Below are 48169 nucleotides of genomic sequence, written 5' to 3' on the forward strand. Positions count from 1 at the left end.
GTTCCACGGCCTCGCTCACCTTCAGCGCGGGCGGCAGGGCACTCTCCTGCGGCATGGAACCGATGCGGCGGCGCACGTCGTCCTGCCGTGGGTTGCCGCCCAGCACACGCACCTGCCCGGCCGTGGGTGCGCCCAGGCCCAGCATCAGCGAGATCGCCGTGGTCTTCCCGGCGCCGTTCGGCCCGAGCAGCGCCGTCAGTTCCCCGGCGCGGATGTCCAGGTTCAGGCCGCGCAGGGCCGTGACCTTCCCGAAGGTCTTGTCCACGTTCCGCAGCTCGATCGCGTTCGTCATGCCCACAGGGTGCGCTCCGGCCCGCCGCGTTCCCAGTGCCGCGTGTCAGGCGCCCGGGGTGACAGTTGTCACGCCCACCATGGGAAGCCGGTTCCGCCCGGCGTCAGGAACGCGGAGGAACCGGTGAGGTGTGGGCTTGCGGTGACGGAGTCGATGACGTAACCGCGCGGGCGCGGGCCTACTTGCTGATGTCCACCTGAAAGTCCTGCGTGTACTCCGTGACGTTGCGGGCGCTGTCGAACACCTGCACGGTCACCGTGTGCTTGCCATTGTCCTGGGCCCCGAAGAATTTCGCGTAGGAGTTGTACGCCGTGTTGTCGTTCACGAAGGGCTTCCCGTCGATGTTCAGCACGACCCGCGCCACGTTCACGTCGTCACGGGTGGACAGCTGGAAGAACACGTTCCCCGCTTCCCGCAGCGTCTGCGGGAACATCATCATGCTGACCTTCGGGGCCTGCGTGTCCGTCGTGGTCGTGGCCGCGCCCTGCACCGTCTGGCCCGAGACGGTCTGGGCGGGGGCCTGCATGCTGCCACAGCTGGTGGCGAACAGGGCGATCAGGGCGGAGATGACGAGTGCTTTCATGGTGGACTCCAGGGAACAGGTCACGGCCCGGCTCACGCCCTGGACTCAAGGCGGAACGGTCGGTGAAGTGGGAACGACGGAGCACGCCGCGCCGGTCGTCAGGAACGCCGGGGGTGCTGGGAACGGCCGTGAAGCCGCTCTCCGGATCGGTGCTGGGTGGCCGCAGGGGACGCTGACCGCAGGGGTCAGGTCAGGGGCGCGGGCTCACTGCACGCGGGTTCGGCGCGCGGCACTCAGGTGAGCGGCGCAGCCTGGTTGTGGATCTGGGGGCAGGGCGACAGCATGGGCGTGTCGAAGCATCTGGGAACTCCTCTTGCAGCGTGAGCCGCAGAGTATAGGGCCGAACCTTCACCGGAAGGCAAAAGTAAGGCTGTCGAAAAGCCGGTCGCACCACTAGCTCCACGTGTCCCAGGTGCCCGCATACAGGATCACGCTTCATCGCTTCTTCCCGCCTGGTGGTTCTCCAGCGAGGCTTTGATCTTGCCGCAAGCCCTCTTACAAGCCTCGCACTGCCCAGACTGGCCCGACTTCATGATCGGACATGGTGGTTTGTTAAAGTCGGCTGCCGACCACACGGGCCGGTCATGACCATCGGTATTTCCCGCACCCAGCGCGGGCGGATGACCGGACAGGCATGCCGTTCCAGAGGGGCCAGACCCAGGACGATCCGGGGTCGGAGCCGGGCATCATGAAGACGGTGCCGGCGGGTGGGGCCCAGCGTCTGACAGAATGTGCTGTCCATGACAACGTTTACACCATGCCCCCGTGCGCCGTGAGGTCGTGTGGCCTGGGGTACGGTCGGCCATCGTCTCGTGCGGCGCCCTAGCTTCCGCGTGGGCCGCCGGGCGCAGGACTCGGTACAGTGGGCAGCATTGGCCGCGCCCCGACCGGGCCGCGCGGCGCACGGGAGGAAAGAGCCATGAAGTACGTTTCCACGCGCGGCGCGCAGTCCCTGGGCCGCTTCTCGGATGTCCTGCTTTCGGGCCTCGCCCCGGACGGCGGCCTCGCCATGCCCGAGTTCATCCCCACCTTCGGGCCGCAGGAACTCGAGGCCCTGCGCGGCCTGCCGTACCCGGAACTGGCCTTCGCGGTCATGCGGCCCTTCATCGACGACGTACCCGAGCACGACCTGCGCAGGATCCTGCATGTCACGTACGCGCCGGACGTCTTTCACAGCAAGGACATCACGCCGCTGACCCCGCTCGGAACCTCGGGCCTGTACCTGCTGGAACTCAGCAACGGACCGTCCCTGGCATTCAAGGACATCGCCATGCAGTTCCTGGGCCACATGTTCGAGTACGTGCTCGAAGCCCGTGACGAGCGCCTGAACATCCTCGGCGCGACCAGCGGCGACACCGGCAGCGCCGCCGAGTACGCCATGCTCGGCAAGGGCCGCGTGAACGTGTTCATGCTCTCCCCGCACGGCCGCATGAGCGCCTTCCAGCAGGCACAGATGTTCAGCCTGACCGAACCCAACATCTTCAACATCGCCCTGGAAGGCGTGTTCGACGACTGCCAGGATCTCGTGAAGGCCGTGAACGCCGACGCGGACTTCAAGGCCCGCTTCGAGATCGGAGCCGTGAACTCCATCAACTGGGCGCGGGTGCTGGCGCAGGCCGTGTATTACTTCAAGGCCTACTTCGCCCTGAACCTGCCCGCCGGTACAGAAGTGGACTTCAGCGTGCCCTCGGGGAACTTCGGGAACGTGTTCGCCGGCTTCCTCGCCCGGAGCATGGGCCTTCCCATCGGGCAGCTGCTGGTCGCCAGCAACGAGAACGACGTCCTGTACGAATTCTTCTCCACGGGCGTGTACCACGTCCGGCCCGCCGCGCAGGTCGCCGCCACATCCAGCCCCAGCATGGACATCGGCAAGGCCAGCAACTTCGAACGCTACCTGTACGCCATCACCGGCAACGACGCCCCGCAGACGCACGGCTGGTGGCAGGAGGTTGGCCAGGGCCGCCCGGTCGACCTGCGCGGCACGCCCCATTGGGACGCCGTGAAAGCCAGCGGCCTGCGCGGCGGACGCAGCACCCACACCGACCGCCTGGGCACCATCCGCAGCATCGACGAGCGCTTCGCCCGCCTGATCGACCCGCACACAGCCGATGGCGTCCTGGTGGGTGAACGCCACCAGCGCCCCGGCGTTCCGATGGTCTGCCTGGAAACCGCGCTGCCCGCCAAGTTCGAGGAGACCGTGCAGGAGGCCGTTGGGCGCACGCCGGAACGGCCCGAGCGTTTCGCTGGCATCGAGCACGCCAGGAAGGTCTTCGAGGTGCTGCCGAACGACGTGAACCGGCTCAAGGCGTACATCGCGCAGCACCTACAGGCCGCCCAGCGGAGCTGACCGCTGCTGCTTGGCAGGCTGCTGGCCGTGGAGGCCATGTGAGGCCTGAACCGGCGCTTCCCGGCGCTGTTCCGGGTCACTTTACGGCGTAGTGCAGGGTGGCGCTGTCGTCCAGCCCGATCGTATGCGTGCCGCTGGTGGTGGTGTTGGTGATGACCAGGACGTTCCAGACGCGCGTGTAGGGAAGGTTCACGGTGTGGGCGGCGGCGCCGCAGGTCAGCTGGCCGGACACCGTGTCGTCCTGGGTGACATACACCGGGTACCGCAGCATGGATCCGCTCACGGTGGCGGTGTATTCGCGCAGCGGCGTGCCGCCCTGCGCCGACGTGAACCCGGCCGAGTCGAGGTACGCGGCCTGGGCGGTCGGGGCCGTTTCTGTCAGGGTCGAGGCGCACCCGGCGCTCAGGCCGGCGAGGCCCGCTTTGGGCGAGGAGGTGGTCTTCGACTCGATGCCGGTGGCGCTCGTGGGCAGCGCGAGGGTGGCGGTGCCGGCGCTGCTCACGCTGGCTGTGGCGATGGCCGTGATGGGCGTGGTGGAGGTGGAGGCGAAGATGGCGAAGGTGCCGGCTCCGGAAGTCCACGGCTGATCCCCCCGGCTGCCGGCGTTCAGGGTGACGCTCAGCGACTTGGCGGGCGTGGCGGTGGCCTGCGGCGTGCCTCCCCGCCCACAGGCACAGAGGACGGCGCAGAGGGTGAGCGTGGCGAACGGCAGCAGTCTGGTCACGGCTGCAGCGTAGTGCGTGTGGCCGGGGAGCGGGAGCCGCCCTGTATGACACGCCCCGTGCCGGGCGAAGCCGCCTGGGCCGCTGCCTGAAGATCACGAACAGTGTGTGCCCTGGCCCTGCTCTGGGCGCGGCGCGGGCCTAGACTCCGCGCATGTCTGAAACGACCGACGTCTTCATCGATTTCCTGTGCCCCTACGCCTGGCGCGGCGTGGAACTCGCCGCCGTGCTGCGCGAACAGGGCGAATCCTTCCGCCTGCGGCACTATTCGCTGGTCGAGGGCAACCACGCCGCCAACCAGAAGGAACACACTTGGAACCTTACGGATCAGCCGCTGGACGCCCCGGACGGGGACGGGTACATGAAGCACCAGACGCCCAGCCTGCGCGCGTTCCTGGCGGCGACCGCCGCCGCCCGGCAGGGCGAGGAGGCCCTGTGGGCCTTCAGTCTGGCCCTGTTCCGCCTGCGCCACGAGCAGCAGCGAGAGCTGGACGACGCTGCGATGTCAGACGCCGCCGCCCAGGCAGGACTCGATGCCGCCCGTTTCGAGCAGGATCGGCAGGACGAGGCCGGGCTGCGCGCCGACCTGCGGGCCGAGCAGGAGGCGTCGCGCGAGATCGGCGTGTTCGGTACGCCCACGTACGTCCTGCCGGGCGGTGAGGCCGCGTACTACCGCTTCGAGAACCTGACCCGCGACCCCGCCACCGCCCGCGAGTGGTGGAACCTGTACACCACGGTGCTGCGCAGCGATCCGGGCGTGGCGACCATCAAGCGCGCGAGGAACCGCCCGGCCCAGCGCATGTGACCGCCCCGCCCGCCGCCGTGCAGCGGGCCTTCGGTCTCCGGGGCACCCCGGAACCCCTGTCTGGGGGCAGGGGCACATCCTGGCGGATCGGTCCGGCCGTGCTGAAACCGGCGGATCAGTCTCCAGCGGAACGGGCATGGCACGCGGCCGTCCTGGGGCCAGTCGTGGAGGGTCACGTCCGGGTCGCGCGGCCGCTGAGCACGGCCGACGGCCAGCTGATCGTGGACGGCTGGATGGCCACGGCGTTCGTGTCCGGTCAGCACCAGCCCGGCCGCTGGCTGGACATCGTGCAGGCGGGCGAGCATCTTCATCGTCAGCTCGCTGCGGTGCCCCGGCCTGCCTTCCTCGCCGCGCGCCGGGATCCCTGGGCCGTGGCCGACCGGGTGGCGTGGGGAGACCAGCCCGCCACGCCCTTCCTGGCGGCGCGCCATGTGCGGCGCCTGCTCTCGTGCTGCCGGCCCGTGGACGCGGCATTACAGGTCATTCACGCGGATCTGACGGGCAACGTCCTGTTCGCCGCCCTGGAGCGGCCGGCCATCATCGACTTCTCGCCGTACTGGCGTCCTGCTCCCTACGCCTCCGCCATCGTCGTGGTGGACGCCGTCGTATGGGAGGGAGCCGATCCCGCCGTGTTCCGTACGCTCACCGCTCAGCCGGGCTTCGCGCAGCTGCTGCTGCGGGCGCTGCGGTTCCGCATGGTCACGGACGCCATGCAGCGGGGCGTTGAGGTCGTGCCCCCGGAACGCGATCCCTACCAGCGGCTGGTGGATCTCACGTGTGACTGGGCGTCCTCGTAGGGTAGACCGTGACCGTCCGGTCTGCCCGGGGCGGCGGATTCGTCCTGGCGGCGCGGCGTCACTCGTGGTCGGGGTTCAGGCCTAGGCGCCGCGCGACCTCGCCCGTGGGCCGCTCGAGTCCGCTGCGAACGTCCATGTACCCGCGGTACGCGTCGTCGAAGCTGTAGACCAGTTCGGTCATCACGCCGTGTTCCCCCACGTCCAGGCCCTGAATCCGGAAGCCGGCGCGCAACTTGGGCACGATCACGGCGCTGTTGGTGAGGTGATGCTGACTCCGGATCAGGTCGTACCGCTGTTCTCTCAGGAACGACAGGATGACCGGCAGCAGGCGCGTGTACAGGCCCTGCCCCCGGTGCGCGGGCAGGAAACCGGTGTTCGACATGTACGCCGTGCGGCGGTCACGCTGCCGCGAGGCGTGCCAGCCGACGACCTGACCTCCGTGTGCGACCAGCCACGTGTACGCGGGAGCCTCCGGGAGGGGGTACGGGGCCGGACGCTTCCAGTCGAACGACACCGTGTCGTAGACGGCACTTTCCAGTTGCGCGTAGACTATGCGGTAGGTGGCCTCTGGAACGCGGTGCAGGGTGTATCCACCGCCCAGGTCCACGCCCGATTCGGCGTCCATCGGCAGGGGCATGGATGGAGGGGCTGCGGTAGTCGTGGCGGGTCTGGCCCGCACGCCCAGTCGCCGCGCCGTCTCGCCGTGCGCCTGTCGAAAGCCGCTGCGGACGTGCATGGCGTCACGGTAGGTGGCGTCTAGCGATAGGGTCAGGGCCACGTTCAGGCCGCCCTCGTAGGCGTTCAGGCCCTGGAGCAGAAAGCCCGCGCGCAGCTTGGGAATGATCACGCGGTTGTTCGTGGCACGGTGGTGGCTGGTGACCAGCGTGTATCCGGCCGCCTGGAACGCGTCCAGCACCTGCGGCAGCAGTCGGGTGTACAGGCCTCGGCCTTGGTGCTGCGGCAGGATGCCCGTGTCGGCCATGGAGACCGTGCGCTCGTCGGTCTGGTGCGAGAACTGCCAGCCGACCAGCTCGGCGCCGTGGTACACCCCCCAGCGGAAGGTCTCACCCGGTGGCGGCGGGGCCTTGGCAGGCGGCCCGAAGTCGTACCGCCACGTGCCGCCGAAGATCTGCCGGTTCAGCCGGGCGCAGGCGTCCCGGTAGGTCTCCGGGCGGATCGGGCGGAGCGTGTAGCCGCCGCCCAGGTCGGTTACTCCCCGTTCCAGATCGGTCCCGCCGGCTGCTGCTGCGTGATGCAGTGGAAACTCCCGCCCCCCCCGATGATCTCGCGGCTGCTCAGGCCGATCACTGTCCGGCCCGGAAACAGCGGTGTCAGGATCTCCAGTGCGGAGGCGTCGTTCGGGTCGCCGTACTGCGGCACCACCACGAAGCCGTTGCCGATGTAGAAGTTCGCGTAGGTGGGCGGAAGTCGTCCTTCCGCACCCTCCAGGTACTCGGCCGGCAGCGGCAGTTCGACGATTCGGAAGGGCTGGCCGTGGGCGTCCGTCATGCGGCGCAGGGTCAGCAGATTCCGGGCCATGACCTCGTGGTTCGGGTCGTCCTCGTCGGGTTCCACGCTGGTCACGAGGGTCGTCTCGTCGGTGAAGCGCGTGATGGTGTCGATGTGGCCGTCGGTGTGGTCGTTTTCCAGGCCGCCGTCCAGCCACAGCAGGTTCTCCACTCCCAGCGTGTCCATGAGCAGGGCCGCGTACCCGTCCTCGGTCAGGCCCGGGTTGCGCGTGGCGGCCAGGAAGCACGACCGAGTGGTGAGGCCCACACCCGCGCCGTTCACCTCCAGCCCGCCGCCCTCGAGCACGAAGGGCAGCGCCCAGCGGTGCGCGCCCAGCTGCCCGGCCACGTACTCGGGCACGCGGTCGTCGTTCAGATAATTGAACTTGCCGCCCCAGGCGTTGAACCGCCAGTCGGTCAGCGCCACCGCGCCGTCCGGGCGGCGCACGAAGATCGGGCCGTTGTCGCGCACCCACACGTCGTCCAGCGGCACCCGGTGAAAGGTGACGTCCACGCCCGCGAGCCGCGTGCGGGCGTCCGCGTCGCTCTCATCGTCCCGCACCAGCAGGTGCACGGGTTCATAGCCCGCGATGGTGCGGATCAGCACCGCGAACTCGGCCCGGACGCCCTCCAGGTGCCCGAACCACAACTCGTCCCCCTGCGGCCAGCTCATCCAGGTGGCGGCGTGCTCGGCCCACTCGGGCGGCATGGCGAAGCCCAGCTCACGCGGGGTGGGATCGTGGGAAGCGGCGTCGGTCATGCCGGGTATTAGACCAGACGCCGGTCAGGTCGGGCGGTCGGTGAGCGTGACCCGCAGGGGCGCACGTTTGCCTATCTCGACCTCGGTGGCCCGGGTGATGCCCACGCCCGCCCACGCGGCGCTCCCAGCAGGAAGCTGGACGTGCAGCAGCCGGACGCGGTGACCGGCCGAGACCAGCAGCGTCGCCTTCAGTTCCCCGGCGCGGATGCAGCGGGCGTTGATCGGGCAGCGGCTGTCCTGCACGCGGATCAGCGTGACGGTCTGCTGGCCCAGCTGGCCTGTCTGGCCGGGCGTCAGGGTCAGCGTGGCGGCCGGAGCCCAGGAGGCGAGGCCCAGAACTAGCACGGACAGGAAGCGCTTCATGCAGGCAGTGTGCGGGTCGCGGCTGAACGCAGCCTGACGGGGGCGGTCTAGCCGATCAGTGGAGCGTCCTCGCTGCCGGCCAGCGCGTGGAAGTGCGCGGCCTTCTCGCGCAGGTTCATGGCGGCGTAGCACTCGGCCAGTTTGGCGGCGAAGAACTGTGTGGCGCGGATGTCCTCGCGCTGCTCCGCACTTTCCAGGCACTCGCGGTAGTGCAGCACCGCCAGGTGGTATTGAGCGGCCTGAGCGGCATGCTCGGCCCGGCAGTGGCTCATGCGGAGGGACACGATGTCCCGCTGGGCGCTGCTGACGGCCTTCATAGACGGCAGTGTAAGCGGTCGGCGGCGCAGGTGAATGAAAGATGAAGCAGCATTGCCAACGTCATACACGCACTTTTTCGGCCAGCAGCGGAATGCGCGGGCGCAATTACTGCACCGCCGTTCCCCCGGGCAGGGCGTGGCGCCGGCTCACATCACGCGGGCACGCACGCTCAGGCCGGGCAGGCTCACGCCCTCCAGTCTGACCTTCAGTTCGGCGCCCAGCGGCGCGGACGTGCTCAGCGGCAGGTCGAGGGCGAGTTCCGGGATCAGCAGCGTCGCCTGCGGCCCCCGCCGGTCCACGACGATGGCCGTCCATTCGCGTTCCGGCTGCGCAGCCACGTAGCGCAGCGTGTGGTGGCGGCGGCTCTGGCGCTCGGCCTGCCGCGTCCCGTCGGCGTTCAGCGCCGCCTGCGCGATATGCGACGCCATCACCCGGCCCGGCATCGGGTCTGCGCCCGCCAGGAAGGCCCGCAGTTGCTGGTGCACGACCAGATCCAGGTAGCGGCGCATGGGACTGGTCACCTGCGCGTACAGGTCGAGGCCCATGCCGTGGTGTGGCCCCGGCGCGGGCTGAAAGCGCGTCCGGGCCAGGGTGCGGCGCCGGGCCCACTGCGCACTGAGGCTGTCGCCACGCACCTCACGGGTCGGATGATCCTGTGTGGCGAAGGGCACGGGAATGCCGTTGTCGTCCGCGAAGATCGCCGCGCCCCAGCCAGCCAGCGTCATGCACTCCTGCACCACGAACCGCATCTCAGGCTTGGGCATGGGCAGAATCGTCACACCGTGCTCGTCGGCCTTCAGGCGCACTTCCGGCAGGTCGATGGTCAGCGCGCCTTCGGCCTCGCGCAGCGCCCGGCTGGCCCGCGCGAGGCGCTGCAGGGCCACGAAGGGCGGGGCGCCCGCGTCCAGTTGCGCCTGCGCCTGCGTGTAGCTCAGGCGCGTGACCCGCACGGTCGTGAGCTGCACGTCCACGGCGTCCGCGTTGCCGTCCGCGTCCAGATCCAGCGACACCGACAGCGCCGGCGAGGTGGGGTGCAGGCCCAGCCCGGCCTGCTCGACCAGCGCGTCTGGAAGCATGCCGGTAGTGGAATCCGGCAGGTACAGGGTCGCGCCGCGTGAGCGGGCTGCCTCGTCCAGGACGCTGTCCGGGGGTACCAGGGCGGCCACATCGGCCACGTGCACCCACAGGCGGGTCAGGCCGCCGGGAAGCGTCTCGATGGCCACGGCGTCATCGGGGTCGCGGTTGCCCTCGTCGTCGATTGCCCAGGCGTCCAGGTGGGTCAGGTCGAGGCGCGTCTCGTCGGGGAAGGGCGGAATCGGCAGGTCGAGGGGCACGGTGGTGGCGTGCAGGCGGTCCGCGTAGGGCGTGCGGGCCTCAGTCCACAGGCCGGTGCGGAGCAGCAGGGCGTGCGCGGCTTCGGGCGTCTCGCTCTGTCCCAGGTCGCGCATGGTGCGGCTCTTGTCCTGTTTGCCGCGCGCCAGCAGCTCGATTTCGGTGCGCTGGGCGGGCGTGAGGTTGGGCAGTGGGGCAGTCATCTCGGCCCAGGATAGTGGTTGGCTCCTAGACTCATGGAATGTGAAGTCTGCCTTGCTACTCCTCCTGAAGGATATGCCCATGCTCTGGGGAGAACCGGCGTCTGGGTGCGGAACTCAGGGCTTCCTGAGGCCCGTGATGATAAACTCAACTTGACAATCTGGTAGATTCATGTTTCTATTTACCCAGGAGGCGAGCATGAGTGACAGCAACCAACCCGAGGAATTCCGTGCCCAGGTCGAACGTCTGGTGGCCGAAGGCAAACTCACCCCCGAGGAAGCCCAGGGCCTCCTTGAAGGATTAGATGGTGGCCGCAGCGACCAGGGCGGCGAACGCAGCGCCCTGCAATACCGCGAGATCCCCGATGGCACGGACGTCAGCGACGTGCCCCCGGACCTGATCTTGGACGTGAGCGGCTACACCCTGCAGGTCGTGACCGACAGCCACCTGAGCCAGCCGCAGCTGCATGCCAACGAGGACGGCCGCCTGGTGCTGGAGGCCACGCCGCAGGGCTGGCGCGTGGCCCGGCAGCGCGGACAGCAGCACGTCGGCTGGAATGGCGTCAAGGCCATCCTGAGCGTGCCCTTCGCGCCCCGCCACGTGAAGGCCGAGGTGAACGGCGGCAACCTGACCCTCCCGGATCTGGGCGGCGAGATGATCGCCGACGTGAACGGCGGCAACGTCCGCATGGGCCGCGCCGCCAGCCTGAAAGCCGACGTGAACGGCGGGAACCTGAATGCCGCCGAGATGGGCGGCCCCACCAACCTGAACGTGAACGGCGGCAACCTCTCCCTGAGCGGCGCGCACGCCCTGAACGCCAGCGTGAACGGCGGGAACCTCAAATGGGCTGGGGTGCTCAATGGCGGCGACCACCGCGTGGAAGTCAATGCCGGGAACGCCACCCTGCATCTCATGGACGGCTCCTCCCTGCGCGTGGAGGCCGACGTGACCGTCGGGGCCTTCAAGGCCGACTTCCCCACCCAGAAGACCGGCTCGTTCATCACCACCCGCCACACCGGCCAGCTCGGGGGCGGCGAGGCCAGCCTCAGCTGCAAGGTCGCGGCCGGCCAGATCAAGCTCGTCAGCGCGTAATCCACGCTGTCCGGTACTCCGTCCTCACACCGCCCTGGAGGCTCCATGATGAACGCCACTCCCTACAAGAAGGCCGGCCCATCCATCACCGGCGGGCGCGTGCTGCGCCGGATGCCGGACGCCCGATTGCGCCCCGTTCCCGCTCCATCCCCCGCGCCTGCCCGCTCCCTGTGGCAACGCCTGTGGGCCGCCCTCTGGCCCATGCCCACGCTGGAACAGCTGTACGCCCGGCAGCAGCGTCACGCCGAACCGCAGCACCACCGGCCGGTCATGACCCTGGGTGGCCACCTGGCCCTGCCCTCTTCGGCCACCCGCTCCACTCCCCGCGTGCAGGCGGATCTGTCGTGACCGGCCCCCGCGTGCAAAGGACACCCGCATGAAAGAGAAAGTCAAACGCATCCTCGACCTGGTGCGCGCCGGGAAGCTCAGCCTGGAAGACGCCGCGCCCCTGCTCGCCGCCCTGAATGCCCGGCTCGCGCTGACCGACAGCGACCGCGAACTCGTCGCCTCCCTGCTCGCCCGCGAGGAACTGGATACCGGGCAGGTCGCCGAGCACCTGCTGCTGCTGCGCGGCCTGAAAGACAGTGCTCCCGGCCCCACGCCACCCCGCCCGCCCCAGCCGCCCCGGCGGCCCCAGGTGATCGTCGGCGGGCGGCGCGTGGGCGGCCTGGAAGACCTGGGTGAACGGATCGCCTCGCGGCTCGATCACGTGGCCGCGCAGTTCGCCTCTCAGGCGGAACGCTGGGGAGAGGAGTTCGGCGAGAAGGCCGGACGCTGGGGGGAAGACGTGGATGTCAGAGTGAGCCGGCTGGCCGATGAATTCGAACGCGCCGTAGAACGCACCGTGCACGGCGTCCCGGTGGACTCCCCACGCTCCGGCGGTTCCGGCCGCATCCTGCGGATTCAGGTGGAATCCCAGCATGGCGACGAGTTCAACGCGAACATTCCCCTGAGCCTCGCCACGCACCTGGACAAGCTGATCCCCCCGCACGGTGTGGCCGCCCTGGAAAGCGCCGGCTTCAGCCTGGACACCCTGCGCCTGCTGATCGAGGCCGAGCCGCCCCCCGGCTCCCTGATCGACGCCGAGGATCAGCACGGCAACGAAGTGCACATCTCGATCAAATGAGGCCGAGATTCGAGCGCACAGGGCACGGGGCCACACGGTTGAAGTCTGTGTGCCCCGTGCCCTGTGCCCTGTGGGTACAGTGACCCGTATGCGCCCCCTGCCCCTGCCCTTCCCGGACGAGACCGACTCACCGCTGGTGACGGAACTGCGGTTCCCGACCAGCGGCGTGACCGTGCGCGGCGTGTTCGAACTGAACGAGTTCGCGGTGCTCACCCCGGACAACCTGGAATTCCTGCGCCTGTACATCCGCGTGCGTGGCAACCTCAAGGAGGTCGAGCGGGTGCTGGGTGTCAGTTACCCCACGGTGCGCGCCCGTTTCGACACGCTGCTGCGCGCCATCGGCTACGAACCCGAACTGGCCGACCCACACGCCGAGGTGCTGAGCAGCCTGGAACGCGGCGAGATCACGCCGGAGGAAGCGGCCCGCAAACTGCGGCGCTAGCTCCAGTTCAGAAGACCTTGCTTCCAAGCTTCGCCTCGGTCGCCGGAGTCAGGAAGGTGGCCTCGCCGCTCGGCGCGCCGGGATACTGCACCCCCAGCACCAATACCTCTGAGGTTTCAGCACCGATCTGGCGCGGCGCGAAGTTCAGGACGCCCACCACCTGCCGGCCGATCAGGTCGCCGGCCGCGTGCCCGGTAAAGCGGCCCACGCTGACCCGGGTTCCGAACTTCCCGAAGTCGATGGTCAGCCGGTACGACGCTTTCGGGGCGTCCGGTGCGGGCTGTGCGTCCACGATCCGGCCCAGGCGCACGTCGAGGCGGCCCAGGGTGTCCTCGAAACTCACGGTGTCCTTCAGTTCGGTCGCCACGGTTCAGGGTGGCACACCTCAGATCAAGGTGCCCAGGTCGTCCCAGACCATCCGGATCTCGGTGAGTGGCCCGTCGGTCTTCGAACCGGCCTCCCGTGCGCCCTGCCGGGCATACCACGCTCGCGTGGGATTGACGTCCAGCACCCACAGGGCCAGATTCCGCGCCCCGCCGTTCCACGCCGCCTGCGCGGCGGCCTGCAGCAGCGCCCGGCCGGTGCCGTATCCGTGAACCTCCCGCAGGGTGTACAGCGCCCCGAGTTCGGCGTCGTAGCCCGGATGGTCGCGGGGCGGCCCGACGGCTGCGAAGCCCACCACCCCGCGGGCCGTCGTGGCCACCACGACCCCGCCCCGGTCGCCAGACAGCCGGTCGAGCCACATTGCCGTGCGCCGCGTCCGCATGTCGTCATCGGTCATGCGGGCCAGGAAGTCCTCCGGCATCAGACCGGTGTAGGTTTCGCGCCATCCCATGACGTGCACGTGGGCAATACCCGGGGCGTCGTCCGGTGTGGCGGGGCGAATCAGGGTGGGCATGCCGGCAGCAGGGAAAAGGGGGCCCGGCGTTCAGTTCCCTTCGTCGATATAGCGCCGCAGGGCGTCCATGCGTACCACGATGGGCGTGCGGGCGCGGACGATCGCGCCGTCGCTCTTGAGCTTGCCGAGCGAGTGGCTGACCGTCTCGCGGGTCGCGCCGACCATCCGGGCGATGTCTTCCTGGTTCAGCTTGAGGTTCAGTTCGACGCCCTGGCTGTGGGGCCGGCCGAACTCGCGCGCCAGACGGTAGAGCAGGCTCGCCACGCGCTCTGGAGCGGAGTACGCGTTCACGGTGGCCGTCCAGGCCTGCGCCTCGAAGAACCGAGCAGCCATCAGGCGGATCAGTTTCATGGCGAGGTCCGGCTTGGTGTTCAGGAGTTTCTGGAGTTCGTTGCGCGGCAGCACGATCAGCACCGTGCGTTCCAGCGCCTCGGCCTGGGTGGGGCGGCGTTCCTCGGGTTGCAGCAGCAGTTCCCCGAAGGTGTCGTGCTGCCCGATGACGCCCAGGATGGCTTCCTTGCCGTTCGGGAAGAGTTTGCTGATCTTCACGAGACCGCTGCGCACGAAATACAGCGCGTCGGCGGGATCGTCCATGCGGTAGATGACCTCGCCGGGCTGGAAGGAACGGTAGGGCGTCGTCGCGGCCACGCGTTCCAGTTCGGCCAGTTCCAGGTCGGCAAACAATTCTGTTCGCTTCAGATGCCAGACCAGGCTCGGATAGTTCATGATCCGTTACAGGATACCCGAAAAGGTAAGCGAAAACGCAGATTATGCCGGGCGAGTCGGAACGCATAGCTGATTGCCTGGTCAGCCGTCATGAGAGAAATGAAGTCCGCGTGATCGGGCGTCCGGCACACGGCGGGTGGCCGGTGGGACGGGCGCGTGACTTTTGCCCCCAAAAGTTTTATACTCGGTTCAAATTGCGGTGCCGGGAAGCCACCTCCAGGGTGGAGTGTTCCCATCCGAGGAGGAGCGAAACCCATGCCCACGTACAAGGCCCCCCTGCGCGACATGAAATTTGTCATGACCGAACTGCTCGGTGCGGAGCAGCAGCTCCAGCAGATGCCCTATTACACCGGCAACGAGACCGCCGACGGCGACCTGATCGACCAGGTGCTGGGCGAGGCCGCCCGCTTCGTGGAGGGCGAACTCGTGGCCCTGAACCGCGTGGGCGATCAGGAAGGCTGCGTCCGCGACGAGCACGGCGAGGTCACCACCCCCACCGGCTTCAAGGCCGCCTACAGGAAGTACCGTGACGCCGGCTGGACGGCCCTGGACGCCGACCCCGCATACGGCGGACAGGGCATGCCGCACCTCGTCAGCAACGCCCTGGTCGAGATGCTGAACTCCGCGAACGTCGCCTGGGGCATGTACCCCGGCCTGAGCCACGGCGCGTACACCGCCCTGCACGCCGTCGGCAGCGACGAACTCAAGGATCTGTACCTGCCCAAACTGGTGAGCGGCGAGTGGACCGGCACCATGTGCCTGACCGAGCCGCACGCCGGCACCGACCTCGGCATCATCCGCACGAAGGCGACCGACAACGGCGACGGCAGCTACGCCATCACCGGCACCAAGATCTTCATCTCGGCCGGCGAGCACGACCTGACCGACAACATCCTGCACCTCGTCCTGGCACGCCTGGAGGGCAGCCCCCAGGGCACCAAGGGCATCTCGCTGTTCCTGGTGCCCAAGTACCTGCCGACTCCTGACGGCCGGCCCGGCGAGCGCAACGGCGTCGTGTGCGGCAGCCTGGAACACAAGATGGGCATCCACGGCAACGCCACCGCCGTACTGAACTTCGATGGCGCCAAGGGCTGGCTGGTCGGCGAGATCAACAAGGGCATGAACCACATGTTCATCATGATGAACGCCGCCCGCCTGGGCACCGGCCTGCAGGGCCTCGGCCTGGGTGAGGTCGCGTACCAGAACGCCCTGAGCTACGCCAAAGACCGCCTTCAGATGCGCCACGAACCGCGCGTGAATCCCGGCGAGGCGGCCGACCCGATCCTCGTGCACCCCGACGTGCGCCGCATGCTCCTGACCGGCAAGGCCTACACCGAAGCCGGGCGCGCCATGGCCATGTGGCTGGCCCTGAGCATCGACACCGAGCACCACCACCCGGACGAGGCCAGGCGGGCGGAAGCGGCCGATCTGGTCGCGCTGCTGACCCCCATCGCCAAGGCCTTCATGACCGACAACGGGTTCAACATCACGGTGCAGAGCCAGCAGGTGTACGGCGGGCACGGCTTCATCCAGGAATGGGGCATGGAGCAGTTCGTCCGGGACGCCCGCATCGGCCAGATCTACGAGGGCACCAACGGCATCCAGGCCCTCGACCTGCTGGGCCGCAAGGTGCTGATGGACGGCGGCAAGAAACTCCAGAAGCTCGCCGCCACGCTTCAGGACTTCGTCGACGAGCACGAGAGCGACGAGCACATCGGCGACTACGTGGGGCAGCTCGGCAAAGCCGCGCAGCAGCTCGGCAGCCTGACCATGGTCATCGGCCAGAAGGCCATGCAGGAGGGCGGCGCCGACGAGGTCAACGCCGCCGCCGTGGACTACCTGCGCTTCTTCGGGCACGTCGTGTACGGCTACCTGTGGGCGCGCATGGCGAAGATCGCGCAGGACAACATCGACGCGGGCAAGGATAAGGACGGCTTCTACCTGGCTAAGGTGCAGACCGCGCGGTTCTACTTCGCCAAGTTATTCCCCGAGACCAAGTCGCTGGCCGCCACCATCAAGGCCGGGAACGAGACCCTGGCCGTGGATGACAGAGCGGTGTTCGGCTGGGAACACGCCCTCGTGAACGCCTGACCCGGAGTGTGAAGGTCGCGCCCCTGCCCGTCATGGGTGGGGGCGTGTTCATGTGGTAGCGCTGACGGGGCCCTGTCCGCCACGTCGGGTGGCCGCAGGCGGGGGCCGTGCCCAGCGGAAGTGGCCCCTGACACGGCAACCCCCACCCCTTGTCCGTCGTATAAGTGGGTATGACCAAGCCGGTGAAAACGGAGACCGTGATCACGACCCAGCCCGTGGGTGACCTCGCGCCCAGACGGGTGTCCGGGGGGCACATCGCGCTGGCGACCGGGGGGAGCCTGCTGGGCCTGGTGGTGCTGGCGGGCGCGGCCGTGGCGCTGTTCCACGTGGCCATGACGACCGTGACCCTGGTGGCTTTCGGCGTGGCGGCGCTGGCCGTGCTGTTCCTGATGCCCGCGCTGATCCAGGCGCTCAGTGCCTCCCGCGTGCGGGCGAAGGAGGCCGTGGCACGTGCCATGCCGCTGGAGACCCTGATCGTGCAGCGCAAGCAGTTCGAGAACCTGATCACCGCCAAGGCGCAGCAGCTTCAGGAGGCGAACGGGCACCTCGCCGACTTCCAGCGCCTGATCGACGCGAACCGCAAGGACATGGATCCGGCCGACACCGCCCGCTGGGAACAGGATCTGCAGATCAGCAAGGACGCCTTCGCGCGCGCGCAGACGCACCTGACGGATCTCCGGTCGGATCTGGCCGAGTTCGACCGGCAGATCCAGAAAGCCCGCATCGACACGCAGCTCGCGCAGGCCAAGGGCAACGTCGCCTCGGCCCTGCAGCAGGCGAACCTGAGCGCCGAGGATCGGCACGTGACGGAAAGTGCCCTCTCTGAGATCGCTCGCCGCGCCGGTCGGAACGCGGAACTGCTCGATCAGGCCCTCACGGCCGGGCAGGACAGCAGCCGCGCCGGTCGCGGGGGGACGCCTTGAGCCGCTCGCGTCTGCTCGGGACGATCCTGTTCGTGGTGTTGCTGGCCTGCGTGGCCGTGGTTGTGCTCGACCAGATGGGCGTGTTCAGCGGCTCGCAGACCGCCGGGCCACCCGCCCCCTCGCCCAGCGCGCCCGCCGGCACCCCGACCAACGGCAGCGGCTACGGCGAACTGAAATGACCCTCACCTGGAGGAACGACGTGAAAGCACTGTCCCTGACCCTCGCCCTGACGCTCACCGCCGCGCAGGCCGCGCCCGCCACCTTCCTGAACGTCGCGACCGGCAGTTCCACCGGCACCTACTCGGCCATGTTCAAGAACATCGGCGTGCAGTGCGCGCAGAGCGCGTACCTCAAGGAACGCGGCACCAGCGGCAGCCTGGAGAACATCGACCTGCTGCTCAGCAACCAGGTCTCGCTGGCCTTCGTGCAGAGCGACGTCCTGAAGGCCAAGCAGCAGATCGACCAGGACGCCCGCGTGGACAACATCAAGGCCCTGTTGCCCCTGCACAACGAGGAAGTGCACCTGTTCGCCAAACCGGCGGTCGTGAAGAAGAACATCTTCGGAAAGACCACCACGACCGGCGTGACCACCTTCGCCGACCTGAAGAACAAGCGGGTCGCCGCGTGGGGCGGCAGCCTGATCACCGCGAAGGTGCTCAGCGCCAAGCTGGCCGTGCCGTACACCATCCTGAGCGTCAAGGACCGCGACGCCGCCTTCGCCGCCCTGAACGCCGGACAGGTCGACGCCATCCTGGCCGTGGTCGGTCAGCCTGCCCCCTGGGTGAAGGATCTCAATGGCGTGAATCTGGTGCCCGTGCCGTACACGGCGGCCCTCAGCGGCCTGTACTCCAGCGCCAAACTGCTGTACGAGAACATGGGCGCCGATGCCGTCCCCACCGTCGCCGTGCAGAGCGTCCTGGTGACCCGCGACTTCAAGACGGCCGACAAGAAGAAGATCCTGCTCGACTACCAGAAGTGCGCCATCAACCACCTCGTGAACCTTCAGGAAGACGAGGGCATGCACCCCAAATGGCAGGAAGTGACGTTCAAGACGTGGCCCTGGCCGCAGTACAAGTAACCAAGACAAGTAACCAGCGGGCGGAGGGCGTCTCCAGGTGGGACGCCCGTCTCCCTGCTGAACGCGCTGCCGGGTCGCCGGTGCGGGCGTCTGTGCCGTGCGCTGACACCGCACTCAGCCATCGTCAGCCCGCGCGTGGTACCACTACCGGTATGAGGTTCCCCGCTGCCCTCCAGTGCGCCCTGCTGGGTGTCCTGCTGGCCAGTCCGGCGTGGGCGGCCCCGGCCGGCCCGGATGTCGAGCGGGTGGCCGTGCGCGCCGCGCAGGCGCTGGACGGTGTGCTGCGCAGTTGCCCGGCGAGTTTCTCTAAGATCGGCACCGACGCGAAGGCGTGCGTCGGGGTGGGCGGCACCGTCGAGGAAGTGCGCGTGACGCTGGGCGCGGCCTTCTCGGGTGAGCTGTACGGCGTGTGGCGCAGCCGGGACGGGCAGGTCAGCGTGTTCAACTGGGTGGCGACCACGGCCGGGCACGTGTACCTGCGGGTGCAGCCGGATCCGGATGGCCGGGCGCAGTCCCTCGTGTACCTGGACGTTCCGCCGGACAGTAGCGGCAGCGCCAGTCCCGGGAGCGGGACGCAGCTCGGCAGCGTGACCCTGACGCCAGTGCCCGGCAGTGCTGGATCTCCGGCCGCGGATCCGGCCAGCACAGTTCCCCAGGCGCCGGCCGGCACGCCCGATGCGGGAACGGCTCCTGTCGCAGCCGACAAGGCCGGGGCGCCCGTGCCGTTCCGGCGCACGCTGGGAGTGGCCACGCCCCGGATGAGTGGCCCCGACGTGCTGGCCGTGCAGAACCGCCTGATCAGCCTGATGCGCCCGGCGCGGCCCGGGCGGGGGGACGGCTGGTTCGGGCCGGTCACGGCGGCGACCGTGCGGGCCTTCCAGGGCGCGAACGGCCTGCCCGTCACGGGGAAGGTCGACCGGGCGACGTGGGACGCGCTGTTCTCGGCGTCGGCGCGGCCTTACACGCCTCCGAAGACCTCCTGATCGGCGTGCTGCCGTCTGGTGGCCGGGGATGTGACAGTGCTGTGGGAGCCCCGGTGCTATGAGTGGGTCATGTCAGGTTCGTTGCGCGCCGCCGTTTCCTCCGTGCTGGTCGCAGGGAATGTGAGGGACGCCGGTCGGTTCTCACGCGCTGCTCGGCCAGAATGGGGAGTCATGAAGGGAACCGCCATCCTGCTCTCATCTGCGCTGCTGGTGCTGGGCGTGGCGTCGGCCCAGACGGTGACGCCGGTTCCGCCGGGCGCAGTCCCCAGCACTTCCACGCCACTGACCCTGACCGGCGTGCAGAACGCCACCTTCGGCCAACCCCGCTTCGGCAGTGCGGGCAGTATCACGCGGGTCGTCTTCGACCTTCAGGCGGGCGTGAGTTACACGCTCACGCCGACCTTCACGGGCCTGCGTATCGACGTGCAGGGCGCGCGGGTGCTGCCGTCCGTGGCGGCGCGTGCAGGCAGCAGTGTCAGCGAGTACCGGGCGGGGGGTGGTCAGGTCACGCTGATCACCCCCTTTCCCCTGTCCATGTCCGAGGGCTGGCGGGCCAGCGAGGCCACCCTCGCGACCGGCACCCGCGTCCTGATCTTGGAGATCGGCCCGACCCTCAGCGGCGGCCCCAGCGAGGCCCTGCAGGGCACGCTGCGGGCCGCGGCGACCACCACGCCGGAAGCCCAGGCGGTGCTCGACGCGCCCCTGCCCACGCCAGCCTCAGCCGTGACGCCGTCGGTCGCACCTGCGCCTGCGGCGTCCACGCCGGCGCTCACCACGCCGTCCGCACCGGCGACCACCCCGGTCACGGTCAATCTGCTCGACAGCGCCCCGCCCGGCGACTCGGTCACGCCCGCCCGCGCCGGCACCACCCTGCCCCCGGCCCCGGCCCTGCCCAGCCCGGATGCCGACCAGCCCAGTGCCCTGACCGGGCAGGTGCCGGGCCGCCCCGTGCCGGGGAGTCAGCTGGGCGCGCCCCGGATCGGGAAGAACCCAGGGCAGACCCGCGTGGTGCTGGAACTGCCGTCGGGCAGCACCTACCGCCTGGTGCCGGGCCCCCAGGGCCTGCGTCTGGATCTGACCGGCGTGGACACCGCGCCGCAGACGGCGCAGAACCTCAGTCCGGAACTGCGCTCCTGGCGGTACGAGAGCACGCTCGGTGGCGTGACCGTGACCCTGGTGACTGCGGCCCCCACCACCGCCCGCAGCGGCTGGCACGCGCAACTGCTCCCGCCCGGCACCGGAAGCGACCGTTCCCGGCTGGTGATCGACCTGTCACCCGCCCTGGCCGACCTGACCCCCCTGCTCCCGGCGGAGCGGCTGATCGCGGCCGTCCCACCGGTACCGGGCAGCAGCGGCCTGGCGATCCTGGCGCTCGTGCCGTCGTACGTGAAGCCGCGCGTGGTGCTCGACCCCGGACACGGCGGTTCCGATCCGGGCGCGGTGGGCTCCGTGGTGGAGAAACAGGTCACGCTGGACGTCGCCCTGCGCGTCCGCGACCTGCTGAGTGCCGCCGGCGTGGACGTCGTGCTGACCCGGGACAGCGACCGGGAACTGAACGCCACCAAATCCACGGATCTGGAACTGCGTGCCGGGATGGGCACGCCCGGCACCCAACTGTTCGTGAGCATCCACGTGAACGCCATGGAACCCCGCAACGCCCTGCGCGGCTACGGCGTCGAGACGTGGTGGAACCCGAACCATCCGCGATCCAGCGCCCTGGCCGGACTGCTGCAACGCGACGTGGTCGAGGCGACCGGCGCGTTCAACCAGGGCCTCAAGAACAGCCAGTCGCTGTCGGTGCTGCGCAACAGCCGCATTCCTGCCGCGCTCGTCGAGATCGGGTACACCAGTCACCCGGTGGACGGCCTAAACCTGAAGGACACCAATTACCTCGACCGGGTCGCGGTGGGCATTGCGCAGGGCATCCGCGAGGCGCTGGTCACGGGCGTGACCGCCAGCGGGCGCTGACGTGCAGGGCGCCTTCCAGGCAGGCATCCTGGCGCTGGTGGCCCGCATTCCCGCCGGACGCGTCATGACCTACGGGCAACTGGCCCTGCTGGCCGGCGCTCCCGGCGCGGCGCGGCAGGCGGGCCAGGTCATGAACGGCCTGACAGCCGAGACGGCCCTGCCCTGGCACCGCGTGATCAACGCTCAGGGCCGCGTCAGCACCTACAAGGTGGGCACCGGCGACCTCCAGGAACAGCTGTTGCGCGCCGAGGGCGTGGCCTTCGACGAGACCGGGCGCTGCGACCTGGCCACCCTGCAATGGTGGCCGGAAGGAACGCCCGCTGCCCCCCCCGATCCTCTCTTCTGATCGCGGCCGGGTGCCCCGGATCACGTCGGGGCCAGTCCGAGCAAAACGTCCCCCAGCACGCGGCGTATGCTGGACGCATGAACAGAATGCCGCAGCGGAATGCTGGAGATGTGCTGTCCTGGGCCCTGGGCGTCACCGTGGGGGGCATCCTGGGAGCCGCCCTGCTGATCGCCACGCCCATCATGATGCGCCAGGCCGCCAAGACGGGCACCGCCGCCACGACCGAGACCGCCACGGCCACGCCGGCCGCGGCTGCGCCCACTCCAGCTCCCGAGCAGGCCTCGACCTCGGCCGCCACGCCCGCCGACTCCAGTGCCATGGCTGCCGGGGATGCGAAGGCGGGAGCGACGGTGTTCGCCAGCAACTGCGCGGGCTGTCACGGCGCCGCGGCCAAGGGTGGCGTCGGCGCCAACCTCACCACTGCCGACGGCCCCAAGGCCTGGACCGACGCCCAGATGATCACCGCCCTGCGCGAGGGCAAGACCCCCCAGAAGACCCTGAATACCATCATGCCGCGCTTCACGGCCGCGCAGGTCAGCGACACCGACATCGCCAACATTCACGCCTGGATCAAGTCCCTGAATTGAGTCCCGAGTCGCCGTCTGATTCTGGTGGGCGGGCGCCGTGCCGGAGGGCCAGAACCAGACGCCGCAGGTCGTCCCGGTCATCGTCGGCCACGCGGCACACCAGTCGCCAGCGTTCCGGCAGCACGGGAGCCGCCCCGGGCAGCAGGTTGCGCACGCGGCCTGCGGCCAGCGCGTCGTCAGCCGCGAAGCGTGGAGCGAGCGTGGCCCCCAGGCCCAGTTCCACCGCCCGCACCACGGCGCGCAGGTCAGGCGCGACCAGGGCCGGCGCCGCCGCGAACCGCACGCCCAGCGCCTGACTGAACAGGCGCCGCGTGACCGGCAGTTCCACGCTGGAACTCACCCAGGGCCGCGCGTTCAGCCACGCGCCCAGCGCGGCCGGAGTGGGTGGTGACCAGTCCGGGGGGCCGATCAGCAGGAACTCCATGTCCGCCACAGCGTGTTCCGTCAGCGCGCGGCCCGGCGGGGGCAGGGTCGTCAGCGCGGCATCCAGCGTGCCCGCCTCCACCAGGCCCAGCAGGTCGCGTGGCGGCCCAAGGGTGGCGCTGATTGACAATTCCAGCCCCGGCAGACTCGGCAGGATGAAGCCGTGCAGGAATTCCGCGGTGCAGCCCAGCCGCAGCGGCCCGGGTGGCGGCGCGGCGATCCGCAGGGCACGCGCGGCCCGGTCGAGCCGATCCACGCTGTCCGCCACCTGCGCGTACAGCACCTTGCCGCGCTCGGTGGGCGTCACGCCGCGCGGCGTGCGCGTGAACAGCCGCTCGCCGACCCGCGCCTCCAGGGCCGCCAGTTGCGCGCTGACCGCCGGTTGCGTCAGGTGCCGTTCGCGGGCGGCGCCACTTACGCTGCCCGTGCGGTACACCGCGACGAACACCCGGAACGCGTCCAGTGAAGCCATCAGGTCTCCTTATACCGCCTGATCCTTTCCCTGATTTGAAGTGATGCCCGGCGCGGGCGCACGCTCCGTCCATGAGCGACCGGATCTCCAGCGCCCCGACGGACAGTGCCCAGCAGTTCAACGCGCACGCCGACAAGTACGCCGCCAGCGAGGTTCACCGCTTCGGCGCGAGCCTGCCGGTGCTGCTGGACTTCGCCGCACCGACCCTGGACGACGTGGCCCTGGATGTCGCGACCGGCACCGGCAACACCGCCCTGGCCCTCGCCCCGCACGTCGCCCAGATGACGGGCCTGGATCTGGCCGAGGGCATGCTCGCCCACGCCCGTGACCGCGCCGCGCGCGAGGGCATCGCCAACGCGGACTTCATCGTCGGCAGCGCCGAATCCATTCCCTTCCCGGACGCCGCCTTCACGCTCGTCACGTCCCGGCACGCCCCGCACCATTTCCGCGACCTGGGCCGATTCCTGGCCGAGGCCTTCCGGGTGCTGAAGCCCGGCGGCCGCCTCGTGATTGCCGACCAGATCAGCCCCACGGCGCACCTCCAGCCATGGATCGACGCCTACCAGCGGCGGCGTGATCCCAGCCACGACCAGCAGCGCACCGTGCAGGCATGGCGAGAACTGGCGGAACGGGCGGGGTTCCCCTGGGCCGGGGAGACCCTGGTGCCCTACCGCCTGGATTTCGCGTGGTGGACTGCGCAGAGCGGCAGCACCCCGGAGACCGTGCAGGCGCTGCGCGACCTGGTGGCGACCCTGACCCCGGACGAGCAGGCCGCCATCGGCGCGGAGTTCGATGCCGAGGGACAGCTCACCGCGCACGTCGATCAGATGATGGTGGTGCGGCTGGAAAAAGCCTGACGATCCCTGCTCCTCAGCCCTTGTCGCCCACGTGGATCGCCGCGATGCCGAAGGTCAGCAGGCGGTAGCGGGTGCGGAAGCCCGTGGCGCGCATCAGCTGCGCGAGCTGTTCGGGTGGCGGGAAGGCCAGCACACTTTCCGGCAGGTAGGTGTACGCGCCCGCGTTCCCGCTGATCAGCCCGCCGATCCGGGGCAGCACGTGCTGGAAGTACACGCGGAACACGCTGCCCAGCAGGCCCGGACGTGGCGGGGGAAACTCCAGGATCACGGCCCGCCCGCCCGGCGCGAGCACCCGCCAGAATTCCGCCAGTCCCTGGGCGTAATCCGCGAAGTTCCGGAAGCCGAAGGCACACGTGACCGTGTCGAAGCTGCCGTCCGGATAGGGGAGATCCAGGGCGTCACCCTCCTCCAGGCGGATGTCAAGGTGCCGCGCCGCCGCCTTCTGACGGCCGATGGCGAGCATCTCGGGGACGAAGTCGGAGCCGATCACGTCCACCTGCGGCGCGCGGGCCTTGAGTTCCAGGGCGAAGTCGGCGGTGCCGGTCGCCACGTCCAGCAGCCGCTTCGGGTCGAGGGCCAGCGCTTCCGACGCGGCCGCCCGCCGCCAGCCCCGGTCCACACCGAGGCTCAGCACCCGGTTCAGGAGGTCGTAGCGGGGCGCGATGCTGGCGAACATGGCCTGCACGTCCTGGCCCTTGTCCTGCTTGTCGCCCACGGGCGGCCGGTTGGTCATGGGGCCGATGATAGAGGGCGCAGGCCGGGACGCATGGCATGCCCCCAGACCATCAGCGCCGGGCCAGGTTCAACACTCCGGCCGGGGTGGACGTGAAGCCGCACGCGGCGTAGAAGGCCGTCAGGTGCGGCTCGAAGTCCACATGCAGCCACTCCACGCCACTGTGCTCGCGGGCGGCCTGTGCGGCCCGCTGCACGAGGGCCACGCCGATCCCGCGCCGCTGCCACTCCGGATGAACGGTCGTGTCGAGCAGGAAGGCATGCACGCCGCCGTCCCAGGCGACATTCACGAAGCCGACCAGCGCGTCGCCGTCGAAGGCCGTGATCCACGTCAGGCTGCGCTCCAGCACCAGCCGCCACGACGATCCATCCGACCTGCCGCCCCACGCAGCCTGCCGGAGCATGCCCAGCGCGGCCAGATCCGGCCACTCGCGCACCCGGTACGCGATCAGGAGATGATCCCCAGCGCCCGCCCGACCTCCGCATAGGCCTGGAGGGCATGGTCCAGATCGTCCTGGGTGTGCTCGGCGGTCACGATGTTGCGGATCCGGGCGAGGCCCCTTGGCACGGTGGGGAAGCCCAGGCCCACGGCAAACACGCCCCGCTCGAACAGCAGGCGGCTCGCCTCGAACGCGGCGGACGCCTCGCCGAAGATGACGGGCGTGATGGGCGTGGTGCTACCGAAGGTGTCGAAGCCCAGGGCCTTGAGCTCGGCCTTGAAATACCGCGTGTTGTCCCACAGGCGTTCCATCAGCGTCGGGTCGCGCTGCACCTCGTCCAGCGCGGCGCTCAGGGCACCCACCGTGGCGGGGGCCTGGGCGGTGCTGAACAGGTACGGCCGGGCGCGGTTGATCAGCAGCTCGCGCAGATCGGCGTGCCCAGCCGCGTAGCCTCCCACGCCGCCCCACGCCTTGCTCAGCGTACCCACCTGGATCACGTCGTCGGCGTACTCGAAGCCGAAATGGTGTACGGTGCCGCGACCTTGCGCGCCCATCACGCCGCTGCCGTGCGCGTCGTCCACGTAGGTGACCGCGCCGTACCTGCGGGCGACCGCCACCAGCCGGTCGAGCGGGGCCACGTCGCCGTCCATGGAGAACACGCCGTCGGTCACGACCAGCTTGAGGCCGTCCGTTTCATGTTCCGTCAGCAGGCGTTCCAGATCGGCGGGGTCGGCGTGCTGATAGACCTTCTTCGTCGCCTTCGTCAGGCGCAGGCCGTCGATGATGCTGGCGTGGTTCAGCTCGTCGCTGATCACCAGATCACCCTCCTTCAGCAGGGCGCCCAGCACGCCCTGGTTGGTGGTGAAGCCGCTGTGCAGCACCAGCGCGCTGCCCGTGTGCTTGAAGGCCGCGACCTGGGCCTCGAACTCCTCGTGGATCCGCAGTGTTCCGGCAATCGTCCGCACCGCGCCGGCCCCCGCGCCCCACCGCTCCAGGTACTCGGCGGCTTTCGCCTTCAGGGCCGGATGGTCTGCGAAGCCCAGGTAATTGTTGCTGGCGAGGTTCACGACCTCCCGCCCGTCCACGCGGGTGCGGGCGCGGCTGGCACTGTCCAGCACGCGGGGATGGATCAGCAGCCCGCTCTCCCGCAGGCTGCCCAGTTGGGCACTCAGACGCTCGGACAGGCTCGTGGACATACCGGCAGTGTAGGGGCGCCCGCACCTCCATGTCCGTGAGAGAAGGACGCCGGGTTCAGGCGCCGGCGAGTTCCTTGCGGGCGGCGAGGACGATCTCCTCATTCGTGTACGCGTGTCCGGCGATGCCCCAGCCGCCATCGGGCGATTCGGTGAGAGTGACCCACGTGCGCGCGGCGAGCGTGTCGTCCCCGGCGGCCTGCGCGACGAGCTGCGTCAGTTCCTGCACGACTCCGAGTTGCTTGGCCCGGTCGAGCGTGCCCACGGGGGTGAGCACCTGCACGCGCACCATGCGGCGATCTCCGCCCGCCGTGCCGAAGGCGTCCGGGTCGAGTTCGTGGATGAATGCGGCGGTGTTGTCGCGGAACAGGGCCAGATCCGGCACGCCCTCCCAGCGCATCACGGCCTGCGAGAGGGCCACGGCGAGGGCATGCTTATCGGCGAACAGGCCGGCGGGTGCGGTGACATCGATCATGGGCATGGTGGTCTCCTTGAATGGGGTGACTTGCGGTAGTGGGAGTGCAGCGTTCAGGTGCCTTCGGTCACGGGCTGGGCCGCGGACGGAACCGCGTGGCTCGAGAGTCCGGCCCACACTCCTGCCGCGCCAACGAGCACCACGAGGCCAATCACCAGGGTCGCGCTGTGCAGGCCGGTCAGGAAGCCCACGCTGCCGTCGCCGCTGCGGGCGATCAGGGCGCCCCAAGCGGCGATCCCGAGGGCGACGCCCATCTGCCGCATGGCGGAGAGAATGCTGGACGCCTGGCTGGCCTGCGCGGCCGGGGCGCTGCCGACGGTCGCGGTGGTCAGGGCGCTGTTCGCGAAGCCGGTGCCCACGCCCATGACCAGGAATTCGGCGGCCAGGATCAGCGGGGACGCGCCCAGGCGCAGGCTGAGCACCAGCAGCAGGCCCACGCCGATCAGTGCCAGGCCGCCCGCGCCGACGCCGCGCACGCCGATCTGTGAGATCAGCCGCCCGCCGAGCGGGGACGCCACGCCGATCCCGATGGGAAACAGCGCGGTGATGATGCCGGCGCGGGTGGCGGAGTAGTGCTCGGTGCCCTGGAGAAACAGCGTGATGAATACCAGCAGGCCGAAGGGCCCGAACGAGGCGAGCAGTGAGCCGACGTTCGCGGTGGTGAAGGCGCGGTTGCGGAACAGGGTGAGGTCGACCAGCGGGTGCGGACTGCGGGCCTCCACGGCCAGGAACAGCGCGGAGGCGAGCAGGGCGGTGCCCACGCAACCGAGTACCGGTACCGAATTCCAGCCGAGCACGTTGCCCTGGGACAGTCCGTAGGCGAGCGTGGCGAGGGCCGTGACCGCCAGGAGCAGGCCAGGGAAGTCGATGGGCCGGGGCCGGGGGAGGGCCAGTTCACGGGTGCGCAGGGCCGTGAAGAGCAGCGTGCCCAGCGCGGCCACGGCCACCGTCCAGAACACGGCGGCGGAGCCGAGCGTGTCGATGATCGTGCCGCCCAGCAGGGGCCCCACGGCGATGCCCAGACCGGACACGCCGGCCCACAGGCCGATGGCGCGGGCGCGGGCGGCGCCGTCCGTGAAGGCCAGCGTGAGCAGCACCAGGGTCGCGGGCTGGATCACGGCAGAGCTGAGGCCCTGGAGGGCCCGTCCGGCCAGAAGCACGCCAAAGCTGGGGGCCAGGGCGCTGATGATGGCCCCGACCACGCCCAGCGTCAGGCCGGCGAGCAGCACGCGCCGGAAGCCGAAGCGGTCGCCGAGCAGACCGCCTGCGAGCAGCATGGCCGCGAAGACGATGTTATACACGTTCGCCACCCACGGCACATCGTGCGGGCCGACGCCGAACACGCGGCCCAGCGTGGGCAGCGAGGGATTCACGATCGAGACGTTCAGCATGACCACGATCACCGCCAGAGAACTGGCCGTCAGGATGGCCCGCTGGAGCGAGGGGGATGCAGGGTCGGGGGCGGCGCGGGCAGTGGTCATACCACAGAGTATGACGACCATCATATAAATGGAAGTGGGGGGAGGGCCATGACAGCAAGACTCACCCCATAGACAGGGTGAGCCCCAGTTTTGGAAGGCGTCTAGTCGGTACGGCTGGGCGTGTGCTGCCGCATCAGCCCGTCGCGGGTGGCCTTCAGCAGCTCGTCGCTCAGGGTCGGGTCGGACACGGCGCGCGACAGGGCCAGCGCCCCCACCATGCCGGCCAGGGTCGCCAGGGCGTCGGCACGGCGGGCCGCCGCATCCGGCGCGGTGGACAGCTCACTCATGTCGGCGATCAGGCGTTCCAGGGAACCGGTCAGGGCGCCACGCACCGCTTCCGGCTGCCGGGCCACCTCGCCGCTCAGGGTCGGCAGCACGCAGCCCGTGGCCGGATGATCGCGGTGCGCGCGGTTCACGTACCCGCGCACGACGCCCGCCAGTCCCTCGCCAGCCTCGCGGGCGGCCTGAACCCTGGGGTGCACGCTCGCCTCCAGGCTGCCCGCGAGAACCTCACCCACCAGATCGTCCTTGCTCTGGAAGTGCGCGTAGAACCCGCCGTGCGTGAGGCCGGCCCGGCCCATCACGCGGGCAATGCCCACGCCGTCGATGCCCTCGGTCTTGAAGGCCTCGGTGGCCGCCTGCACGATCCGCTCGCGCGTCTGCTGGCGATGGTCTTTCGGGTAGCGTGCCACGCTGCATCCTCCTGGAATCCGGCCGTTCGGGGTGCCCACCGTTCAGCCGGGGCGCCTCCAGCATATGACGGCCGTCATATCACCACCGTGACCCCCATGACGGGGCCGGCGTCCACTACCCCCCCACGTGCACGATCGGCCGCCGGTCGCGGTCGGGCTCCGCGCGGCGCAGGATCTCCCGGGTGAGGGGCGGCACATCCCCCCGGCCTCCGATCACGAAATCCAGCGCCAGCGGCAGCGGACTGCTCTCGGTCCAGCGCATGTACACCTGCGGCGGTGCGCCCTTCCCGCGCAGGTGCAGCATCACGGCCGCAATGGTGTTCGGCACGCTGGAGCCCGTCGCCTTGAGCACCCCGTACGGCCCCACCTGGAAGCCCGTGACCTCCACCACGTCCGTGAACTCGCTCGCGTCGTCCACCTCGACCTCCAGGAAGATGAACGGCTGCTCCGGCGGGAGGTGCACCATCTGCCGGACGCGCATCTCCTGTTTGCGGTACTCGTCCTCCGACGACCGGCCCGGATAGTGCGACACCAGCCGCAGCGGCCGGATCGGGGAGGACTTCAGCAGCCGGATGGCGGACTCGTCGAGCTGCACGCTGCTGACCCGCAGCTCGAAGGAACGCGACACCCGCGAGCTGATCCCCACGGCCAGCACCAGCACGATGAACAGCGCCGCAATGTACAGGCCCTGCGGATTGCTGAGGATCGTCACGGCACTCGTGTACACGAAGATCGCGCTGATGACCCCGAAGGCCCACGCCCCGAACCGCTGCCCCTGACGCGCCGCGCTGAGCGCCACCGCGACCGCCGCGCTGGTCATCATGGCCAGCACGCCTGTGGCGTAGGCGGCCGCCTGGTTGTCGACGTTGGCGCGGAAGGCCAGGGTCATCAGGACGCAGAGCAGCACGAACAGCAACACCAGCGGCCGGTGCGCGCGGCTCCACTCCGGGGCCATGCCGTAGCGGGGCAGGTAACGGGGCACGATGTTCAGCAGGCCCGCCATGGCCGACGCCCCCGCGAACCACAGGATGCTGATGGTGCTGACGTCGTAGGCGGTGCCCAGCAGCCCGCCCAGGTGCTCGTGCGCCAGGTACGCCAGGGCGCGGCCGTTCGCCTCTGCTCCCGGCTGGAACAGCGGCGCGGGAATCAGCAGGGTCGTGACCAGACTGCTGGCGATCAGGTACACGCTCATCAGCAGCGCGGCCGTGGTCAGCAGCTTCTTGCCGTTGCGGATCCGTCCGACCGGCTGGGCCTCCGTGTCGCCCGGATCGCCCTTGATCAGCGGCATGACCACCACGCCCGTCTCGAAGCCTGACAGGCCCAGCGCCAGCTTTGGGAACACCAGCAGCGCCGCCCCGATCACTGCCAGCGGCGACGCGTACCCGTGGCGCAGCGCCCCCAGCCAGTCGCCGATCACGTGCGGCTGCTGGGCGATCAGCACGAAGCCCTGGCCGATCACGACCGCACTGAGGCTCAGGTACACCGCCACCAGCACCACCGCGATCCCGATCGCCTCCTTGAAGCCCTTCAGGAACACCATGCCCAGCAGCAGCACCAGCAGCAGCGTCACCCCGACCTCGTGCCCACCCACCAGCGGTTTCAGGAACGGGTTTTCCGTGATGTGCGCCGCCGCGTCGGCCGCCGACAGCGTGATCGTGATGATGAACCCCGTCGCCACGAAGCCGATCAGGGTCAGCACCAGGAACTTGCTCGGCCAGTAGGTCAGCAGCCGCTCCAGCATGCTGATCGACCCGTCGCCGTGCGGACTCTGCTCCGCCACCCGGCGGTACATGGGCAGTGCCCCCAGCAGCGTGACCAGCACCAGCACCAGGGTGGCGACCGGGGAGAGCACGCCCGCCGCCAGCGCCGCGATCCCCGGCTGGTACCCCAGCGTGGAGAAGTAGTCCACGCCGGTCAGGCACATCACCTTCCACCACGGGTGGGTGTGGTGCTGCGCCTGCGCCTTCCGCTCCGGCTCGTAGAAGCCCTCGGTGTCCTGCGCAGGTTCTTCCTGTACCAGCCAGCGGGAAACGTCCTCGATGATGGGGTGGGGCGCACGCTTGGCTGAAGGCATTCCGGGTACAGTATCCACCTAGTTCGTGCCCTGCGCGCCGCACCTCCATAGGGTGGGTACGGTTCCGGTGGTGCCCGCCCGGATGGCCTGCCGGCGTGCAGGCGGCGCGGAAGGTCGTCCTGGGCTTCCTGAGAGGTCAAGTCTGAGAGAACCACGGCAAACCGGGAGATCCTTGCGGACACTCCCGGTTCACACTGCTGTTATTACTGGCTGGTCTCTGGCGTGGGCAGGTGCAGCGTCGTGCGGTTCAGGGTGCTGCTGCTCAGCGTGCGCTGGTACGTGGTCTGGTTCTCGGGCAGGAACACGAAATGCTCGGCGCGCGACCAGCCGCTGCTCAGCGTCCAGGTCTGGTGCATGTCCGGCGTGGCCGTCGTGAAGTCCACCGTGACGGCCGCACTCGCGTACGCCACCCGGTCATGACTGAGCACGGCCAGATCCTCGCCCGCCTCCCGCGTACCGTTGGTGTTCTTGTCCTGCCACATCAACCAGTGCAGCAGCAGCACCTTCGCGGTCGGCGTGCTGATGGTCGGCGTTCCGGTCACTCCGGCGGGCAGCAGGGACGCGACCGGCTGCGCCTTGGCCTCCGTGGTGGCCCCCGCCCATTTCGCCGGATCGACCTCTGCCGACGTGCTGCCGGAGGGCACGCTGATTTGGTAGACGCTCTCGCCGGCGTCGGTCAGCAGGTTCAGGTAGGCGTTCCCCGGCGCGGCCGGGAAGCGCACCTCCGCGCCCGTGGGCAGCGGCGGCCGCCCTCCATTCGGTGCCCCGGACGACGCGCTGCACGCCATCAGGCCCAGCGGCAGCACGCCCAGCATTCCCACCATCAAAACCCGCTTCATTTCAGACCTCCGCGCACACCCATGCTCGTCAGGCGATCACTGCTCGCATGCATCCGGATCGAGATTCCGAGATCCGCCGTCGGCACCGAGTTCATGGTCACCAGGAACCGGTTCGGCGTGTCCGTCGGCTGCAAGACCTCATGCCGCACCAGACTCCACCCCAGGGCCCGCGTGCCCGATTCCATCGACCGGCCATCCGGGCTGGTGAACGAATACGTGAACGGGGTGTTCGCGTAACTGTAGATGTCGTGCGTCAGGTACAGCTCCTCGGTGCTTTCCGGCGAACCGTTGCCGTTCGTATCGCGAAACAGCGTGAAGTACACGTTGCAGGTCTTGACGGTGTCCGGCGACACCACCACGCTTTGCATCCCCCTGGCATCCCCGGTCTTGAACGCCGAGATACACAGCGGATTCGACTTCAGGGTGTTCAGGCTGTCCGCGTACAGGCTCAGGGTGGCCGTGTTCGACGAACTCACGTAGCCGCTGGTCAGCACCTTCACGGTCGTGACCGCCCCGGGACTCGCCTGCTCGAAGTAGATCGCCGCCAGCCGCAGGTTCGCCGAGCCCGACGTATCCGGGAATGAAAACGTCAACGTGGTCGGCGGCACGTACGGCGGATACGAACCGGGACACGCTGTCAACAGGGTCAGCAGGCCTACACCGACTCCGGCCACCCTCACCGACCTTCCAATACTGGATGTATTCACACTTCAAGAGTAAACGCCCCACGCCACGGACGCAGGAAGGTTTGAGCGGAACTGACCGGTATCTGACCCAGGGCAGAGTTCTCCGCCCACTCGCCGTTCCAGGGGTGTGGCAAAACCCTCGGGCCGCCCCGAGGGTTCCATCGCTGTCCACTCCGCTCCGCCTTTCAGGGGCGATTACCGGTTCATGATATGAATCGCCTGCTTGTGCACGGCCTCGGCGGCCTCCAGCACGCTCTCGCCCAGGGTCGGGTGGGCGTGGATGGTCAGGGCGATGTCGCTGGCGGTCGCGGCCATTTCGAGGGCCAGCCCGGCCTCGCCGAGCAGGTCGCTGGCGTGCGGCCCGACGATGTGCACGCCCAGCAGCAGATCCGTGTCTGCCTCCACGACCATCTTCACGAAGCCGTCTGTGGCTTGCAGGGTCATGGCGCGGCCCGAGGCGCTCAGCGGGAACACGCCGGTCTTGACCGTGTAGCCCTTGTCTTTGGCTTCCTGCTCGGTCAGGCCCACCCAGGCGAGTTCCGGGCTGGTGTACACGACGCCGGGGATGGCGACGGCGTCCTGCTCGGCGGGTTTGCCGGCGATGACCTCGGCGGCGACCAGTCCCTCCTTCATGGCCTTGTGCGCCAGCATGGGGTTGCTGGCGACGTCGCCGACCACGTAGATATGCGGGACGTTGCTGCGCTGGCGGCTGTCAGCCGGGATGAAGCCGCGCTCCGTGACGGTCACGCCCGCCGCCTGGGCGTTCAGACCGTCCGTGCGAGGACGGCGGCCCACGGCGACCAGCACGCGGTCGAACACCTCGGTGGTCTTCTCGCCGGTCTTCACGTTCTCCAGCTCGACGTGGATGCCGTCGTCTTTCTTCTCGGCGCGGTTCGCCTTGGTCTGCACGGCGATCTCGATGCCCTGCTTGGTCATGATCTTCGAGAATTCCTTGACGGCGTCGGCGTCCGCGCCGGGGATCACGTTCGGGAGGAACTCGATGACTTTGACCTTGCTGCCCATGTTGTTGTACACGTGCGAGAACTCGAAGCCGATCACGCCGCCGCCCACGCACAGCATCCGCGCGGGCACCGGATCCGGCATGACCAGCGCGCCCGTGGAGTCCACGATGCTGACCTGATCCACGTCCAGGCCCGGCAGTTTCGCGGGCTCGCTGCCGGTGGCGATGATGAAGTTCGCGGCCGTGTAGGTCTTGTCGCCGACCGTCACGGTGTGGTCGTCCACGAAGCTGGCCTGCCCGATCAGGTGCGCGACCTTGTTCGCCTTGAACAGTGCGCCCACCCCGCCCGTGAGTTTCTTGACGATCCCGTCCTTCCAGCCGTTCAGCTTGGCGATGTCGAGCTTCTGCTCGCCGAAGGTCAGGCCGAAGTCGGCGGCGTGCCGCGCGGCGGCGATCTGCTCGCCCGCGTGCAGCAGCGCCTTGGTGGGAATGCAGCCCACGTTCAGGCACACGCCGCCCACGGCTTCCCGTTCGGCGCAGGCGACCTTCAGGCCCAACTGCGCGGCGCGGATCGCGGCGTGGTACCCGCCGGGGCCCGCACCGATCACGAGCACGTCGTAGTCATAGGATTTCATCATGCCGGCAGTCTAGCGCCAGCCCCCCTGGGCCGTCACTGACTCATCAGCCTAGCTGGACACGCGGCATTCACAACCCGTGGTGGTCAGTGGCCGGGATCAGTTGACCAGTTCCGCCCGGATCGGCACGACCGTGGTGAAGTCCCCGACCATCCGGCCGTGGTGCAGGCGCGGCGTGCCGGTGATCTGCACCTCGATCTCGCTGCCGTCCACGCGCTTCAGGCGGGTGCGGTAGGTGTCGCTGTGGCCCTGGTGCCGGACATCCCGCGCGCGTTTCAGGTGGATGTGGTCCTCGTGGACGGTGAAGTCGAAGGGGGTGCGCCCGACGATCTCCGAGACGGGCAACCCCAGCAGGTCGGCGTAGGCGCTGTTCACGTACACGTAGCGCCCGCCGTTGTCCAGCACGGTCAGGCCGTGATCGACGCTCTCCATGATCTGCCGGGCGAAATCCAGTTCCTGCTCATAGGATTCCTTGAGCAGCCGGTGGTCGCGCACCACGTTCACGACCCGCAGGGCCAGCCACGCCGCGCCCAGCTGCACCAGCAGCAGCGGGAGCAGCACCCAGTACGCGGCAGGCCTGGGCACCAGCAGCACCACGAGAAAGCTGTCGAGGGCCAGCAGCGAGAAGAGCGCATACGCTCCCCGCAGCTCGAACAGACCCGGCTTCATGCTGCATTCTTCACTGAAAGGACTGACATCCGTCTTACACAAACCTTACGAAAGACATGAGATTGCCCTGAAGTTCATGGTGAACTGCTCCTGTCGTGGTTCGTCGGCAGGGGCGCCGCACACGTCACAGCGTGCCACCACGCCCCGCCCTATCCTGTGGGCATGACCGCGCCCGAGCCGACCCCCCCCCAGACCGGGCCCCACATCCACCTCCCGGACGGTTCCTGCTGCAAACCCACCAAATTCGCGCACCTGCACCAGCACACCCAGTACAGCCTGCTGGACGGCGCGGCCAAACTCAAAGACCTGCTGAAGTGGGCCAAGGAGGTCACGCCGCAGGGCCAGACTCCGGCACTGGCGATGACCGACCACGGCAACATGCACGGCGCGGTGCATTTCTACAACTACGCCCAGAGCATGCAGGTCAAACCCATCATCGGCTACGAGGCGTACGTGGTGCCGGGCGAGGGCACCCGCCGCGACCGCACGCGCGGCCAGGACGGCGAGAAGGGCATCTTCCACCTGACGCTGCTGGCCCGCGATTTCGAGGGGTACCAGAACCTCTGTCGCCTGAGCAGTCGCGGGTACACCGAAGGGTATTACTACAAGCCCCGCATCGACCACGAACTGCTGCTGGAGCACCACAAGGGCGTGATCGCGTTTTCCGGCTGCCTGGGCAGCGAGGTACAGCAACTGCTGCTCCAGGGCCGCGAGGACGACGCGAAAAAGCGCCTCACGTGGTACCGCGACCTGTTCGGTGAGAACTACTTCATCGAGATCCAGGATCACGGCCTGCCCGAGCAGAAGCGCAACAACCCCATCCTGAAGGCCTGGGCGAACGAGCTGGGCATCGGGATGGTCGCCACGAACGACGGGCATTACGTCAAGAAGACCGACGCGACCGCGCACGAGACGCTGCTGGCCATCCAGACGAAGGCGACGCTGGCCGACGAGAACCGCTTCAAGTTCCCCTGCGACGAGTTCTACGTGAAGGATCTGGACGAGATGCAGAAGGCCCTCCCGCTGGCCGAGTGGGGCGCGGAGGTCTTCGACAACACTGCCCTGGTCGCGGACATGTGCAACGTCGAGCTGCCGGTGGGCAAGAAGCGTGTGTACCAGATGCCCGCCCTGCCCATTCCGGAAGGCCGCACGATGGCCGAGGAACTGCGCGTGCAGACCTACGCCGGGAGCCTCAGGCGCTACCCGCACCATGTGACCGAGGCGCTGTTGCGCGAGTACGCGGCGAGAAGCCTGGCCGCGCTGGAACCGGAGGAACGTGAGCGGGTCACGCGCCGCACGAACGGCTGCGACGCCCGCACCTGCGACCTGGACACGCTGCTGATCCTGATCGCCTTCATGGGCAGCGAGTGGGAGGCGCGCGGCAAGGCCGCCGGCGAGAAGTACACCAAGTACCCCGCGCTGGAGGTCATGGAGCAGGGCGCCGAGGCCGGGCCGCTCCCCGACTATGCCTGTACCGACTGGCAGCGCAGCCAGGGCGAGGCGAGCGACACGGCCATTCAGCTCGATCCCGGCAGCGAGGAGGAGACCACCTGCCGCGCCCACCACCGGCATGCGCTGGTGCTGCTGCGCCGCGCCGAGTACGAGCTGTCGGTCATCAACAACATGGGCTTCCCCGACTACTTCCTGATCGTCGCGGATTACATCAACTGGGCCAAGGATCAGGACATCAGCGTAGGGCCGGGGCGTGGGTCGGGCGCCGGCTCGCTGGTCGCCTATGCCATGCGGATCACGAACCTCGACCCGCTGGAGTTCGAACTGCTGTTCGAGCGCTTCCTGAACCCGGACCGGATTTCCATGCCGGACTTCGATATCGACTTCAACGACGCCCGCCGCATCGAGGTCATCCAGTACGTGCAGGACAAATACGGGGAAGACCGCGTGGCGCAGATCGCCACCTTCGGGACGATGGCCAGCAAGGCGTGTCTGAAGGACGTGGCGCGCGTGATGAGCCTGGAGTACGCCAAGGTGGACAAGGTCTCCAAGCTCATTCCCATCAAGTTCGGCAAGAGCTACTCGCTGGAACAGGCGCGCGACTCCGTGCCGGACATCCAGCAGTACCTCGCGGAAGACCCGGAACTGCTCAAGGCCTACGAGTTCGCGCAGCAGCTCGAAGGGCTGACCCGCCACGCCTCGGTGCACGCCGCCGGGGTCGTCATCGGCCGCGACAAGCTGACCGATCTGGTGCCGGTCATGCGCGACACCAGCGGCGCGGGCATGGTCTGCCAGTACGACATGAAGGCCGTCGAAGACATCGGCCTGATCAAGATGGACTTCCTGGGCCTGCGCACCCTGAGCTTCCTCGACGAAGCCAAGCGGATCATGCGCGAATCGAAGAACGTCGAGATCGACTTCGACACTATCCCCTTCGACGACAAGATCACCTACGACCTGATGAGCCGGGGCGACACCAAGGGCGTGTTCCAGCTCGAAGGCGCGGGCATCGCGGACGCCAGCCGCCGCCTGAAACCCCGCCGCCTCGCGGACATCATCGCCCTGAGCGCCCTGTACCGCCCCGGCCCGATGGAGAACATCCCCACCTACGTGCGCCGCCACCACGGCCTGGAGCAGGTGGACTACGTCCGCGACGGCTTCCCCACCAGCGCGCAGTTCCTGGAGAAGATCCTGGCGGAAACCTACGGCATTCCCGTGTACCAGGAACAGATCATGCAGATCGCCTCCGAGGTCGCCGGATTCAGCCTAGGTGGCGCCGACCTGCTGCGCCGCGCCATGGGCAAGAAGGACGTGGCCGAGATGGCCCGCCAGCGCGATCTCTTCGTCGAGGGCGCGAAGGGGAACGACGTTCCCAAGGACGAGGCCAACAAGCTCTTCGACCTGCTGGACGCCTTCGCGAACTACGGCTTCAACAAGTCCCACTCGGCCGCGTACGGCGTCATCACGTACCAGACCGCGTGGCTGAAGGCCAACTACCCGGTCGAGTTCATGGCCGCCCTGCTGACTGTCGAGCGCAAGGACTCCGACAAGGTCGCGGAGTACATCAGCGACGCCCGCAAGATGGACGTGCGCGTGCTGCCGCCCGACATCAACCGTTCGGCCGCCGACTTCGCCGTGCAGGGCGAGGAAATCCTGTTCGGCCTGTACGCCATCAAGGGCCTGGGCGAGACCGCCGTGCTGAAGATCCTGGAGGAACGCGAACGCGCCGGGCGCTTCAAGTCCCTCGCGGACTTCTGCTCGCGCCTGGGCAACAAGGTCTGCAACCGCAAGGCCATGGAAAGCCTCATCAAGTCCGGGGCCTTCGACGCCTTCGGCGAGCGCAAACAACTCACCGAGAGCCTGGAAGAAGCCATGACCTGGGCACAGGGCGCCGCCGCCCTCGCCAACAGCGGCATGGACGCCCTGTTCGGCGCGCAGGAAGTCGCCCCGGAACCCGGCCTGAAACAGGGCGTCACCGGCTACACCGACCTCGAACGCCTGAGCATCGAAAAAGACGCCCTGGGCCTGTACATCTCCGGCCACCCCCTGGAGCAGCACGAGGGCCTGCGCGAGGCCGCCAGCTGCCGCATTTCCGACCTGGACACGTGGTTCACCACGCAGAACGTCGCACCAGGCAAGCGCATCAAGGCCGTCCTGGCGGGCATGGTCGAGAGCGTGGTCAAGAAACCCACCAAGAGCGGCGGCATGATGGCCCGCTTCATCCTCGCCGACGAGAGCGGCCAGACGGAACTCGTCGCCTTTTCCCGCGCCTACGACCGCATTCAGGACAAGCTGGTGAACGACACGCCCGCCCTCGTCATCGTCGAACTGGAAAGCGAGGACGGCGGCCTGCGCGCCATTGCCGAGGAACTCGTCAGCATCGAGCAACTGGACGAGGTTCCGAAGGTCATGTACGTGACCATCGACCTGGAGACCGCCAGCCCCGACGCCGTGGGTGAATTCCAGAGCGTGCTGGACGAACACGCCGGTTCCATGCCCACGTACCTGCGCCTGGAAACGCCGGAGCAGTTCGTGATCTACCAGCTCGACCACGGCATGGGCAGCCCCGACGCCATGAAGGTGCTGAACCAGACCTTCCCGTGGGCTGACGCTTACCTCGCGTACGACCAGCAGACCATCCTCGGCCGCTTCGCGCCCAAGCCCCCAGCATGGATGAACAAGCAGCAAGGGGGCGGGGGAATGCGGGCGTGATCCCGGCTGAGCTGGCCGCGGAGGCGTTGATCTGGGAATGGCAGAACGAGCTTGGGTTTCACGAACCAGGGGAATGGGCTGACTCCATCGGGAGCCGCTGCCCATTCTTTATGCGGTCTTCGTGTGAAACTTCCAAGAGTTCGCTGAGTGCCAGTCTGCCGGCCACCTCTCGCCCAGCAGTTCAGGGAGGCTGGGGCAGCCTTCCGCCGGTTGCGGTGGCGCTCATGTTGCCGGCGAGGCAGGTCTGCTCGACTACTGGGCTATTCACGGTATAGGGAGCACTGGGTCACCCGGGCAGCAGATCCACGACCTCGCCCACCAGTCCCAGTTCCTGTAATCGCCGGGCGATCAGTGAGCGGTGGCATTCGTCCGCGTGGCGCTCGTAGCACAGCAGGGCCACGTGCTCACGGGCGGCGAGTGAACCCAGTTCGTCCAGCGCGTCTCCCTGCGTGGCGAGGTGCAGGGTGTATGCGGCCTTCAGGGCGGCGAAGTCCTTGTCCAGCTTGTACGCCTTCCTCACGGCAGGCGGCGTGCCCAGGGCGCGCAGGTGCCGGTACGCGATGCCCTGCTCGTGCAGTGCGTTGCCCAGCGCGGTCTTGCTGTAGCCCCGGCGGCGGCTCTGGGCGCGTTCGCGGGTGTCCACGACCACGGAGATCCCGCTGGCCGTCAGGGTGCTCAGGAAGGCGTCGAGGGGCGTGTCCTCGTAGCCGATGGTGTGAAGCGTGGGCGCGGTCATGGCCCAACCGTACCGGGGGCACGGCTGGATGACCGTGATGGTCTCTCCGGCCGTGCCCCCGCTGGGGCTCCGTGCGCCGCCTCAGTCGCTGGCGACGCCCAGGTGTGGTTCGCCGCCGTGGTGCGGACGGATGTTTACGGGTTTGGCGTACCACGTCATGGCGGGGCGCGCGTCGAGCGTGAAGGTGTACCCGAGCCGTTCCCAGAAGCGGGCGCCGCGCGGGTTCTCTCCCAGCACGCTGGCCAAGATCCGGGTGGTACCGGCGGGCACGTGGCGTTCCAGGTACCGCACCGCCTGCTCGCCCAGGCGCTGGGACTGCCGGTCCTCGCGGATGAGCAGCAGGTTGATGGTCACGTCGCCGCGCTGCGGGTAATCGTTCTTGCAGTCGAGACTGCCGACGAGATCGCCGTGGTCGTCGTGCAGGAGGCGCAGGGCGCGCCGGGGGTCGAGCAGGGCAATTTCGATCTCGCGTTCTACGTCGCCCAGGGTGGGCACGCGGCTGCCCAGCAGGGCAAAGTAGCCGGGTGTGGCGGTGTACAGCGAGTGCAGCATCGGCGCGTGGTGCAGCGCCAAGGGAGTGGCGATCAAGAACGGGCCTCCCGTCCAGCATGAGGGAAGTAGGTTGTTCTAGGCTGGACGCTCGCAGCATACCTCCGGCGTTGTCACAGATCTGTGAATCTGCGTGCCCGGGGGACTTGAGCCTGGATTCACCCGTCCGGGGGTGGGCGTGCGGTACCCTTCCCGGATGACCGGCGGCTTCTACTCCTCCAGACTCGCGCGGCGTGGCGCGGTGCTCGCCCCGATGGCCGGGTACAGCGACGCACCCATGCGGCAGCTCGCCACGGAGCACGGCGCGCTGTGGACGGTCTCCGAGATGATCAGCGCGCGCGGCCTGATGGGCGGCGGCGACACCGAGAAGCTGAACCTGGGTCGACCGTACCCCGGCGAGCAGGGCCGCGTGGTGCAACTTTTCGGCGCGGACCCGGACGTGCTCGCGGGAGCGGTGGCGCGCGCCGAGGCGTGGTTTGCCCCGGCGGCCATCGACCTGAACATGGGCTGCCCCGTTCCGAAGATCAGGGGCAAGGGCGGCGCGTGCCTGCTCCAGACGCCGGAGGTGGCGTACACCCTGATCCAGGCCATGCGCGGGGCGACAGGCCTGGACGTGAGCGCGAAGATCCGCCTGGGCTGGGATCACGACCGCAGCGTGGAAGTCGCGCAGGGTCTCGCGGCGGCGGGCGCAGCGTTGATCACCGTGCATGGCCGCACCAGCGCGCAGCGGTATACCGGGCAGGCCGACTGGGACGCCATCGCCCGCGTGGCGGCGGCCGTGGACGTCCCGGTGGTCGGCAGTGGCGACATCACCAGTGCAGAGATCGCCCGGGAGCGCCAGCGCTGTGGGGTGGCTGCCGTCATGATCGGGCGGGGCGCGGTGGGCAATCCGTGGATCTTCACGGCACTCGCCACGGGCGAGGAGGTGTGGCCGGACGTCACCACGCGCGCCCGCACGGCCCTGCGCCACGCGGAACTTCAGACGACCTTCTACGACGACGATTCCGGTCGCCTGACCCTGCGCCCCCTGCGCAAGGTGCTGCCCGCCTACCTGCCGGATGTGCCCGAGGTGCGGGACGCGCTGGTGCAGGTCGTGACCGTGGACGACGTGCGCTCCGTGCTGAGCGCCGTGCTGGACACCCCCGTCACCTCAACGCGAACCGGAACACCTGAGAGCACCGGTGGGCCTGTGGCGGGGTATGCTGTACAGCACAGATGAACGTCAGCGAGTACTACGCCTACCTATCCGCCGCACGGGAGCACCTGTGGAACTTTCTGCGGGCGCTTCCGCAGGCGGACCTCGACCGTGACCTGATCGAGTCCGGCGACCGGTTCCATACCATCAAGGATCTGGTGCTGCACGTCACGGATGTCGAGGATCACTGGGTGCACTCGGTGGCGCGGGGCGACGGCGTGAATCGCGAGGGCCGTTTCGCGCACGACTGGGTGAAGCCCGACGCGGCGCAGTACGACCTGTCGTGGATCATCGAGTACGGCCGCGAGGTGAATGAACGCACCCGCGCCTTCCTGGCCTCCGGCCCGGACATGAACCGCAGCGTGAAACTCGTTCAGGACGACCCTGCGAGCGACACGGTCACGCTCGACCAGCTGATGTGGCACGTGATGACGCACGAGGTGCGCCACACCGCGCAGATCACCCTGATGATCCGGCAGCTGGGCCACACACCCCCCTGGCTGGACTACATGCGGTTTGCCCGCCCGCACGTCACCGCCGCGCAGAGTGGCGGCGTGGACGGCCTGGGACTCGACGACGACGGCGACGACCTGTAAGGCTCCGAACCAGGCCGCCAGGAGGAACGCGTCCTGGCGGCTTTGCTGCCGATTTACATGATCCGCTGGCCGAGCAGGCTGGCGGCCATGCCCACCATGACTTCCGCCGTCTGGTTGTGCGTGTCCAGGATGGGATTGACCTCCACGATATCCATGGACGTCACCCGGCCGGACTCGCACAGCAGCTCCATCAGCAGGTGGCCCTCGCGGTAGGTCAGGCCGCCGGGCACGGGGGTTCCCACGCCGGGGCACACGCCGGGGTCGAGGGCGTCCGCGTCGAAGGACACGTGAATGCCGGCCGCGCCGCTCAACTGCTCGAGTGTCTGCTCGATGATCCGCGTAATGCCGAGTTGATCCACGTCCTTCATGGTGTAAGCGCGGATGCCCGCCTCGCGCATGGCGTCGCGTTCGCGGATGTCCACGGAACGGATCCCGATCATGGTGATGTCCTCCGGCCGGAGCGTCCAGCCGCCGCCGAGCGCCACCAGACCCGGATCGCCCAGCCCGGTCAGGTGCGCGACGGGCATGCCGTGGATGTTCCCGCTGGGACTGCTCTCCGGGGTGTTGTAGTCCGTGTGGGCATCCACCCAGATCACGCCCAGACGGGTTCCCTGAGCGTCCTGTCCCGGGGCGCCCATTCGGTGGGCCGCCAGGCGGCGGGCGTTGCCGGCCACGGTGCCCATGCTGACTGAATGGTCGCCGCCCAGCGTCAGCGGGAACACGTCCGGCGGCAGGGCGGCCACGCGCTCGGCGGCGCGTCGGCACGTGTCCAGGATGGGTTCCAGGAAGACCAGGCCGCCGCTCGCGTGCTTGTCGAGCGTCTCGGGAATGGGCACGGGCACATCGCCCAGGTCGTCCACGTGATGCCCCAGGTCGCGCAGCGTGCGGGCCAGCTGGGCGTTGCGCAGGGCGGAGGCGCCCATGTCCACGCCGCGTCGGCCCGCGCCCAGATCCATGGGAATGCCCAGAATGGAAACGTTCATGGATTCAGCGTAGCGGCTGCCGGTGGATATGCCTTGCGGCTGCAACATTATGTTCAGGCGGGCTGTGTAGGGCGGTTCCCGCGCCTGATCCAGTGAATAGTCATGCTGACGGTTTCGGCGGGTGCGCCCAGGTGGTCAGGTCGCCGTCGTCCCGACTCCAGCTGATCCCGGTGCGTTCGAAGCCCACCTTCTCCAGCACGCGCTCGCTGGCGCGGTTGGTCACGGCCGTGTCCGCCGTCACGCGACGGACGCCGGGGAGGGTATGCAGGTGCGTGACCAGGGCACCGACCGCCTCGGTCGCGTAGCCGTGGCCCCACACGGCGGGGTTCATGCCGTAGCCGATCTCCAGGTCGCCCGCTGCATTCGTGTGGCCGGTGGTGCCCAGTTGCCCGATGGCCTGGGGGTGGGCGCGCGTCACGACGGTGAAGGAGGTGTCCGGCTGCACGTCTTCCTGCCGGGGGTGCAGCCGGGCCAGGATGGCCGGGAAGAAGTGCAGGGGATCGCCGGGCCACTCGGCCGGGAAGTGTACGCGCAGCGGGCCGTCGGGGCCAGCGCAGTCCAGATCGAAGGAGGAGCGTTCCAGCCGCTGCTGGATCATGCGGCGGGTCAGGGGCAGCAGCAGCGTACGCGGGGTGATCAGGATCGCCACACCGCAGCGTATCCGCCCAGGGGCCGGTGGTGGGCGCTAGATGACCGGCGCCGGTGGGCCCGCTGCGGGCTAGACTCGGCAGACCGCTTTGCGCACGACCCCGGGCACCCGCAGTCCAGGACACAGCAGTGCCGCCCCCCGTTTCACATGACCGACCCCGCCACACCGCACCCCGACCCCCAGTCCGCGCCGTCCGCCCGCCCGGTTCTGGGCAAGCGCGCGCTGCTGCTCGCGGACATGGTGCATCCCTTCGTGTACCGCGAGAGTTTCCCGAACGGCGTGCCGGACGTGGATCTGGTGCTGGCTGCCGGGGACCTGCCCGGCTCGTACCTGGAGTTTGTGGCGAGCAAACTGACCGTGCCGGTCGTGTACGTGCACGGGAACCACGCCAATGAGCTGGTGGTGAACGAGGATGATCACCGCGTGCCGCCCCGGGGGGTGATCGCCGCGCACCGCCGCGTGGTCGAGGAAGCTGGCCTGCGGATCGCCGGGTGGGGCGGCGCGCCCCGCTACCGGCAGGGCGGTACCGGCCAGTATTCGCCCGCCGAGGCGAGGTGGGGGCTGGGCCTGCTGTCCCTGAGGGCGCGCCATGGCGTGGACGTATTTCTCACGCACGCGCCGCCGCTCGGCCCACACGCCGGGCCGGATTTCGCTCACCGGGGGGATCCGGAGATCACGCGCTTCATGGCGCGGCGCCAGCCCAGCGTGCTCGTGCACGGCCACATCCACGAGTACGACGGCAAGAAACTGGAGTACGTGGACGAACAGCTGGGCATCCGGGTGCTGAACGCTTACGGCTACCGCATCGTCGATCTGTGAGGGCCAGGACGGGCTGGGAAGCGTCAGCCCAGGGTGGATGCTGTGCCAGTTGGCTTAAAGCTTGATTGGCGCGTCGCACATACGGTGCCATATCCTCCATGCCACACTTCCTGTACGGCAGCACCATCAGCACCACACTGGTCATCGTGGCCGGTCGTCGTTCCGTATCTGCCACAGGGGGAGACGCCCACCCCTTCATCAACGGGCGTGCGAGCGGGCCACCAGCGGCCACAGGAGGGTTCGAGTCCCTCCGCCCGCCGAACCCATCAAGACCACGGCGGCCAGGATGAAATGCCTGGCCGCTGCTCTTCAGTCACAAAGGCGGGAGCGAGGCCGCGAACGCCGCGACCCGCTACGATCTGCCCATGACGTCCAACGCCCGGCACTTGCGGGAGTTTCACCGCGCCATCGGCCTGACCCCACCGGAGGCACCTACCGTCCCCAGGGGCGAGCTGTTGGCCCTGCGTCGCACCCTGATCGAGGAAGAGGTCGCGGAGGTGAACGCCGAGTTCGCGGTTCTGGCCGCGCGCCTGGAGGCCGGTGAGACTCCCGGCCCGGACGCCCTGGTGGCCCTGGCGCACGAACTCGCCGACCTGCTGTATGTCACCTACGGCGCGCTGGATACCCTGGGTGTGGATGCGGACGCTGTGTTCGCGGAGGTGCACCGCGCGAACCTGACCAAGGCGAGCGGCCCGCGCCGCGCCGACGGCAAACAGCTCAAGCCCGAGGGCTGGCAGCCGGCCGACGTGGCCGGCGTGCTGGCCCGGCAGGGAACCGGCGGCCTGGACTGAAAGCCACGTTCAGAAAGCACGGTTCAGAACGGCGTTTCTTCCTCGACCGCCTGCGGGGCCGGGCGGGCGGCGGGTGCGCTGGGGGCGGGCCGGGTGGGAGCCGGGCGCGCCGCCTGGGGCTGTGACGGCTGCGGCTGGGCTGCCCGACCGCCACCGCCGGGGAGGGCGTAGCGATCCTGTCGTTTGCCGCCCCGGAAGATCGCCAGGGTGACGTACTCGAACTCTCCGTCGGACTTCTCGCGCAGGTGATCTGGATCGGTGCTTTTCGCGCCGCGCGAGTACTTCACGGCGGCGGGGAGTTTCATCTTGCGGCTGTCCACGGCTTCCAGTTCACGGCGGCGGTACGCGTGCCCCTTGTGGATCACGAGTTCCTCGCCGTCGGGGCTGATCCATTTGCGCGCGCCGATCAGCGTCCAGTCGAAGTCGGGTTCGTTGTCGAGCGGGAACTGATAGCCGCCGGTGGGCACCTCGCCGCTCGTCCAGCCGAGGCGGCCGTACTGGCGCTGGACATCCAGCAGTTTGTCAGCGCTGTCCACGTCGACCGTGACGCGCGCTCCGAGATCCGTCAGAAATTCAATATGTAACACAGTCCCTCCTTACGTAAATAACATAACACAGTTTGGGGAGTTGGTGGAGGGAGGTGCTCAGGCCCGCCGGGTCAGCACGTAGAACGCGCGCTCGCCCTCGCGCGCCAGCCCACTGACCTCATAGTCACGGGCCAGATACGCCGACAGCGCCGCCCGCAGGGCCAGACGCCACGCCCTACGGGTGGCCGGTTCCAGGGCCTCCGGGCGAACAGGCACCTCGACCAGCACGCGCCCTGATTCCAGCGCATCATCCACAGGCCCCGGCTCCTGGCGATCCGGCTCTGCGGCCAGGGCCAGTTCCCCCTCGACACGCTCGGGTGGCCGTTCCACGGGCGCGGTGGTCAGATCCCACTCGATCATCAGCCGGTCGGCGGGTTCCGCCGCGTTCCGGTCGTCCGACAGGGCGTACCAGTCCGGGTGGTAGGTGCGGGCCACCGCCCCCAGCTTGCCCAGGTTCAGGCGGGCGTTGCGGGCCACCATCGGGTCAAAGGTCCACGTCATCCGCGTGTACCCCTGTGCCAGCGCCCGCGCCCGCTGTGCGAGCTTCAGCACCACCGCCACGCCGCTGCCCCGCCACTCGGGCCGCACGGCCAGCAGATGCGAGTGGTGCCACCCCTGACCGTCCACGCGGGCCGGAAACCCGTAGGCCAGCCCCACCGGCACCTCCTGCTGGTCGCCCGCCGCCGGGTATGCGGCCAGGACAATGCCGCCCGTCGCCGCGCTGATCCGGAACATGGTGCCCGGCAACACCTCGCGGTCGGCATAGCCCCACGCAGCCACCTGCACGTCCTCCAGCGCCCTCATGGCCCACGGATCCGTCACGTCGCGGATCACGAAGGCCCGGTCGGTGTCAGTGGTGGCGCTCAAGGGTGGAATTCCTCCTGCACCTCGGCGATGCTCTCCACGAACTCGCGGTTCAGCGTCACGCCGATGCCCGGCCCCGTGGGCACCGGCATCAGGCCGTCATGGGCTTCCAGCGGCTCGTTCACCACGTCCGTCTCCCAGTAGCGGCTCGCGCTGCTCGTGTCGCCCGGCAGCGTGAACCCTGGCAGGGTCGAGAGGTGGATGTTGTGCGCGCGGCCCACCCCGCTCTCCAGCATGCCGCCGCACCACACCGGCGCCCCGAAGGCCTGCGCAATGTCATGCACGCGCCGCGCCTCCGCGTGACCGCCCACCCGCGCGACCTTCACGTTGATAACGCGCCCCGCGTCCAGCGCCAGGCCTTTGCGGGCATCGGCGGCGCTCGCCACGCTCTCGTCCAGGCACAGCGGCGTGGCCAGGCGGCCCTGGAGTGTCGCGTGATCCACCAGGTCATCCCACGCCAGCGGCTGTTCGATGTACGTCAGCCCGAACGCGTCGAGCGCCCGTAGCCGGCCCGTGTCGGCCAGCGTGTACGCCGAGTTCGCGTCCACCGTCAGGCGGATGTCCGGGAAGGCTTCCCGCACGGCACGCACCGGCTGCACGTCCCAGCCAGGTTTGATCTTCAACTTGATCCGCCGGTAGCCCTGCTCCACATGGCGGCGCACCACGTCCACGGTCGCCGCCTCGTCCGCCTGGATGCCCAGGCTCACGCCCACTTCCACACTGTCCTTGCGGCCGCCCAATAGCGTGCCCAGCGGAACGTTCAGCATCCGCGCCCACAGATCCCACGCGGCCATCTCGACCATGGCGCGCGCCATGCGGTTCCCGCGGAACGACCCCAGGGCGTCCTCCAGCGCCTCGGGATTCGCGAAGGTACGGCCCAGGATGCGCGGCAGGAACACCTCGCGCAGCAGGTGCAACCCGCCCGCAATCGTTTCCTCACGGTACATGGGCGCAAATTCCATGGTGCCTTCCGACAGGCCCTGCACTCCATCGCCGTGCAGCACCAGCAAGGGCACGATCTTCTCGGTCTGCACGCCGAAACTCGTCTCGAACCGGAATTTCAGCGGCAGGCGCACGACCATCAGTTCAGCAGCATGGATACGGAGCATGTTCTCAGTATGGAGCGCGAACCCGCCCTGATCGCGGAGGATCGGCGACGAGGACTGATCACTATCAGGAGTCTGGTCACTAAAGTCTGGGTGAATTCGACACTCTTTCGGAGCATCGAGCGAATGTGATGATGCAGGGGTTGACACGTGACGACCTCGCGAGTATTGTTTCTGAGCCTCCACGGAGGCGGGATGCATGACAGGTGAAGC

General features: G+C 68.8%; 51 protein-coding genes and 1 riboswitch (1 of these 52 cut by a window edge). Of the genes, 21 read left to right on the forward strand and 30 right to left on the reverse strand.

The features are described from left to right. Both E7T09_RS21515 and E7T09_RS21520 read right to left on the reverse strand, forming a co-directional pair. Window positions 1-292, reverse strand: the 5' portion of a protein-coding gene (locus E7T09_RS21515) for an ABC transporter ATP-binding protein (protein WP_136391266.1). The gene continues 635 nt to the left of window position 1, outside the view; 292 of the gene's 927 nt are visible here — the first part of the coding sequence; its start codon is at window positions 290-292; its stop codon lies off the left edge, out of view. Window positions 293-470: 178 nt separating this feature from the next. After that, entirely contained in the window at window positions 471-875 is a 405-nt protein-coding gene (locus tag E7T09_RS21520) for an Ig-like domain-containing protein (RefSeq protein WP_136391267.1), read from the reverse strand. Window positions 876-1245: 370 nt separating this feature from the next. Then, window positions 1246-1330, reverse strand: a riboswitch (cyclic di-GMP riboswitch). Between the two features lie 464 nt (window positions 1331-1794). Between E7T09_RS21520 and thrC the strand changes: the two genes are divergently transcribed. Beyond that, window positions 1795-3222 carry a threonine synthase gene (thrC, locus tag E7T09_RS21525; protein WP_136391268.1) on the forward strand — a complete coding sequence of 476 codons (1428 nt, stop codon included), beginning with the start codon at window positions 1795-1797 and terminating at the stop codon, window positions 3220-3222. A 76-nt stretch (window positions 3223-3298) separates the two neighbouring features. Here the strand turns inward: thrC and E7T09_RS21530 are convergent, their stop codons facing one another. Then, complete coding sequence (locus E7T09_RS21530) at window positions 3299-3946, reverse strand: hypothetical protein (RefSeq protein ID WP_136391269.1); 648 nt, start codon at window positions 3944-3946, stop codon at window positions 3299-3301. Between the two features lie 152 nt (window positions 3947-4098). Between E7T09_RS21530 and E7T09_RS21535 the strand changes: the two genes are divergently transcribed. Both E7T09_RS21535 and E7T09_RS21540 read left to right on the forward strand, forming a co-directional pair. After that, window positions 4099-4749: a DsbA family protein gene (locus tag E7T09_RS21535; RefSeq protein ID WP_136391270.1), complete on the forward strand. Its 651-nt coding sequence runs from the start codon at window positions 4099-4101 to the stop codon at window positions 4747-4749. Beyond that, window positions 4746-5546, forward strand: a complete 801-nt coding sequence (locus tag E7T09_RS21540) for an aminoglycoside phosphotransferase (protein WP_136391271.1) — start codon at window positions 4746-4748, stop codon at window positions 5544-5546. Before E7T09_RS21535 ends, E7T09_RS21540 begins: the two co-directional genes overlap by 4 nt. A gap of 58 nt (window positions 5547-5604) precedes the next feature. Here the strand turns inward: E7T09_RS21540 and E7T09_RS21545 are convergent, their stop codons facing one another. The 5 genes from E7T09_RS21545 to E7T09_RS21565 form a co-directional block, all read right to left on the reverse strand. Then, entirely contained in the window at window positions 5605-6594 is a 990-nt protein-coding gene (locus tag E7T09_RS21545; protein ID WP_240741933.1) for a GNAT family N-acetyltransferase, read from the reverse strand. Between the two features lie 161 nt (window positions 6595-6755). After that, a complete protein-coding gene (locus tag E7T09_RS21550; protein ID WP_240741934.1) occupies window positions 6756-7814 on the reverse strand; it encodes an agmatine/peptidylarginine deiminase in 1059 nt (352 codons plus the stop codon). A gap of 24 nt (window positions 7815-7838) precedes the next feature. Then, window positions 7839-8177 carry a hypothetical protein gene (locus tag E7T09_RS21555; RefSeq protein WP_136391272.1) on the reverse strand — a complete coding sequence of 113 codons (339 nt, stop codon included), beginning with the start codon at window positions 8175-8177 and terminating at the stop codon, window positions 7839-7841. Between the two features lie 47 nt (window positions 8178-8224). After that, window positions 8225-8494 (reverse strand): hypothetical protein, encoded by a 270-nt coding sequence (locus E7T09_RS21560; RefSeq protein ID WP_136391273.1) that lies wholly within the window; start codon window positions 8492-8494, stop codon window positions 8225-8227. A 147-nt stretch (window positions 8495-8641) separates the two neighbouring features. After that, the gene (locus E7T09_RS21565; protein ID WP_136391274.1) at window positions 8642-10030 is read right to left on the reverse strand and encodes an RNB domain-containing ribonuclease; all 1389 of its coding nucleotides are present in this window, start codon (window positions 10028-10030) and stop codon (window positions 8642-8644) included. A gap of 196 nt (window positions 10031-10226) precedes the next feature. Between E7T09_RS21565 and E7T09_RS21570 the strand changes: the two genes are divergently transcribed. From E7T09_RS21570 to E7T09_RS21585, 4 genes are all read left to right on the forward strand, one after another. Then, entirely contained in the window at window positions 10227-11120 is an 894-nt protein-coding gene (locus tag E7T09_RS21570; protein ID WP_136391275.1) for a hypothetical protein, read from the forward strand. 45 nt (window positions 11121-11165) lie between these two features. Beyond that, on the forward strand, window positions 11166-11468 hold the full coding sequence (locus tag E7T09_RS21575) for a hypothetical protein (RefSeq protein ID WP_136391276.1): 303 nt from the start codon (window positions 11166-11168) through the stop codon (window positions 11466-11468). A 28-nt stretch (window positions 11469-11496) separates the two neighbouring features. Further along, window positions 11497-12246, forward strand: coding sequence for a hypothetical protein (locus E7T09_RS21580; protein WP_136391277.1), 750 nt, complete (start codon window positions 11497-11499; stop codon window positions 12244-12246). Window positions 12247-12334: 88 nt separating this feature from the next. Continuing rightward, entirely contained in the window at window positions 12335-12688 is a 354-nt protein-coding gene (locus E7T09_RS21585) for a DUF2089 domain-containing protein (protein WP_136391278.1), read from the forward strand. A gap of 7 nt (window positions 12689-12695) precedes the next feature. Here the strand turns inward: E7T09_RS21585 and E7T09_RS21590 are convergent, their stop codons facing one another. From E7T09_RS21590 to E7T09_RS21600, 3 genes are read right to left on the reverse strand one after another with little or no spacing between them, the layout of a single operon-like run. Then, on the reverse strand, window positions 12696-13055 hold the full coding sequence (locus E7T09_RS21590) for a tRNA-binding protein (protein WP_136391279.1): 360 nt from the start codon (window positions 13053-13055) through the stop codon (window positions 12696-12698). Between the two features lie 18 nt (window positions 13056-13073). Then, on the reverse strand, window positions 13074-13586 hold the full coding sequence (locus E7T09_RS21595) for a GNAT family N-acetyltransferase (protein ID WP_136391280.1): 513 nt from the start codon (window positions 13584-13586) through the stop codon (window positions 13074-13076). A gap of 30 nt (window positions 13587-13616) precedes the next feature. Next, on the reverse strand, window positions 13617-14312 hold the full coding sequence (locus E7T09_RS21600) for a Crp/Fnr family transcriptional regulator (RefSeq protein WP_136391281.1): 696 nt from the start codon (window positions 14310-14312) through the stop codon (window positions 13617-13619). A 255-nt stretch (window positions 14313-14567) separates the two neighbouring features. Between E7T09_RS21600 and E7T09_RS21605 the strand changes: the two genes are divergently transcribed. From E7T09_RS21605 to E7T09_RS21640, 8 genes are all read left to right on the forward strand, one after another. Beyond that, on the forward strand, window positions 14568-16403 hold the full coding sequence (locus E7T09_RS21605; protein ID WP_136391282.1) for an acyl-CoA dehydrogenase C-terminal domain-containing protein: 1836 nt from the start codon (window positions 14568-14570) through the stop codon (window positions 16401-16403). 170 nt (window positions 16404-16573) lie between these two features. Beyond that, a complete protein-coding gene (locus E7T09_RS21610) occupies window positions 16574-17326 on the forward strand; it encodes a hypothetical protein (RefSeq protein ID WP_136391283.1) in 753 nt (250 codons plus the stop codon). Then, window positions 17323-17505, forward strand: coding sequence for a hypothetical protein (locus E7T09_RS21615; protein ID WP_136391284.1), 183 nt, complete (start codon window positions 17323-17325; stop codon window positions 17503-17505). The genes E7T09_RS21610 and E7T09_RS21615 overlap by 4 nt, the downstream gene beginning before the upstream one ends. Window positions 17506-17525: 20 nt before the next feature. Next, window positions 17526-18404 (forward strand): TAXI family TRAP transporter solute-binding subunit, encoded by an 879-nt coding sequence (locus E7T09_RS21620; RefSeq protein WP_136391285.1) that lies wholly within the window; start codon window positions 17526-17528, stop codon window positions 18402-18404. Window positions 18405-18556: 152 nt separating this feature from the next. Next, window positions 18557-19387 carry a peptidoglycan-binding protein gene (locus tag E7T09_RS21625; RefSeq protein ID WP_136391286.1) on the forward strand — a complete coding sequence of 277 codons (831 nt, stop codon included), beginning with the start codon at window positions 18557-18559 and terminating at the stop codon, window positions 19385-19387. A 171-nt stretch (window positions 19388-19558) separates the two neighbouring features. After that, a complete protein-coding gene (locus tag E7T09_RS21630) occupies window positions 19559-21355 on the forward strand; it encodes an N-acetylmuramoyl-L-alanine amidase (protein ID WP_136391287.1) in 1797 nt (598 codons plus the stop codon). Between the two features lies 1 nt (window position 21356). Next, window positions 21357-21701 (forward strand): methylated-DNA--[protein]-cysteine S-methyltransferase, encoded by a 345-nt coding sequence (locus E7T09_RS21635; RefSeq protein ID WP_240741935.1) that lies wholly within the window; start codon window positions 21357-21359, stop codon window positions 21699-21701. A gap of 77 nt (window positions 21702-21778) precedes the next feature. After that, window positions 21779-22288 (forward strand): c-type cytochrome, encoded by a 510-nt coding sequence (locus E7T09_RS21640; protein ID WP_136391288.1) that lies wholly within the window; start codon window positions 21779-21781, stop codon window positions 22286-22288. Here E7T09_RS21640 and E7T09_RS21645 read toward each other — a convergent pair. Further along, on the reverse strand, window positions 22272-23183 hold the full coding sequence (locus E7T09_RS21645) for a LysR family transcriptional regulator (RefSeq protein WP_136391289.1): 912 nt from the start codon (window positions 23181-23183) through the stop codon (window positions 22272-22274). The genes E7T09_RS21640 and E7T09_RS21645 overlap by 17 nt on opposite strands. 71 nt (window positions 23184-23254) lie before the next feature. Between E7T09_RS21645 and E7T09_RS21650 the strand changes: the two genes are divergently transcribed. Further along, on the forward strand, window positions 23255-24040 hold the full coding sequence (locus E7T09_RS21650) for a class I SAM-dependent methyltransferase (RefSeq protein WP_136391290.1): 786 nt from the start codon (window positions 23255-23257) through the stop codon (window positions 24038-24040). Between the two features lie 13 nt (window positions 24041-24053). On the opposite strand, the gene ubiE is transcribed toward E7T09_RS21650, so the two are convergent. From ubiE to E7T09_RS21705, 11 genes are all read right to left on the reverse strand, one after another. Then, entirely contained in the window at window positions 24054-24773 is a 720-nt protein-coding gene (gene ubiE, locus E7T09_RS21655; protein ID WP_136391291.1) for a bifunctional demethylmenaquinone methyltransferase/2-methoxy-6-polyprenyl-1,4-benzoquinol methylase UbiE, read from the reverse strand. Between the two features lie 52 nt (window positions 24774-24825). After that, window positions 24826-25209, reverse strand: coding sequence for a GNAT family N-acetyltransferase (locus tag E7T09_RS21660; RefSeq protein ID WP_240741936.1), 384 nt, complete (start codon window positions 25207-25209; stop codon window positions 24826-24828). Window positions 25210-25220: 11 nt separating this feature from the next. Continuing rightward, window positions 25221-26408 carry a BioF/Kbl family PLP-dependent acyltransferase gene (locus E7T09_RS21665; RefSeq protein ID WP_136391292.1) on the reverse strand — a complete coding sequence of 396 codons (1188 nt, stop codon included), beginning with the start codon at window positions 26406-26408 and terminating at the stop codon, window positions 25221-25223. Window positions 26409-26463: 55 nt separating this feature from the next. After that, the gene (locus tag E7T09_RS21670; RefSeq protein ID WP_136391293.1) at window positions 26464-26886 is read right to left on the reverse strand and encodes a 4-oxalocrotonate tautomerase; all 423 of its coding nucleotides are present in this window, start codon (window positions 26884-26886) and stop codon (window positions 26464-26466) included. Window positions 26887-26933: 47 nt separating this feature from the next. After that, a complete protein-coding gene (locus tag E7T09_RS21675; protein WP_168734979.1) occupies window positions 26934-28361 on the reverse strand; it encodes an MFS transporter in 1428 nt (475 codons plus the stop codon). A 101-nt stretch (window positions 28362-28462) separates the two neighbouring features. Then, on the reverse strand, window positions 28463-29053 hold the full coding sequence (locus E7T09_RS21680) for a TetR/AcrR family transcriptional regulator (protein WP_136391295.1): 591 nt from the start codon (window positions 29051-29053) through the stop codon (window positions 28463-28465). Between the two features lie 115 nt (window positions 29054-29168). Then, window positions 29169-31127 (reverse strand): amino acid transporter, encoded by a 1959-nt coding sequence (locus tag E7T09_RS21685; protein ID WP_168734980.1) that lies wholly within the window; start codon window positions 31125-31127, stop codon window positions 29169-29171. Between the two features lie 203 nt (window positions 31128-31330). Then, the gene (locus E7T09_RS21690) at window positions 31331-31966 is read right to left on the reverse strand and encodes a hypothetical protein (RefSeq protein WP_136391296.1); all 636 of its coding nucleotides are present in this window, start codon (window positions 31964-31966) and stop codon (window positions 31331-31333) included. Continuing rightward, window positions 31963-32574 (reverse strand): hypothetical protein, encoded by a 612-nt coding sequence (locus E7T09_RS21695; RefSeq protein ID WP_136391297.1) that lies wholly within the window; start codon window positions 32572-32574, stop codon window positions 31963-31965. The genes E7T09_RS21690 and E7T09_RS21695 overlap by 4 nt, the downstream gene beginning before the upstream one ends. 273 nt (window positions 32575-32847) lie before the next feature. Continuing rightward, a complete protein-coding gene (gene lpdA / locus E7T09_RS21700; RefSeq protein ID WP_136391298.1) occupies window positions 32848-34251 on the reverse strand; it encodes a dihydrolipoyl dehydrogenase in 1404 nt (467 codons plus the stop codon). A 96-nt stretch (window positions 34252-34347) separates the two neighbouring features. Then, entirely contained in the window at window positions 34348-34917 is a 570-nt protein-coding gene (locus E7T09_RS21705; RefSeq protein WP_136391299.1) for a PAS domain-containing protein, read from the reverse strand. 162 nt (window positions 34918-35079) lie between these two features. Between E7T09_RS21705 and dnaE the strand changes: the two genes are divergently transcribed. After that, window positions 35080-39081, forward strand: a complete 4002-nt coding sequence (gene dnaE / locus E7T09_RS21710; protein ID WP_136391300.1) for a DNA polymerase III subunit alpha — start codon at window positions 35080-35082, stop codon at window positions 39079-39081. A 286-nt stretch (window positions 39082-39367) separates the two neighbouring features. On the opposite strand, the gene E7T09_RS21715 is transcribed toward dnaE, so the two are convergent. Both E7T09_RS21715 and E7T09_RS21720 read right to left on the reverse strand, forming a co-directional pair. Further along, a complete protein-coding gene (locus tag E7T09_RS21715) occupies window positions 39368-39817 on the reverse strand; it encodes a DUF488 family protein (protein ID WP_136391301.1) in 450 nt (149 codons plus the stop codon). A gap of 81 nt (window positions 39818-39898) precedes the next feature. After that, on the reverse strand, window positions 39899-40405 hold the full coding sequence (locus tag E7T09_RS21720; RefSeq protein ID WP_136391302.1) for a GNAT family N-acetyltransferase: 507 nt from the start codon (window positions 40403-40405) through the stop codon (window positions 39899-39901). Window positions 40406-40562: 157 nt separating this feature from the next. Here E7T09_RS21720 and E7T09_RS21725 point away from each other — a divergent pair, with 157 nt between their 5' ends. Further along, on the forward strand, window positions 40563-41585 hold the full coding sequence (locus tag E7T09_RS21725) for a tRNA-dihydrouridine synthase (protein ID WP_240741937.1): 1023 nt from the start codon (window positions 40563-40565) through the stop codon (window positions 41583-41585). Beyond that, on the forward strand, window positions 41582-42157 hold the full coding sequence (locus E7T09_RS21730; protein ID WP_136391303.1) for a DinB family protein: 576 nt from the start codon (window positions 41582-41584) through the stop codon (window positions 42155-42157). Before E7T09_RS21725 ends, E7T09_RS21730 begins: the two co-directional genes overlap by 4 nt. Window positions 42158-42210: 53 nt before the next feature. On the opposite strand, the gene rocF is transcribed toward E7T09_RS21730, so the two are convergent. Continuing rightward, window positions 42211-43140 (reverse strand): arginase, encoded by a 930-nt coding sequence (gene rocF, locus E7T09_RS21735; protein ID WP_136391304.1) that lies wholly within the window; start codon window positions 43138-43140, stop codon window positions 42211-42213. A 100-nt stretch (window positions 43141-43240) separates the two neighbouring features. Continuing rightward, window positions 43241-43789: a GNAT family N-acetyltransferase gene (locus E7T09_RS21740; RefSeq protein ID WP_136391305.1), complete on the reverse strand. Its 549-nt coding sequence runs from the start codon at window positions 43787-43789 to the stop codon at window positions 43241-43243. Between the two features lie 237 nt (window positions 43790-44026). Here E7T09_RS21740 and E7T09_RS21745 point away from each other — a divergent pair, with 237 nt between their 5' ends. Together E7T09_RS21745 and E7T09_RS21750 are read left to right on the forward strand one after the other, a co-directional pair. Further along, complete coding sequence (locus tag E7T09_RS21745; RefSeq protein WP_370294157.1) at window positions 44027-44608, forward strand: metallophosphoesterase; 582 nt, start codon at window positions 44027-44029, stop codon at window positions 44606-44608. 365 nt (window positions 44609-44973) lie between these two features. Beyond that, the gene (locus E7T09_RS21750) at window positions 44974-45399 is read left to right on the forward strand and encodes a hypothetical protein (RefSeq protein WP_136391307.1); all 426 of its coding nucleotides are present in this window, start codon (window positions 44974-44976) and stop codon (window positions 45397-45399) included. Window positions 45400-45422: 23 nt separating this feature from the next. Here E7T09_RS21750 and E7T09_RS21755 read toward each other — a convergent pair whose 3' ends face one another. From E7T09_RS21755 to menC, 3 genes are read right to left on the reverse strand one after another with little or no spacing between them, the layout of a single operon-like run. After that, window positions 45423-45986, reverse strand: coding sequence for a single-stranded DNA-binding protein (locus E7T09_RS21755; RefSeq protein ID WP_136391308.1), 564 nt, complete (start codon window positions 45984-45986; stop codon window positions 45423-45425). A gap of 57 nt (window positions 45987-46043) precedes the next feature. Further along, window positions 46044-46790, reverse strand: a complete 747-nt coding sequence (locus E7T09_RS21760; protein WP_136391319.1) for an acyl-CoA acyltransferase — start codon at window positions 46788-46790, stop codon at window positions 46044-46046. A 59-nt stretch (window positions 46791-46849) separates the two neighbouring features. Further along, entirely contained in the window at window positions 46850-47959 is a 1110-nt protein-coding gene (menC, locus tag E7T09_RS21765) for an o-succinylbenzoate synthase (protein ID WP_136391309.1), read from the reverse strand. Between the last annotated feature and the right edge of the window lie 210 nt (window positions 47960-48169).

Source organism: Deinococcus sp. KSM4-11 (genome assembly GCF_004801415.1).
Classification (GTDB): domain Bacteria; phylum Deinococcota; class Deinococci; order Deinococcales; family Deinococcaceae; genus Deinococcus.

Bases quoted from the DNA above. Each gene is read 5' to 3' on its own strand.
- E7T09_RS21520 (WP_136391267.1), bottom strand. From the start codon at position 875: ATGAAAGCACTCGTCATCTCCGCCCTGATCGCCCTGTTCGCCACCAGC.
- thrC (WP_136391268.1), top strand. From the start codon at position 1,795: ATGAAGTACGTTTCCACGCGCGGCGCGCAGTCCCTGGGCCGCTTCTCG.
- E7T09_RS21535 (WP_136391270.1), top strand. From the start codon at position 4,099: ATGTCTGAAACGACCGACGTCTTCATCGATTTCCTGTGCCCCTACGCC.
- E7T09_RS21550 (WP_240741934.1), bottom strand. From the start codon at position 7,814: ATGACCGACGCCGCTTCCCACGATCCCACCCCGCGTGAGCTGGGCTTC.
- E7T09_RS21555 (WP_136391272.1), bottom strand. From the start codon at position 8,177: ATGAAGCGCTTCCTGTCCGTGCTAGTTCTGGGCCTCGCCTCCTGGGCT.
- E7T09_RS21560 (WP_136391273.1), bottom strand. From the start codon at position 8,494: ATGAAGGCCGTCAGCAGCGCCCAGCGGGACATCGTGTCCCTCCGCATG.
- E7T09_RS21565 (WP_136391274.1), bottom strand. From the start codon at position 10,030: ATGACTGCCCCACTGCCCAACCTCACGCCCGCCCAGCGCACCGAAATC.
- E7T09_RS21570 (WP_136391275.1), top strand. From the start codon at position 10,227: ATGAGTGACAGCAACCAACCCGAGGAATTCCGTGCCCAGGTCGAACGT.
- E7T09_RS21575 (WP_136391276.1), top strand. From the start codon at position 11,166: ATGATGAACGCCACTCCCTACAAGAAGGCCGGCCCATCCATCACCGGC.
- E7T09_RS21580 (WP_136391277.1), top strand. From the start codon at position 11,497: ATGAAAGAGAAAGTCAAACGCATCCTCGACCTGGTGCGCGCCGGGAAG.
- E7T09_RS21585 (WP_136391278.1), top strand. From the start codon at position 12,335: ATGCGCCCCCTGCCCCTGCCCTTCCCGGACGAGACCGACTCACCGCTG.
- E7T09_RS21595 (WP_136391280.1), bottom strand. From the start codon at position 13,586: ATGCCCACCCTGATTCGCCCCGCCACACCGGACGACGCCCCGGGTATT.
- E7T09_RS21600 (WP_136391281.1), bottom strand. From the start codon at position 14,312: ATGAACTATCCGAGCCTGGTCTGGCATCTGAAGCGAACAGAATTGTTT.
- E7T09_RS21605 (WP_136391282.1), top strand. From the start codon at position 14,568: ATGCCCACGTACAAGGCCCCCCTGCGCGACATGAAATTTGTCATGACC.
- E7T09_RS21610 (WP_136391283.1), top strand. From the start codon at position 16,574: ATGACCAAGCCGGTGAAAACGGAGACCGTGATCACGACCCAGCCCGTG.
- E7T09_RS21625 (WP_136391286.1), top strand. From the start codon at position 18,557: ATGAGGTTCCCCGCTGCCCTCCAGTGCGCCCTGCTGGGTGTCCTGCTG.
- E7T09_RS21630 (WP_136391287.1), top strand. From the start codon at position 19,559: ATGAAGGGAACCGCCATCCTGCTCTCATCTGCGCTGCTGGTGCTGGGC.
- E7T09_RS21640 (WP_136391288.1), top strand. From the start codon at position 21,779: ATGAACAGAATGCCGCAGCGGAATGCTGGAGATGTGCTGTCCTGGGCC.
- E7T09_RS21645 (WP_136391289.1), bottom strand. From the start codon at position 23,183: ATGGCTTCACTGGACGCGTTCCGGGTGTTCGTCGCGGTGTACCGCACG.
- E7T09_RS21650 (WP_136391290.1), top strand. From the start codon at position 23,255: ATGAGCGACCGGATCTCCAGCGCCCCGACGGACAGTGCCCAGCAGTTC.
- ubiE (WP_136391291.1), bottom strand. From the start codon at position 24,773: ATGACCAACCGGCCGCCCGTGGGCGACAAGCAGGACAAGGGCCAGGAC.
- E7T09_RS21665 (WP_136391292.1), bottom strand. From the start codon at position 26,408: ATGTCCACGAGCCTGTCCGAGCGTCTGAGTGCCCAACTGGGCAGCCTG.
- E7T09_RS21670 (WP_136391293.1), bottom strand. From the start codon at position 26,886: ATGCCCATGATCGATGTCACCGCACCCGCCGGCCTGTTCGCCGATAAG.
- E7T09_RS21675 (WP_168734979.1), bottom strand. From the start codon at position 28,361: ATGACCACTGCCCGCGCCGCCCCCGACCCTGCATCCCCCTCGCTCCAG.
- E7T09_RS21685 (WP_168734980.1), bottom strand. From the start codon at position 31,127: ATGCCTTCAGCCAAGCGTGCGCCCCACCCCATCATCGAGGACGTTTCC.
- E7T09_RS21690 (WP_136391296.1), bottom strand. From the start codon at position 31,966: ATGAAGCGGGTTTTGATGGTGGGAATGCTGGGCGTGCTGCCGCTGGGC.
- lpdA (WP_136391298.1), bottom strand. From the start codon at position 34,251: ATGATGAAATCCTATGACTACGACGTGCTCGTGATCGGTGCGGGCCCC.
- E7T09_RS21705 (WP_136391299.1), bottom strand. From the start codon at position 34,917: ATGAAGCCGGGTCTGTTCGAGCTGCGGGGAGCGTATGCGCTCTTCTCG.
- dnaE (WP_136391300.1), top strand. From the start codon at position 35,080: ATGACCGCGCCCGAGCCGACCCCCCCCCAGACCGGGCCCCACATCCAC.
- E7T09_RS21715 (WP_136391301.1), bottom strand. From the start codon at position 39,817: ATGACCGCGCCCACGCTTCACACCATCGGCTACGAGGACACGCCCCTC.
- E7T09_RS21725 (WP_240741937.1), top strand. From the start codon at position 40,563: ATGACCGGCGGCTTCTACTCCTCCAGACTCGCGCGGCGTGGCGCGGTG.
- E7T09_RS21730 (WP_136391303.1), top strand. From the start codon at position 41,582: ATGAACGTCAGCGAGTACTACGCCTACCTATCCGCCGCACGGGAGCAC.
- rocF (WP_136391304.1), bottom strand. From the start codon at position 43,140: ATGAACGTTTCCATTCTGGGCATTCCCATGGATCTGGGCGCGGGCCGA.
- E7T09_RS21745 (WP_370294157.1), top strand. From the start codon at position 44,027: ATGGTGCATCCCTTCGTGTACCGCGAGAGTTTCCCGAACGGCGTGCCG.
- E7T09_RS21750 (WP_136391307.1), top strand. From the start codon at position 44,974: ATGACGTCCAACGCCCGGCACTTGCGGGAGTTTCACCGCGCCATCGGC.
- E7T09_RS21760 (WP_136391319.1), bottom strand. From the start codon at position 46,790: ATGAGGGCGCTGGAGGACGTGCAGGTGGCTGCGTGGGGCTATGCCGAC.
- menC (WP_136391309.1), bottom strand. From the start codon at position 47,959: ATGCTCCGTATCCATGCTGCTGAACTGATGGTCGTGCGCCTGCCGCTG.